We start from the raw sequence: 57,671 nt of genomic DNA, 5'->3' as shown, positions 1-57,671 counted from the left end.
AGTCGATATGCTTTGGATGGTATAAAATAGATACCCAATGCATAAAAGTATTAAAGAAACTGAATGCAAGGCTATAACAAAAAATGAACATGTTGTTTGTTTTCTATCCATGCTTATTCTGAATAATGAAAGAGAACACCCAGTAGACAAGGGGAATATAATGATAAAACTAGTCTTGCTCTCTACTTTGTCGGTCATGCTGTTATCGGGATGTGTCTGGTACGATGACGATTGGTATGACCATGATCATCGCTATTCATATGGCTATGATTACGATCATCGTCGACCTTCTTATGGTTATGAATGGAATGGACGCCCAGAATATCGTCCGCCTCATCATCGACCTCCAGAGCATCGCCCACCAGAAAACCGACCCCCAGAGCATCGTCCGCCTGGACATCGACCTGATCGCCCGAACTATAAGCAAACAAAGCCTTTGCCACATTAAGCAGGTTTGCTTTTATGATTTGACATTAGTATATGGTCAATCCATTCAGTCAAATAAGGGTTACACAAGCTCCTTATTTGACAGAATTTCAACAGGAGATATGGGGATTAAATGAAAAGTTGAGCTAGGCAACAGAATGATTATCGTCTGTAATTAATACATCGCAAATTTAATCACTTGGCGATAGAGTTGACATATTTTAATAAATAGAACAAAAAACGCACAATTTTAAAAGTTATCGTCTACAGATAAGGTGAATAATAAAGACTCTACCCTAGTTAAAGGGGATTGAAAATGAGAAAAACAGCCTTGTTACTTGCACTTACTGCAAGCTTGATTATAGGTTGTACATCTAATAGTACAGGTATGAGCAATTCAAGTTCTACTCCGATGCTACAACAAACTGATTATCAACCAGAACCATCTCATCAAAAATATATGAATGACAAAAATGGTTCATCTCCCACCGTAGATTTTATCCGATACCCATTAATCGATCTGTGAGTATCCTTACACCAGATGGAGATGTTATTCTCCCTCTGGTTTTTAATACCGTAATTACGAGTTTTCACCCAGAGCTTTTTAGACCAAGATGTGTTGTTTTAGCGTAGAACAGAAAATAAACAAAATAAATGCATCTAGATGCATCTGCTCATCAATAATTAAAAATAGGATTCAAAGGCTAGGGCAAAATAATGATTAGAAATATTATGCTATTGGTTTTGACTGCAAGTTTATTCACAGGATGTTTATGGTATGACGATGATTATGATCATCGTCATCATAATGGTCCACCGCATCACCATGACTCCGATCATCGGCCAGACTCAAATCATCATGATCATATGAATAATAATGACTATGACCATCATCAACGACCAGGTCCACGCTAAATCCTTAGTAGTCGGCATATAACTCATCTAGCAAGGTATAACACCAGTCAAAGCTAGCGGTGCAATGACTGGTTAATTCAGGAGTACTAAATCGCTGTCACTTTTTTATATAAAGCGGCACGTACAGTACCTGCCTTGGTTTGTTTGATCGATTGCCAAGTTGGCGGTAGATTGAGGCTATTTAGATCACGGTCTGCTTCTACATAGATTAAACCATTTTCAGCAATTAGTGGATCAGTTAGCTTTGCCAGTTCTTCCCACAGATTCAAACTATAGGGAGGGTCTAGAAAAACCAAGTCAAAGTTGCCCTTCAAAGTTGCTAAGGCTTGCTGTGCAGTGGCAACTTTTAATTGGCAATTTTCCGCTTTGAGGAGTTGAATATTTTGCTTTAAAAATTGAGCCTGTGTGCGATCGGGTTCAATCATGATGACCTGTTTTGCACCACGGGAAAGGGCTTCAAAACCTAAAGCCCCTGAACCTGTACATAAATCCAAAACTTGCGCATTTTGAATATCCCACATCAACCAGTTGAATAGGGTTTCACGCACTCGATCGGGTGTTGGGCGTAAGCCATCAATGCTGGCAAAGGCAAGTTGGCGGCGTTTCCATTCTCCGCCAATAATTCTCAATTGATTTTTCATTATTCGACTTCATCCGCTGCAGCCGCAGGTGCAGCTTGAGTGGTAGGTGTATGGGGCTGCTGAGCTGTATGGGCTGTTGACGTGGTTGTTTGGGCCTGAGCATTGGTTGTGGATGCGGTAGCTGTAGCTGAACCACTCGGCAATTCACCAGGTTTAATCCCCGCAGTCATTAAGCCACCACTAATTTGATGACCTTCAGGTTTAATAGGGTTCTTTTTACGTTGCATTAACCAATAGTCAAAGATAGGGCGTGCTAATTGCGCAGCAGACCCACCATGACGACCATTTTCCCACACCACTGCAATGGCAATCTCAGGGTTTTCAGCAGGTGCAAAGCCAACGAATAAACCGTGGTCTAGCTGGCGTTCAGTGAGCAACGCTTCATTATAGCGCTTCCCTTGTGCAATACTTTTAACCTGCGCTGTACCTGTTTTACCTGCAATTTTATACAGCGGAGTACGGATACCACGACCTGTACCTGTTTCAATTACATCGACCATGGCATCGCGCATTTGAATCCAGTCTTCATCTTTGCCATTAAACTGGATATGCCCATCGGGTGCATTAAGTACTTTATGCAGTTTTGCCCCTTTGCTGGCTTGCAACACATGCGGAATCACATGCGCACCATGATTGGCAGTAATGGCAGTTGCCATCGCCAACTGTAATGGTGTCGCGGTAAAGGCACCCTGACCAATACTGACAGAAATGGTTTCACCTTTTAGCCATTTGCTTTTACGTGTGCGCATTTTCCAATCTGGATTCGGGTATAGACCTTCACTTTCACTCGGTAAATCCACACCTGTTTTTTGACCGAAGCCAAATTGGCGCATCCACGAGTTCATTTTCTCAATACCCATACGGTAAGAGAGCACATAATAGAAAGTGTCACACGAAACGACTTGGGCTTTATGCAGATTGACTACGCCGTGCCCCGATTTTTTCCAGTCTCGGAACTTATGTGAATCACCAGGTAAGGTAAAGTAGCCATGATCGGAAATTGCGGTTCCCCAGTCGATATAGCCATAGTGGATACCCCCTAGACCAAACATGGGTTTAATGGTTGAACCAGGGGGATAGGCACCTTGTACGGCACGGTTATACAGTGGCTGATCTAAGTTGTCGCGTAAGCCACTATAGTCAGTATGGCTAATCCCCGTGACAAACAGGTTAGGGTTAAAGCTTGGACTGGACACCAATGCTAGAATTTCACCTGTGCGTGGATCCATGGCAACAATCGCACCACGTCGACCTGCCAGCTGTTCAGTCGCAACGGTTTGTAAGCCATAATCCAGTGAAAGATATAAGTCATTACCACGCACGGGTTCTTTGCGTCCTAAATGACGCAGGACATTCCCGTGTGCATCGGCTTCCACAGATTCATTGCCTGGTACGCCATGCAGCAATTCCTCATATGATTTCTCAACTCCGATTTTTCCAATCAGGTTGGTTCCTGCATATAGGTCTTTATCAATACTTTTGAGTTCTTTGTCATTAATTCGACCCACATAGCCAATCACGTGTGCGAACAGCTCACCGTGTGGATAATAACGGGTCATTTGGGTCTCTATATTGACCCCAGAAAACTGGAATTTAACTTCACTGAATTTGGCGATATCGGTTTCCGTCAAGTTCAGTTTGATAGAAACACGTTCGGTTTTTTTCGAAGTTTTAATGCGTGATAGGAAGCGCTCAATATCTTCATCAGTCAAATTTAGAACTGGGGTGAGACGCTTGACCGTATCATCAATATCATCGACATCGGCACGGCTCATGGTCGCCGTAAAAACAGGATAGTTATCTGCTAATAAAATCCCATTACGGTCATAAATATAACCACGGGCAGGTGCAAGCGGTTGCAAGCGAATTCGGTTCTGATCGGATGCGGTTGAAAATTGCTGATATTGCATAATTTGCAAATAGGCATAGCGTGCCACCAACAGCAGCATAAAGAAGCTGACAATCCCGACAGAGATAAAGACTCGATTGCGATAAATGCGCTTTTCTTGTTGGACATTTTTTAAAGGAAAGTGCTGCTTCATACGCGATTGACTTACACAGTGGGGGGAGAATCAGGAAGGCGCTATTCTACCCCAAGTCAGAGGCTTTGATAATGCTTATCTACGAGAACTACTCTGGGCTTGGTTGTTTTATTGCAACAGGGTATTTTGACCTTTTAGACAGTAAAAACAGCGGGCGTTGTCTATAAGATTAGAAACAATTCTGTTAAAGTCAAAAACATGCAAAAAAAATTGGAATGTATGCACAATTAAAATAAGGACATAGGTGACAATAATGACAAGAGTTTACTCCTTGTTAGCATTGATAACATTATTTAATACTGCTTATGCACAAGATCAAAATTATCTGCCAGATGCCAAATTGACACCTGAGAGTGCCAGAATGTGGAATGTGGGTGCAGGATTCACCCATCAGTTGGTTCATTTAAATACCGAATGGGTCAATCCTTATGGGATTACTTATGCAAAGGTGGGTTTTTTCTTAACAGACGATTCACCTTTTGGGGCACAGTTTGGCTTTAGATATCCTTACTATTTCACTGGGAAGGATAAAAACGGGTATTATGTTGGCGTCTATGTAGGGCATATTGCCAGTAAGCAAGTGGACAATAAAGATGAAACGCGTTTAGGTGCAGGTGTAGATCTTGCATATGTATTGTTGGATCGAGATCGAATCAGTACCTTTAGTGTGGGGATTGGGGCAGGAGAAGAATTAAAGAATCGTGATGGTGCGGTTGTGGAACACATTGAACCAAAAATACAATTCTCTTATACATTAAGTATGGGCTTAGGCAGAAAATAACCTGTTTAAAAAATTAAGAATTAATCTCTGTTATTTCGTTATTATTTTGGAAAATTATGCATGCTTGAGTACATCAATCAGTTGTGGCAAACCTTTTTGAATCGTCCCGATTTTTGGGCTGTGCTGAGCATTATTCCAGTAACTGCATTTGTAACTTGGGCACACGTCTGGATGGCGCTCAAAATGGTATTCTATCCGATTAACTTCTGGGGCTTTCATTTGGGACCCTTGCCAGTAGGCTGGCAAGGGATTGTACCACGTAAGGCGGGGCGTATTTCAGGCATCATTACCGATAACACTTTGTCCAAGCTAGGTTCTTTGCAAGAATTTCTCAATGCCATGGATCCTGAAGATATGGCACGTATTATTGGGGAGCAGGTCGGATTTGAGCTGGAACATCTGATTGATGAAGTGATGGTCGACCGTAATGCGGTGCTTTGGGAAAATTTACCGTATTCGATTAAACGCCGTATTTACGCACAGGCGCATAAGCAGCTTCCAGAGGTGTTGAAAGAACTGGTAACAGAATTAACTGTGAACGTTGAGTCATTGGTCGACATGCGTGAAATGGTGGTCAGCCAAATGGAAGGTGATCGCCGCTTGATGGTCCGCATGTTCCTCAAAGTTGGGCAGAAAGAAATCAACTTTATTTGGCATATTAGTGCCTTAATCGGGATGTTCTTTGGTGTGTTCCAAATGATTGTCTGGTTTGTGGTGCCTTGGCACTGGACAGTCCCATTTTGGGCATCGATTTGGGGCTTTTTAACCAACTGGATTGCTATTTGGATGGTCTTTAATCCAATCTCGCCACATCCTGTGCGTTATCTGCAACTGACTGAATTAACGAAAGATCGTAAATTCCCTTGGATTAAACCTGTCTGGCCTCGCATCGGGACCTATAATGTTCAAGGTGCATTCATGAAACGGCAAGAAGAAGTGTCGGATGTGTTTGCCAGTGTGGTCACAGAAGACCTGATTACGCTAAAATCCATCATGACTGAAATGATGTATGGTGCAAAAAAAGACAAAACGCGCCGTATCGTCAAGCGTCATATTAACCAAATTATGGAAACGCCACTGGTTCGTACCTCATTACAGCTGTCATTAGGACCAAAAGAGTACGCAAAACTCAAGACGGACTTGATTGATCGCTCAATTGAAATTACGATGGTGCCAGTATGCGACCCTGCGTTCAATGCGAGCCGTGCACAGAAAATTTTTCAAATGTTCCGAGAGCGTATTCGGGAATTAACGCCGAAAGAATTCCAGAACCTATTACGTCCTGCATTTCAGGAAGACGAATGGATTCTGATTGTATTAGGTGGGGTCACTGGATTTATAGCTGGTACAATACATTTGTTTGTAGCTTTCTTATAATTAGATGCTCATGCTGACTGTTCAGATCTGTAGAATTGTTGGCTCGAAGTATCATACACATTGTTTTAAATGAGGATGTTTTTTTATGCGCATTATCTTACTCGGACCACCTGGAGCAGGTAAAGGTACACAAGCTCAGTTGATCTGTAAGCGCTACAATGTCCCACAAATTTCAACCGGTGATATGCTCCGTGCTGCGATTCGTGAAGGTACTGAATTAGGTCTTAAAGCTAAAAGCGTAATGGAAAGTGGTGGTTTGGTTTCTGATGAACTGATCATTGGTCTTGTAAAAGAACGTATTGCTCAACCTGATTGTGCGAACGGCTGCATTTTCGATGGTTTTCCACGTACAATTCCACAAGCTGAAGCTTTAGAAAAAGAAGGCATTAACATCGATCACGTAATCGAAATTGATGTACCTGACGAAGAAATCGTTCAGCGTTTGTCTGGTCGTCGCCAGCACCCTGCATCTGGTCGCGTTTATCATGTTGTTTACAACCCACCAAAAGTTGAAGGCAAAGATGACGAAACGGGTGAAGACTTGGTACAACGTCCTGATGACCAAGAAGAAACCATTCGTAAGCGTCTTGGTTCTTATCATACAGAAACTGAGCAATTGGTTGGATTCTACCAAGGTCGAGCTGCTTCTGGCGAAAATGCACCAACTTATGACAAATTAAACGGTTTACGTGCAATTGAAGACGTACAAAAAGATTTGTTCGCAATCTTAGATCAGTCAAAATAATTCAAAACTGAATTTTTGACTTTAAAAGAGTCCTAAGTCATATTAGGGCTCTTTTTATTTGTCCGAACTTTTTGAGGATACGATTTTGTTAAAAATTGGTTTAATCATTTTGGTGATTGCCTGCTTGGCTTTGTTGCTGGGTTTGTTATATATCAGCTTTAAAATGCTCAGAGAAACTCAACAAAAACAAAAGGAAGAAAATAAAACGGCAGCAAAACCTGAGTATAAGTTACACCCGAAATTAAAACAGAAGCCACCTAAGCAATAAGCGGTATTTTGATTACAGTGCCTGTCAGCTGCATGCACTGTACCTTTTAGATATTACTTACAGGAATTGCTCGTGCAGCGCCAAACTCAAAACGGTCTGGCCAGTTACACACATCGGATACCACGCATTCAGCACATTTCGGTTTACGTGCGATACAGCAGTAACGACCATGTAAAATCAGCCAGTGGTGTGCATCGACCATAAATTCTTTCGGAATCACTTTGACCAGTCGGTGTTCGACTTCCAGGACATTTTTCCCCACAGCCAAACCTGTACGATTACCCAAACGGAAAATATGCGTATCTACCGCCATGGTTGGATGCCCAAATGCAGTATTCAATACCACATTCGCCGTTTTACGACCCACGCCAGGCAAGGCTTCTAGATCAGCGCGGTTATTCGGGACTTGGCTATTATGTCTCTCAATTAAAATTTGACAGGTTTTAATGACATTTTCAGCTTTAGAATTATATAAACCAATGGTTTTAATATATTGCTTCAGTCCTTCAACGCCCAAGCCAAAAATGGCTTCAGGGGTATTGGCGATGGGAAATAGCTTGTCCGTGGCTTTATTGACGCTGACATCAGTCGCTTGTGCCGACAGGGTAACTGCAATTAACAATTCAAAAGGCGTGGAAAAGTTTAATTCAGTGGTTGGATTCGGGCGCTGATCACGTAAACGTTCAAAGAAGGTCTGAATTTGCTTCTTGGTCATGTTTTTGACGGTTGCAGTTTTCGTTGCCACGTTTACGCTCCTAGCAATGCATTGAGTTGATCGGTCAAGCTGAGCAATTGAGCACGCTTGGTCGCATCTTCACGAACACTGAGTTGTTTTTCGAGCTTCTTAATTTGCGTCCGCAATTTTGCCAGTTCGATGGTGGATTTGGCATCTTGAGTCGTTACAGTAGTCGATGCTTTCTCTGTCATTTCGATAGCTGGAACGGAATCGAGCTGGCTAGAGAACTGGGCGAACAATGTGGTATCAATTTCAGCACGCACCACAGGTCCTTTACGATGCAAACGTCGTGTTTCCTCACGCTGAATATGTGCATAGTAGCGTTGGCGTAAGTCATTTTGTTCTGCAATACGCGCATCGTCATTTGGAAGCGTATTTACATCTTCGACCAAATCAATACAGTCAACTGGACATGGCGGGATACAGAGTTCACACCCCGTACATAAGTCGGTTAACACGCTGTGCATGAGTTTTCCCGAGCCAATAATCGCATCTACAGGGCAGGCGCTGATGCATTTGGTACACCCAATACATTCATCTTCACGAATGATGGCTTTCATGCGTTGTGGACGACCATCAGCCTGAATAGGCCAAACACTGTCTTCAGCTTTTAATGGTGGGCGTTGCAGTAAACTGGCTAATGCATCTGCGACGGGCTGTCCACCGGGAACACACTTATTCGCAGCTTCACCTTCAGCAATCGCTTTGGCATAGGGTAGACAACCATCTCGATGACCACATAAACCACATTGGGTTTGAGGAAGTAGGGAGTCGATGTGTTGAATGAGAGCAATTTGCGAAATCATGCGAAAACCACGCCTGTGTTCAGAACAGGATTAGAGAGATGGAATCAAATTTTGACGAATTTTAGCATGATTCAGGGGATTAATCTTGTGTACCAAATTAATGCAAAACCTGCATTTATATAGTGCAATTTTGAGGTTGATTATTAAGTGTGAGTTTATAAAAGAGATAAGCAAACTTTGTGTAATAGTTAAAATAATTATTTGTTATATATTAAAAATATCACATTACTTGAAATAAATATTGTAGAAGGTGGTCAAAAGTTATTTAATGTTTTGCGCCAAAATTTATCACTTATTTTAATTTTGACCTGTTTTGATTCATAAATTGCTGAGGATGAAGTGTTGAAATATAGTTGCCTAAACGACTTCTTGGATTACGTAAAAACACGTGACGCACACCAACCCGAGTTTCTACAAGCGGTAGAAGAGGTAATGACCAGCCTTTGGCCATTCATTGAAAAGAATCCGAAATATGCAGCACATGGGTTACTTGAGCGTTTGGTTGAACCTGAGCGTGTGATCCAATTTCGTGTTGCTTGGGTCGATGATCAAGGCAATACGCATGTGAATCGTGCATTTCGTGTCCAGTACAATTCAGCGATTGGTCCTTTCAAGGGTGGAATGCGCTTCCATCCTTCAGTCAATTTATCTATTTTAAAATTCTTGGGTTTTGAACAGACTTTTAAAAATGCCTTAACAACCTTACCGATGGGTGGGGGTAAAGGCGGTTCTGATTTTGATCCGAAGGGCAAATCGGAAGGCGAAATCATGCGCTTCTGTCAGGCATTAATGATTGAGTTGTATCGCCACTTAGGCTCAAACACCGATATTCCCGCAGGAGACATTGGTGTGGGTGGGCGTGAAGTCGGTTTTATGGCGGGCATGATGAAAAAGCTAAGCAATGACACTTCCTGTGTATTTACAGGCAAAGGCTTGGCTTTTGGTGGCTCATTGGCACGTCCTGAAGCGACGGGTTATGGTACGGTGTATTTCGCTGAAGAAATGTTGAAAACTCGTGGTGACAGTTTCCAAGGTAAAACTGTGACCATTTCAGGTTCGGGCAATGTCGCGCAATTTGCCGCTGAAAAAGCCATGTTCTTGGGTGCCACAGTCGTTTCGTTGTCTGACTCGAACGGTACGGTATATGTCAAAGATGGCTTTACAGATGAACTTCTGAGAGAGGTCATGCATTTGAAAAATGAGGCGCGTGGTCGTATTTCTGAATTTGCCTCAAAGCATGGTTTTGAATATTTGGAAGGCAAACGTCCGTGGGGAATTCCTTGTGACATTGCTTTACCGTGTGCAACCCAGAATGAACTGACGGGTGAAGATGCGGATCAGCTTTTGGCGAATGGTGTGCTGTGTGTGGCTGAAGGTGCAAATATGCCATCGACCTTAGATGCAGTTGAAAAATTCGTGGCGGCTAAAATTTTGTATGCGCCAGGTAAAGCATCCAATGCAGGTGGTGTAGCCACTTCTGGTCTTGAAATGTCGCAAAATGCTCTGCGTTTAGGCTGGAGTTTTGAAGAAGTGGATGAGCGCTTGCATGCCATCATGAAAGACATTCATCGTAACTGTGTCAAATACGGTACGAAAGTAGATGGTAGTGTCAATTATGTTGATGGTGCCAATATTGCGGGCTTCGTGAAAGTTGCCGATGCGATGTTGTCTCAAGGCGTGTTCTAAATCTGAGTCGTCTGTAATATAAAAAAGCCGATGTATCTACATCGGCTTTTTTATTAAACGAATTTTTATTTTACGGTTTCAGTCTCAACCACCATGTCTTTGACATAAGCATATTTAGATTGGTCCGCAGCTGGATTTTGACGTTCAAAACGTTTTACACGAACGATTTGACGGGTTTTTGGATCGTGGTTATAGCCTTCAATATGATCGTAGAATAAGGTCCAGTCTTTATTAACCGCGGTTTTTACGCCCTTGTCATCATATTTGATTTCACGAACTTGAAGGCAGGTCATTGGACCTACGCCAGAACAGGCTTTGGTTTCAGGTGAAATTTCTAGAAAAATGGTTTCACCTTGAGCTTGGTACTTGGTTTCAGGTGTCATTTTACCCACAAAAACATGTTTTTCACCTTTGGCAGAAACCAGTGTCAAAGTTGGGGCTTCCACATTGTGACTATTCAGCGAGAACTGAATGGCACGCTCGCCCAGTAATTCTGCGGCTAAACGCTCTTGTTGCATGGCAGGTTCAGCACAAGCCATTTGCGTGCCCATCATTACGCCTGTGACAATTTTGTCACCTTCAATTTTCCAGTTGGTGCCTAAGCCATTACAACTGGTTTTCACTGAAAGTTGACCTTGTGCATTAAATGACAGTGTTAATGGTTTTGGTGTAGTTGATGTGGTGCTGATCCATTGATAAGCAGCAAGGGTTTTATTTTGATCAGGAATTGATTGTACATTCACAGCTTGTTCCAAATTTGATTGAGTTTGAGTAGATTGGCAAGCAGCTAAAGAAAAAGGCAATAAAGCGAGTAAAAGATATTTCAATTTCATTTTTAAATTAACACTAGAGTTGAAGAAATATAAAACTAAAGGTTAATTTATTTATAAAAAAAAGAAATGAATACGTGTACAACATTTGTATTCATTTCTTTAATGTTGTTCTTGGCTTAGTCAAAACGGTAAATATCCATCCCGAGTGAACCCATAGAAAAACTACTGTGTACAATATTAAAGCGTGTACCCGTACCCATCGCAAAAAATAGGGGTGTTAAATGTTCTAAGGTTGGGTGGTTGCGACGTACATAAGGTATGCTTTTCCAATCGAGTACCGCATCATAGTCTTGGTGGCTGAGTTTCTGGGCAACATAGTTACGGAAAGTGGATGCCCAGACAGGTACATCCTGCGACTCACCATGCCATGACAGTTCCGAAAGATTATGGGTAATGCTACCAGAGCCAATCAATAAAACCTGTTGTTCGCGTAATGCTGCAAGAGTTTGTCCAATTTGATAAATCTGTTCTGCGCTCATATGCATAGGCAGTGAAATCTCAACCACAGGAATATCTGCATTCGGGAACATATGTAGGAGCGGCATCCATACACCATGATCACGTGGACGGCTAGCATTGGCATGTGCCTCAAAACCTGCATCAGATAAACGTTTTAAAATATCCTCTGCCAACTCTGGTTGACCTGGAGCGGGATAGCGCAGCTCGTAAAGCTCGGGAGGGAACCCACGAAAATCATGCCAAGTTTCAGGACGAACCCCAGTATTCATTTCAAGTGCCTGACTTTCCCAGTGAGCTGACATGACGACAATCGCTTTAGGTGTTGGAAGATTCAGGCTCAAACGTTGTAAAGCAGGTCCAACTTGTTCTGGATTAAGCGCAAGCATGGGTGAACCATGTGAAATAAATAAACCAGGTAAAGTTTGTAGATTCATAGTCTTGCGCCTAAGTTAAATGAGGAAGTTGTTTAATCATGCCAAATACAAATATGTGAATAAATAGCTTATATTCAACGTATTGTTGCAATAATGGAATGATCGATAAATACGCTTAGCCTGCGCGATGGTAAGGATGATTGTGGTTGATACTCATGGCGCGATACAGTTGTTCAATCAGCATGACACGTACCAGTGGATGCGGCAAAGTCAGTTTAGATAAAGACCAGTGCCACGCAGCGGCTTTACGCACCGCTTCTGAGTGCCCATCAGGACCACCAATCGCCAAAGCCACATCATTGCCTTCAAGCATCCATGATTTCATGGTTTCAGCCAGTTTTTCCGTACTGAATTCACGACCACCGACTTCAAGTGCAATTAAGGTTTCATTTTGTTTTAAGGCATTTAAAATGCTGTCACCTTCAATTTGACGGTATTTCAAAATGTCAGCTTCAGAGTCATTTTTACCGCGTTTTGCCATCGGCAATTCAATAATTTGAGTTTGTACAAAAGGTTGAATGCGTTTGAAATAATCTTCAAAACCTGTGAGTACCCAAGCTGGCATTTTTTGACCGATGGTCAGAATCCGTATTTTCATATCTGATGTCAAAAGCTAATTCAGCAGAATTATAGCCTTGAAAGCGAAGAATCTGCTGCTGATATACATTTTGCAATTGAAAATAATTACTGGCTGTTGCATTAATGCTCTTAGAAAAGCAATAAATTTTGCGGACGTGGTGGAATAATAATAAATGCAAAGGGAAAAACTTTTAGAAAAATGCTGGATAGTGCTTAGCATAATGCTGACATTATTGAGTAGCACATATGTCGGTGCAAATTCTGCAATCAACAAACAGGCTGATGCACAGAATCTGGACGTTTATTTACAGCAGATTATAGGCAGTGGTTCGTTCCGAAATCACCAAAATACAGAAGAGTTAAATCGGGTTTCAGCTTGGATTAAAGAGCAAATGCGTTTGTTCGGTATTCCATGTCAGTTCCAAAGTTATATTGTAAATCGTCAGAATTATCGCAATGTGGTGTGTAATTTAAATGTTAGACGCGAAGAAAAGATTATTATCGGGGCGCATTATGATGTGTTTGGACGACAGCAAGGTGCAGATGACAATGCCTCAGGTATCGCTGGTGTTTTAGAAACGGCACGTATTTTGGCACAAGAGAGAAAAAGTCTAAGGCATAATGTGGAGTTTGTATTTTATACGCTAGAAGAGCCGCCTTATGCCAATACTGAATACATGGGCAGTTATGTACATGCCAAATCTGTTCAGGCACAGCGCGATAAAATTCAGGGCGTGTATATTGTGGAAATGATTGGCTATTACGATGCTGCGCAGATACAGGAATATCCAATAGGGTTGAAATGGATCTATCCGAGTCATGCCAATTTTATTGCTGCCGTGAGTGATATTGATTCACGAGGTTTAGGTGAAAATTTTTGTGAAGCCATGCAAACATTAGAGTGTCAACGTTTGGTTGTGCCATCGATTACCCCAGGAATTAATTTTTCCAGTCATAGTAATTATTGGAAATATGACATTCCGGCGATTATGGTGACCGATACGGCTTTTTATCGGAATAAAAATTATCATACTCCATCGGACACTTTGAAGACGTTAAACCTTGAAAAAATGACGCAGGTAATTGATGGTTTAATACAAGCAATTCTGAAATAGACAATGGATAATGATTGCTGAGAGAATATTTAGATTATGTAGATTAGTTAATATATACAAATAAAAAAACGCAGTCCTAGAATAGTATTAGGACTGCGATCAAGAGGTTACCCGCCTGGAGAAACAGATAACCTTTAGGAATAAGAAACATACAGCGCATATGTGTCTTACTATTATATATGAGGCTTTTTCCAGTTTTTTCAAGTTGAAATTTTCATGAAGCGGATGAAATATTCTGGAAACTTCAAACCACAATCATTTAAATATTCTTTACATTAGGCATTTACTTCATTGAATGTAAACCAATCATATTTCCTTCAGTATCAAAGGCTAGCACAATAAAACCATACTCGCCGATGGAGGTTTTTGCTTCCTGAATTTTTCCACCTGCGCTGCTAATACGGGCAGCCTCTACAGCACAGTCTTCACATGAAAAATAGATCAATGTGCTATTGCCACCCGCGGCAATTCCTGGCATTTGAACCAATGCGCCTGAAGCACCATAGACTTGCATATCTGAAGGAAAAGCCCACATTTGCAGTGACGTGCCATCTGAAGGTGGCGTAAGTTCAGTGAGTTCTATATTAAATACAGCTTGATAAAACTCTTTGGCTCGTGTTATGTCATCCACATAAATTTCAAACCATCCGACAGGATTTTTCATTTCAATTGTCCTGCAATCAGCCCTTGCATCGAATTATTTTAGGTGAAAAAATCATCAAGATGTGTGGTGTTATGAGCAGTAATTTGTAATAAAAAAAGAGAGCCGAAGCTCTCTTTCTCATTCTTGCTGAAATTAATGACGTGCTGCTTTTTTACCTTCATCGACTGGTTTAACAATCGGTGCTTTGGCTAAAGGCTCAGGCATAGAGATCAAGGCAAGCGGTAAAATCTCATCAATCGATTTAACTGCTTTAATTTCTAGACCTTCTTTCACATTCTCAGGAATTTCCGCCAAATCACGGACATTTTCTTGAGGAATGAACACTAATTTAATGCCGCCACGGTGTGCTGCAAGCAGTTTCTCTTTCAAGCCACCAATACGCATTGCACGACCACCGAGACTGGTTTCACCAGTCATAGCAATATCTGGGCGAATTGGAATCCCTGTGAAAGCAGAAACCAATGCTGTCGTGAGTGCTAAACCAGCGGATGGACCATCTTTCGGTGTTGCACCTTCTGGTAAATGCACGTGTACGTCAGTCTCTTCAAAGCGAGTCGACTCAATACCCAATTCATCTGCACGGGTACGAACTACGGTCATGGCTGCGGTAATTGATTCTTTCATTACATCACCGAGTGAACCCGTAGTAATGAATTTACCTTTACCTTTCACAGCAGCAACTTCAATGGTCAACAACTCACCACCAACAGAAGTCCATGCTAAACCATTGACACGACCCACTTGTGCTTCGTCTTCAGCCATACCAAAGTCAAACTTGTGTGGACCTAAGTAGTCTGGAAGATTGGCAGAAGTCACATCGACTTGCAGGCCTTTCGCCTTTTTGCTAACCGCTTCTTTTACGACTTTACGGGCAATTTTAGAGACTTCACGTTCTAAGCTACGTACACCTGCTTCACGTGTATAACGTTGTACGATGTCACGAATCACTTCTTCATGAACGGTCAATTCTTTAGCACGTAAACCATTGTTCTTAATCGCTTTAGGAACAAGGTAGCGTTCAGCAATATTGACTTTTTCATCTTCGGTATAACCAGGCAGACGAATCACTTCCATACGGTCTAACAATGCTTCAGGAATATTCATACTGTTGGCAGTACAGATGAACATCACTTCAGACAGGTCAAGATCAAGATCTAAGTAGTGATCATTGAACTTATTGTTTTGCGATGGATCGAGTACTTCGAGCAATGCTGAAGCAGGGTCACCACGGTAGTCTTGTGCCATCTTGTCGATTTCGTCGAGTAAGAACAATGGGTTCTTTACACCAACTTTAGTCAATGACTGCACAATTTTACCTGGCATCGCCCCAATGTAAGTACGACGGTGACCACGAATTTCCGCTTCGTCACGTACACCGCCAAGCGCCATACGTACAAACTCACGACCAGTCGCTTTTGCTACAGATTCACCGAGTGAGGTCTTACCGACACCTGGAGGTCCGACTAAACAAAGGATTGGACCTTTGAGTTTTTTCACGCGAGACTGTACTGCAAGATATTCCACAATACGGTCTTTAACATCGTCCAAACCATAGTGGTCTGCATCAAGAATTTCTTGGGCTTTTGCAAGATTGATGCTGACTTTGCTGGCTTTATTCCAAGGTGTATCTAAAATCACCTCTAAATAGTTGCGCACGACCGCTGCTTCACTTGAAGCAGGTTGCATTGCTTTCAACTTACGGAATTCTGCTTCCGCTTTTTTACGGACATGTTCTGGTAAGTCAGCTTCAGCAAGACGCTTTTCAATTTCAGCGACGTCATCTTCTGCACCGCCATTCATATCAGAAAGTTCACGCTGAATCACCTTCATCTTTTCATTGAGGAAGTATTCGCGCTGGTTTTTCTCCATTTGACGTTTTACAGAGTCATGCAAGGTTTGCTCAATCTGTTGCTCTTCAGACTGTTGCAACAAATAGGTCATCAACTCTTGTAAATGTGCTTCAAATTCGTCGTGCTCAAGGAATTTTTGCTTCACATCAATGTTAAGCGGGACACGGGTTGCAACGAAGAACAACAATTGCAGTAAATCGTCAATTTTGTTGGCTGCAGCAACAAGTTCACGTGCATTACGCAGTTTAGCTTCAGCGTATTGGGCAAACAGAGCACGTAATTCTTGTACACGCGTTTCTTGCGTGTTTTCATCAATGTGGATCGACATTGGGCTTAGCGAATGTTCGGCAGTGAGATATTCATTTTCGTCAATGATTTTATCTAGCTTCGAACGATGTAAGCCTTCTATTAATACTTTAATACAGTTTTCATCATTTTCATGATTCACAACTTGCACAATCTTCGCGACCGTACCGTATTGATATAAGTTGTCGTGATCAATTTCTTCTGTCAGAGAATCTTTCTGAGCAACTACAAATACGAGATTGTCACTGTTACGAGCCACATCAACTGCATTGATCGATTTTTCACGACCTACAAATAGCGCAATTTGCATGTGCGGGTAAACCACCACGTCACGTAACGCTAAAAGCGGTAATACACTTGGAACCTGAGGCTCTAAGGTTTCTTGATTCATAATAATTTCAGACATGGGCACTCCTAATGAGTGACAACGGTGTTGCCATGTTTTAATAGTGATGGGTATTTTAAAAAATACAAGGGCAGGTCAATACAAATTGTATAAAAAATGACTAAATATGTGATTTTTAAGTATTCACAACAGTCAGAAATACCAATTTTAACGGTTGAAACGTAAAAATTGTTGGGGCATGAGTAGTGCATCTAAGGGTTGATCCCACGGTTCCCGAATTAAGGTTTGAGGCACCAATTGGAAGGCATGGGCTAATCCTAATCGAAAGGGTCTGTGATAGGGTGCAGAGGCTAAGGTTTTGTCATAGAAGCCACCGCCCATCCCAATACGTGTTCCGAATGCATCACAGGCGAGTAAAGGCATAATCAGCAAGTCTAAATGTGAGACATGTTGCCCACGGCTAGCCATCGGTTCTTGCATTCCAAAGGGATGATAAGAAAAGCGCTGATTATAAAATTGATGCAGTGAAATTTTGACCCAGACCAAGCGCTGATTCATATTGCAAATCATGGGTAAGTAAACGGATTTCTTTTGATGGAAGCAATATTCAATAATTTTACGCGTCTGAATCTCACCAAAAGCGTGTAAATAAATACCGACATGCTTGGCATGTTTAAATTCGGGTAAATGTCTGAGCCGATTTAGGATGTGTTGTTCAGAATATTGTTGCTGTAAAACGGAAACCTGTTTTCGTTGCTTACGAATTTTTTTTCTTAGTTGGGTCAGTTCGATCAACATGATGAAGTGCTGTCCTGAGTTTATTTGAGATTTTAGTCAGTGTGATGACCAGTAAAACAATCAGTTTAGAGCGAGGAGGACGAACTTTTTTTCAGTTCTTGCAAAATTGGACAACAGTTATTTTCCGTGGTTCTGCATTCATCTACCCAACTCGATAGGCGCTGTTTTAAGGCATTCAATTCTTGAATGCGTTGGTCAATTTTTTCTAGTCGTTGCTGAATGACTTCTCGGACCTTTTCACGATCATCCAGTTGTAAGTGCAATAAATCCTGAATTTCACTGAGTTGTAGGCCTGCATCTTTACCTTTTTGGATAAAGCTTAAGGTTTCAATATCTTGCTGACCATAGTAACGATAGTTCTGAGTTGTTTCAGGAATGCGCATCAGACCAATGCGTTGATAATAACGAATGGTTTCTACATTGACATGGCAGTGTTTTGCCAGTTTGCCGATGGTGAGCATAAAATAATCTCCAAAAGGCTTGACTCAGTACCTAGGTACAGACTTTATGCTAACACAATCAAAAAATAAAAGGTGAGTCAGAATGAGTGAACAACACAAAACTTCTTGCTGTTCCAAAGACAAATTATCGCCATCTGTAATAAATGTGGATCCTGTGTGTGGTATGCCAGTTGCAGAGGATTCTCCACATGCCTATGCGTATCAATCGGTTCGATATTTGTTCTGTTGTTCAGGTTGCTTAAACAAATTTGCAGCAAATCCAGAAGCATATTTAGGCTCAGAAAAAACGCCTAGCGCTTGTTGTAGTCAACCGAAAACAGATGTCAACAATGCATCATCTCCAACTGAAGGTACAGTGGCATCATCAGGCTGTGGGTGTTCGAGCAAACACAAGCAAAGTGAAGTGACTAAAACAGAAAGCTTTATTGATCCTGTGTGCGGCATGACTGTCACAGACATAAGCAAACCACATACGGAATGGCAGGGGCAGAATTACTATTTCTGTAGTGAAAAATGTCAGCAAAAATTTATAGCTGCACCTGAAACTTATGTCACGACTCAAGTAGAGAATACTCCGAAAGCGTCAGGATGTTGTGGCTCTGCGAAACCAGAAACCCAGAAAACAGCATCTTGTTGCGGCACAGAATCCAAAAAACTAGAAACTCAATCAGCAGATTCAGAGTCAAGTTGCTGTGCACCAAAGCCCAAAGTAGAACCCGCAACAAGTAGTTGCTGTGGTGGTGGCAAACATCAACATGAACACACTGCGCAATCTGGAGCACCAGCGTTTATTGACCCAGTTTGTGGCATGTCTGTTGACCCGAACACCGAACTCAAAACTGACTATCAACAGCAAACCTATTATTTCTGCAATCCATCATGCTTAGATAAGTTTAAGGCGGACCCTGAGTTTTATTTGATTCCACCAGATGAGCGCCCTGTACCTGAGGGTGCAGCAGATATGGATTATACCTGTCCCATGGATCCTGAAATTGTGCAAAAGGGACCGGGGACTTGTCCAATTTGTGGCATGGCACTTGAGCCGATGCAGCCAACTTTAAATGATGCCCCCAACCCAGAATTGGTCGATTTTAGCCATCGGTTTTGGCTGACTTTGCCCTTAACCCTAATCGTGTTCGTAATGGCGATGGCTTCACATATTCACAGTTTTATTTCACCGCATATTCAGCCGTGGATCGAACTGGTGCTTGCGACGCCCGTGGTGCTCTGGGCGGGTAAACCGATTATAGAGCGGTGCTGGACATCCTATAAAACCCGCAATTTGAATATGTGGAGTTTGATTGGCGTCGGGGTGTTGGCGGCCTATATTTATAGTGTAGTGGCGACCATTTTTCCGAGTGTGATTCCCATGGAGGCCAAGGCAGGACATGGCGTGGCGGTGTACTTTGAAGCTGCATGTATGATCGTGTCCTTAAGCTTACTTGGGCAAGTTATGGAGCTCAAAGCCCGTGCCAAGACCGCAGATTCACTGAAATCCTTGCTGAAACTGCAAGTCAACACAGCGAAGTTGGTGCAAGCCGATCAAGTGGTTGAGGTGGATATTGGTATGGTCAAACAAGGGGATATTTTACAGATTTCCTCAGGTGAGCAGATTCCACTGGATGGTGTGGTGGTTGAAGGCAAGACCTATGTCGATGAAGCAATGATGACGGGCGAGCCTGTGCCTGTAAAAAAACAAGTGCATGACAGCGTGATTGGTGGCACGGTGAATCAGCAAGGTAGTATTCGCATACAAACCACTGCAGTTGGTGCCAATACCACTTTGGCGAAAATGATTCAGACGGTCGCAGAAGCACAACGTTCTAAAGCACCACTACAGCGTTTAGCCGATGTCGTTGCCAAATATTTTGTGATTGTGGTGTTAATCATTAGCCTACTGACCTTCGTGGCGTGGATGCTGTTTGGTGGCGCGCAATTTGACTTAGCCTTGATGTGTGCCGTGGCAGTGCTGATTATTGCCTGTCCATGTGCGCTCGGTTTAGCCACACCAATGTCGGTGATGGCAACCACAGGTCGTGCAGCGCAAAAAGGGGTCTTGTTTAAAGATGCAGAAGCGATCGAAGCCTTAAGTAAGGTCAATACATTAATTATCGACAAAACAGGGACGCTGACTGAAGGGAAACCGAGTTTAAAAGAAATTCGTGTGTTAAGTCCAAATGTAGAGCAAGCTCAGGCGGAACAGTGGATTGCCTCGATTGAGCAGTTTTCAAGTCATCCGATTGCACAAACCTTGACGCAATTGGTGCCTGCACAGCAGTTGTTGAAAGTGGAAGACTTTGAAGATGTCACAGGCTTTGGGGTCAAAGGTCAGATTGGTGCGCAAACGCTTTATATTGGCAGTCAAAAGTTACTGGAACAACTTGGCATTACTTTAGATGCCTCACTACAAAGTCAACTGGATCAACAGCGTGCAATGGGCAATGTGATCAGTTTCTTAAGCAATAGTGACGAAGTGCTTGCTTATATTTCTATTCACGATGCGATTAAAGCCAATGCTCATCAAGTGATTCAACAGTTGATCGATGATGGCATTGAAGTGGTGATGGCAACTGGTGACCATGAGAAAAATGCACAACTGGTGGCAAAAGAGTTGGGGATTCAGCATGTCTATGGCAACTGTACCCCAACCGAAAAATTGGAAATCGTGAAGCAGTATCAAGCCCAAGGTAAAATTGTCGCGATGGCGGGGGATGGGATTAATGATGCGCCAGCCCTTGCACAAGCCAATGTTGGGATTGCGATGGGTAACGGAACCGATATTGCCAAACAAACCGCACAAGTGACTTTAGTCAAAGGCGATATTCGCGGTGCTGCCGATGCGGTACATATGGCGAAACTGGGCGTACGTAATATGAAACAAAACCTCGCATTTTCATTTTTGTATAATGGCTTAGGTGTACCCGTAGCCGCAGGGATTTTCTATCCATTGACTGGTTTGTTGCTCACACCAATGTTTGCTGCGGTGGCAATGTCACTCAGTTCACTATCAGTGGTACTGAATGCCTTACGTTTACAAAAGGCGAAGTAAGTCGCACAGCATATAAATGGTAACAAAAGCCTCAAGCATTTCCTTGAGGCTTTTTTTCGATTACGGCATAACAGATAGAGCAAAACAAAAACTGAAGTGTCGACAATAAAACTCAAGGGTCATTCGGGACAATTGCGTGATTTGACTCTAGCCCAGTGTTCATAGAGCAGGTCATGACATCGCGATAAAAATTGTGGTTCTATCACGGAACAGGCATGGAAATAAGATTTAAAACATTGAATTAAAATAATTTATTGAGGTGTGGTAATGCAACATCTTCAGAATGGAAGCCAGTTATGATTCTACTTAATCTTTGTCAAGTCATCTTCAATCAGGTTTGCAACTCTAATACCAAAGTTGTTGACAATCTTATTGCAATTTAATTTATTTGTGCTTATTTTAGCTAATAATTGAACTGATTGTTGACAATATGCTAACTGACGAGCTGTCTACACAGACTAAACAGGTTGCTACCGCGACTTTAACAGACCAAATTTTCAGAAAGATTCAAACTGCGATTGTGAGTGGTGAAATTGCAGCGGGCAGCAAGATTTCTGAACCTGAGCTGGCGCGTGTGTATGGCATCAGCCGTGGTCCTTTACGTGAAGCGATTCATCGTTTAGAAGGGCAAAAACTGGTTGAACGTACTGCGCATGTCGGTGCGCGTGTGGTGTCCTTGTCACATCAGCAATTATTCGAGCTATACCAAATTCGTGAAAATTTAGAAGGTCTGGCATGTCGTTTGGCGGCACAAAGCATCGATAAGCAACAAATTCTAAACTTGCGTGAAGTGTTGCATATGCATGCGCAAGATCCAGATTTTAAAGAAGGTAAAGGATATTACTTACAAGAAGGTCAGGACGATTTTCATTATTGCATCATTAAAAATTGTGGCAATAAAACCCTAGAAAAGATGCTGTGTGATGAGTTGTATCACTTGATTCGGATGTACCGAGTCCAGTATTCCAAAACACCAAATCGTCCACACAAAGCCTTGTCGGAACATATCCGTATTTTAGATGCGATTGCCGAAGGTGATGCAGAACTGGCGGAGTTACTCATGCGCCGTCATATCGCTTCGTCATATCAAAATATTCAACAACATTTTTCTTAATCGTGAGGAGAGAGGGAGAACTTATGTCAACGTTATCAGCAGGACAGAAATTCCGTGATGCAGTCGCTAGCGAGCATCCTTTACAAGTGGTCGGTACCATCAACGCCAACCATGCTTTATTGGCAAAACGTGCGGGCTATAAAGCAATTTACTTATCTGGCGGTGGTGTTGCGGCAGGTTCTCTAGGTCTACCTGACTTGGGCATTAGCAACCTTGATGACGTTCTGACAGATGTACGCCGTATTACCGATGTGTGTGACTTACCTTTATTGGTCGATGCAGATACAGGTTTCGGTGCTTCTGCATTCAATATTGCACGTACCACTAAAGCGTTAATCAAGTTTGGCGCAGCAGCAATGCACATTGAAGACCAAGTGGGTGCAAAGCGTTGTGGTCACCGTCCAAACAAAGCCATTGTTTCACAACAAGAAATGGTGGATCGTATTAAAGCAGCTGTTGATGCACGTGGTGACGACAAGTTTGTGATTATGGCACGTACCGATGCGTTAGCAGTAGAAGGTTTACAAGCTGCGATTGACCGCGCAGGGGCTTATATTGAAGCAGGTGCGGACATGTTGTTCCCAGAAGCGATTACTGAATTGGCAATGTACAAGCAGTTTGCTGCTGCGACCCATGTGCCTATTTTAGCGAACATTACTGAATTTGGTTCTACACCTTTATTCACCACAGAAGAATTGGCTTCTGCGGATGTGAGCATTGCGCTGTATCCACTTTCTGCTTTCCGTGCCATGAACAAGGCAGCAGAAAACGTCTACACCACCTTACGTAAAGAAGGCACGCAAAAGAACGTGGTCGATACCATGCAAACCCGTCAAGAATTGTATGACCGTATTAACTACCATGCATTTGAACAGTACCTTGATGCCTCTTTTGTAAAAAATAAATAACAACAGAATTTACTGGACAATTCATCGTGTCCGCACAGGAAATACAGCAGTCACGATGAATAACAATGATTTGATCCACCCAATGGAAGAAGGAAGATCTTATGAATGCTACAACAACAGGATTTAAGCCAAAGAAGTCAGTTGCACTAAGCGGTCAAGTTGCGGGTAATACAGCCCTTTGTACCGTAGGTCGTAGTGGTAATGACTTGCACTACCGTGGTTATGACATTTTAGACCTTGCTGGTCAAAGTGAATTTGAAGAAGTGGCTTACCTTTTGGTGCACGGCAAATTACCCAACAAAGCTGAACTGAAAGCTTATAAAAATAAACTCAAAGCACTTCGCGGTTTACCAGCATCACTTAAAGCTGCGTTAGAACAGCTTCCTCCATATGCACATCCAATGGACGTGATGCGTACAGGCGTTTCGGTTCTAGGTTGCTTAACTCCAGAACATGAAGACCATAACTATGCAGGTGCACGTGACATCGCAGACAAGTTAATGGCATCTTTCGGTTCAATGTTGCTGTACTGGTACCACTTCAGCCACAACGGCAAACGCATTGAAGTTGAAACCGATGATGACTCAATTGGTGCGCACTTCCTGCATTTGTTACACGGTGAAAAACCATGTGAACAATGGATTCAGGCGATGCACACTTCATTGATCTTGTACGCAGAGCACGAGTTTAATGCCTCTACTTTTACTTCACGGGTGATTGCAGGGACAGGTTCAGACATGTACTCCACGATTGCAGGCGCAATTGGTGCATTACGTGGTCCGAAACATGGTGGCGCGAATGAAGTTGCATTCGTGATTCAACAGCGTTATGACAATGCAGATGAAGCAGAAGCAGACATTCGTAAGCGTGTAGAAAACAAAGAAGTGGTGATTGGTTTTGGTCACCCTGTTTACACCATTGCTGACCCACGTAACGAAGTGATTAAGCAAGTTGCACTTGAATTGGCGGATGCACAAGAAAACAAAAAAATGTATTTGATTGCGGAACGCTTAGAAGCCGTGATGAAAGAAGTGAAAAACATGTTCCCGAACCTCGACTGGTTCAGTGCGGTGAGCTACCACTTGATGGGTGTTCCAACAGCCATGTTCACGCCATTATTCGTGATTGCCCGTACCGCAGGTTGGTCAGCACACGTGATTGAACAGCGTCAAGACGGCAAAATTATCCGTCCAAGTGCGAACTACACAGGCCCTGAAAACCTCGAATTCAAACCTTTAGCAGAGCGTGCTTAATGAATACCCAATATCGTAAGACATTGCCAGGCACATCATTAGATTACTATGATGTACGCCAAGCCGTTGAAGATATTCAGCCTGGTGCTTATGCGACATTGCCATACACCTCTAAAGTGTTGGCAGAACAGTTGGTTCGTCGCGCAGATGCAGAAAACTTAACTGCATACTTAAAACAGTTGATTGAACGTCGTCAGGATCTGGATTTTCCTTGGTATCCTGCGCGTGTGGTATGTCATGACATCTTGGGTCAAACTGCATTGGTTGACCTTGCAGGTTTACGTGATGCGATTGCAGACAAAGGTGGTGATCCATCTAAAGTCAATCCAGTCGTACCTACGCAGTTGATCGTGGATCACTCTTTAGCCGTGGAATACGGTGGTTTTGACCCAGACGCGTTTGAGAAAAACCGTGCAGTGGAAGACCGTCGTAACGAAGACCGTTTCCACTTTATTGAGTGGACCAAAACTGCATTTGAAAATGTCGATGTGATTCCTGCGGGTAACGGCATTATGCACCAAATCAACTTGGAGAAAATGTCTCCAGTGATTCAGGCGCGTGATGGTGTAGCTTTCCCAGATACTTGTGTCGGTACGGATTCACATACCCCACATACGGACGCTTTAGGTGTCATTTCTATCGGTGTCGGTGGCTTAGAAGCTGAAAATGTCATGTTGGGTCGTGCATCTTGGATGCGTCTACCAGACATTATTGGGGTTGAGTTTGTTGGTCAACGTCAAGCGGGTATCACAGCTACGGATATCGTACTTGCCTTGACCGAGTTCTTGCGTAAAGAACGTGTGGTTGGTGCTTACCTCGAATTCTTTGGTGAAGGTGCAGACAGCATGTCAGTCGGTGATCGTGCGACGATTTCCAACATGACCCCAGAGTACGGTGCAACTGCGGCGATGTTCTACATCGACCAAAACACCATTGATTATTTACGCCTGACTGGTCGAGAAGATGCACAAGTGGCATTGGTTGAACAGTACGCGAAAGAAATTGGTCTTTGGGCATCGGACATGACCAAAGCTGAGTACCCACGTGTACTACGTTTTGATCTTTCTACTGTTACCCGTAACATCGCTGGTCCATCAAATCCACATGCACGTGTTTCTACCGCTGACTTGAAAGAGAAAGGCATTGCTGGTGTGGTTGAGCAGCGTACTGATGGCTTAATGCCTGATGGTGCAATCATCATCGCGGCAATTACTTCGTGTACAAATACTTCTAACCCACGTAATACAGTTGCTGCTGGTTTGTTGGCACGTAAAGCCAATGAGCTTGGTTTAGTGCGTAAGCCTTGGGTGAAATCTTCATTTGCACCTGGTTCTAAAGCAGCTGCGTTGTATTTAGAAGAAGCGGGTGTTTTGAATGATCTTGAGAAACTGGGCTTTGGTATCGTAGCGTATGCTTGCACAACTTGTAACGGTATGTCAGGTGCCTTAGATCCAAAAATTCAGCAAGAAATCATTGACCGTGACTTGTATGCCACAGCGGTACTTTCGGGTAACCGTAACTTCGATGGTCGTATTCACCCTTATGCGAAACAAGCATTCTTGGCATCTCCACCGCTCGTTGTAGCGTATGCCATTGCGGGTACCATTCGTTTTGACATCGAAAAAGATGCACTGGGTACAGACAAAGACAGTAATCCAATTTACCTGAAAGACATTTGGCCGTCTGATGCTGAAATTGATGCGTTGGTAAAAGAAGCGGTGAAGCCTGAACAATTCCGTAAAGTCTACATTCCAATGTTTGACTTGGGTGAAGTTGAGCAAGCGGAAAGCCCACTTTACGACTGGCGTCCACAAAGTACTTATATTCGCCGCCCACCGTACTGGGAAGGTGCGTTGGCTGCGCCACGTACTTTGGCAAATATGCGTCCGCTGGCAATTTTGGGTGACAACATCACTACAGACCATTTATCGCCTTCAAATGCAATTTTGATGGACTCTGCGGCAGGTGAATACCTGCATAAAATGGGTGTGCCTGAAGAAGACTTCAACTCATACGCTACGCACCGTGGTGACCACTTAACCGCACAACGTGCAACTTTTGCCAACCCGAAATTGTTTAACGAAATGGTCCGTCGTTCTGACGGTACAGTGAAACAAGGTTCGAAGGCACGCGTAGAGCCAGAAGGCGAAGTGATGCGTATGTGGGAAGCGATTGAAACTTACATGAACCGTAAGCAACCGCTGATCATTATTGCAGGTGCGGACTATGGTCAGGGTTCTAGCCGTGACTGGGCTGCAAAAGGCGTACGTCTTGCAGGTGTAGAAGCCATTGTCGCAGAAGGTTTCGAGCGTATTCACCGTACTAACTTGGTAGGTATGGGTGTGTTACCACTAGAGTTTAAAGCAGGTGTAAACCGTAATACCTTGAAGTTGGATGGTACTGAGCTTTATAGCGTGATTGGTAACATTGCACCACGTTCGACTTTAACTTTGGTGATTGAGCGTGCAACGGCAGATGGTAAAAATGAAGTTGTGGAAGTGCCTGTAACTTGCCGCCTAGATACAGAAGAAGAAGTGTCTGTATATGAAGCGGGTGGTGTACTTCAGCGTTTTGCTCAAGACTTTTTGGAAAGCCAAGAAGAGAAAGAACAATTAACAGCTTAATTTAAAGTATTTGAAATTGTTTAAAAAAAGCCCTACTTTAGAGTGGGGTTTTTTATTGGGTATCATTATGAATGCAAAAGAAATCGGTAGACGGGCTGGTAGAGTATTTGAATTCTGTTTACCTGATAATTGGATATTTCGCTCTCAAGAGGATCAAGAAGATTATGGTATTGATGGTGAGGTTGAAATAAATACATCTCAAGATAAAGCAACAGGTTTTATCTTCAAAGCTCAAATAAAAGGACAAAAAGAAGTAAATATTATTGATGGTGGTAAAAGAATATCATTCAGTATTTCTTTAGAGCGTTTGCAATATTACATGTCTAATATAGAGATTGCAGTAATCTTGTTTGTGGTGGATGTTACCAATGGACTAGTATATTGGCATAGTCTACAAGACGATGAAAAATTGCGTATTAGTATGAAGGAGGCACTTACTAAAAAACAAGATACAATAACTGTTCACTTAAAAACTACTCATGTTTTAAAAAGGGATAATATTAATGAACTCTTAGAAGCTATAAATATAAATCTTGATTGGTTGAGGTTGAATGGTTTAAAAAAAATAAATTATTCTGAAATTTTTAAAAAATCTACTGATGAAAAAGTACAGGATTGGTTAGAACAATCTAAAGATCAAAGTTACTATGCCTATATGGAGCAGTTTGAAAGATTATATTTAAAAAAAGAACATGAAAAATTATTGCAATTGATTCATCTGGTTTTTCCTTCAAAAACAGAAAAAATTGAACTTAGATTTTATGCAGGGCTATATGCAGAAAAAGTTTGTGAACAAGATTTAGGATTGGGTAGTGAAGAGTATTACAGAGCCTCTTTTGAAATATTTAAACAACTATTAGGTTTGGTAAGAACAAGTAAATTTAGTAAATACTATCAAATTTATATACTTTTATTATGTCGTAGTTGGATTCTACGACAACAAATTAATATTGATTATCATCATTTTATGTCTGTTAAAATGGTAGGTAATGACCCATTAATGGGACTGATAGCACAATCGGTTCAACGACAATCATCTTTAAATGTTTCTATTAATTTATTGAAAACAATAAGATTGGTAAATCACTCCATAGATCAAAAAGATCCAAATATTTTTTTAGATACTTTTCCTAAATTAGCAACATCAATTATTTTATTAGTTCATAAATTACGTGATGAAGGTCAGAAAGAAGCTCTAGAAGCATTAGATGAGTGGTTGAGTTATTGTACTGATTTAGGATTGAAATTAGCATTAAATTCAGAACAAGAAGAACTATTTATATTATTTCTCAATGTATCTGTGTCATTAAAAGTTCATTCTAAAGATCAGGTTAATTATATAGCTGTCGCTAGACAGATGATTGAATGGTTTCAAAAAAAAGATTTACAGGAATTTTTTTTAGATTATTTGGATAAATTAGAAGAAAAATATATTAATGATAATCAAGAGTATAATTTATCTCCTGATGAAGAATTAGATTTTTATAAAAAACATGCTAAAAAATTAGGTTTTGACTTTGATGATCCTAATGATGAGTTTGGGAGAATTATTAAGCAGGGACTGGATGATTATAATCCCGAACGAGTTTTAAAAGATTGTGAAAATTTATTGGTATTCAATTCATCTGCATTAGGTGTGCCCGCAAAAATGGTTGGGTTACCCTCAGCAACAATGAAAATTATTCATTGTTTGGAATATAAATATACAGGAGGTGGTTGGGGGCTTGATATAGCATATCAAGGGTTTGGTGATATTCCTGATTCGGGGTTTAAAAATAGACATTGTTTGGATTGTGAAAAATGTAAGCCTAGAAAAGATGATTGGAAGTGGAATAGTAGATGGCAAGCTGAAATGTATAAAGAAAATATGGAGTTATTTAGGAAATTAGATTCATGGTAAGGCAAATAATGTTGGGGTTAATGTTATGTTTGAGTCATTTGCTTTCAATTTTTGATTCTATTTTGACCCCTGCGGTCACAAAATAGACTCTACAATCTCAAAAGCTTGTCTATACTCTGTTCACCATTTCTAAAACACATGGAGAACAAAAATGGTTACTGCTGGCGAAAAACCTGGAACAGGCTTCTATTTTTGTATTCAATGCGGACACCGCACCTATTTAGAAATTGGTACTGATCGTTTACCTCCGTGTACCAAATGCCTTGGCAATCAATTCAATAGTAAGAATGCCTAAGCCGCAAACACCAAGCAGTTATCCGCTGTTTTGAATTAAGCCCTGTTACACCAGATAGGGCTTTTTATTTGTATTAAGAAAAGCATTTAAGAGCGTAAAAAACAGATTGGAACGCTCAACTGTATTGGAAACTTTGAACGTATGCTCACCATCAATACGCTTAGAGAATAGGGTATATGAGATCTAAAGCATTATTTATGTTTATAAAGTAATCAAATATTCACTTTAATGATTAAATTTTAGTTAGTTCACCAATTTTTTGAATACATCATTTCTTACACTTATGACACCATTATTTTTTGAAATGACCAATAGACATTCAGCATAAGCGCGTTATACTAGGGATACCATTTCTAAAAGAACATAAGGAGAACCAAAATGGTAACTGCTGGCGAACAACCTGGAACAGGTTTCTATTTTTGTGTTCAATGCGGACGTCGCGTCTACTTAGAAATTGGTACTGATCGTTTACCCCCGTGTACCAAATGCGCTTGCACTCAATTTAAAAAATAAAAGTGTTTAAGTAACAATACCAAAACAGAGAACCCTGATTTGGAAAAAGCCCTATTAATCCATAGGGCTTTTTGTTGTCATTCATAATTTAAAACGATGTGGCTTGATGTACAGTAGTCATAATTGAGCGGTTGGTTAATTCAACTCTTGTGCTAAAAGTTGTCCTTCGGTGGTCAGTTTTTCTGCCATTTCTGCTGTTTTCTTCAAGCCCGGCATACGGTACTCGGTATGACCATAATCATGTATAGACTTCCAGCGTCCACCCCACGTTAAACCTACCGATTCGGCAACTTCACCATACAGTTGATAGCCTTTCCAAGCCCAAGGGTCACGTTCTGAAATCACCACTTTGCCATCCCGTTTAAAAGCAACATCCGCAGCTAAACCAAATTGGTGATAGCTCTGAAACGCTTTGGCACGTGTAGTGTTCTTATTGCCAGACAGCATATTTTGACGCGCAGGGCTACGATAACCTTCCAGTAAAACCAGATCATAGTTATGACGTTCTTTCATGATTTTAAAGACCATCAATAAGCGTTGCTTGTAGCGTGGGTTCATGCGATCCCATTTACGGTCAATCAGTGAAGTATCGAAATGCCCATGACTTTGTTCAAAGGTACTATCCCGTTCCAAAGAGAAAGGTTGAGCGGTCACACTGTTGTTCTGTGCCTGATACTGTTGTTCCATTTGCATGGCTTCAATAATAGCGGCATCAACCAACTGTTCATCCACTTCTGGCGGAGGCGTCAGTATTTCACCATTTAACAGAGCATAAATTTGCGGGTCGACCTGTTCCAGATAATTGGCTTCAACCTTGGTCGGATCAATCGGTCGAGTGAAAGCAAACAGTACAATACTGCCCAACAGAAAAAATCCTGCAATCAGAATCCACCATTGTTGCAAATGCCAATGGGTTTGAGTCTGTTCAGCCGAAGCAGCGTACCCCATTTCTTGTGCAAAATGACGTGCATGCCCGAGCTTCTGCTTACTGCTGGGTAAAATTAGCCGTACATAATTGAGGGTTCGCAGCCTAAGCTCATAAGACATCAACAGGCTCAAGCCAATCACCAACGCCAGAAAACTACAACTAATGAAAATAATCATTTTAGTTCGATTGCGCTGCTGGAGTTGGCGGATGTGTGGCTTGTATTTGTGGTTGGGCTAATTCAATTTCTTTATCCAGCTGATCCAAAAGCGCAGGTTTGACGACGCCCTGAGGCAAAGGTTTGATAGCTGGAGTCACAGCTTGAGGTTTGTGAATTTTCTTCTCAATTACCACTTCTTTGCTGATAGGTTTGGGTTCTTGCCCCTGACCGAGATTGGCAAAAGGTGAGCTGTTTGGTGCTGGAACATTCAGCGTATTTGTTCCATTTACAGGATGCTTAAATAGGGCTGACATTTCCTGTTCATTCAGTTGATTCGGATAATCAATATCTTCAGCTTCAGTGAGCGTATTCAGATTGCTTGTAGGCTTTATTTCAGGAGCAGCAGATGATGTATCAGTCTCTGTAGTTTCACTACGTGTTGTTGATGCCGTTGATGGTTGTGCATCTTGAGCATAAATAAAAAAAACAAATAAGCCGCAACTTAAAAGAATGCCACCGACAAAACCTGCAATAAGGTACAGGCTTGAACGTTTTGGAGCTGGGGTTGGCGATGCTTTTAAAATGCGTATGGAGTTTTGCTTGTCTTGTGCCATAAATCCGCCACCATTTATGGTAAATAAATTGTGATATTCGCCTGTTCAGTTGGCGTAGTAATCACATTGTTAAATGGTGCAAGGGAGTTTTGTGTGTGTTGGTTTAGCGAGTACCTTAAACCTGCAAAAGCCAGAAGGCTAAAAATCAATAAGAACAAAATGATCCAGACAAAGGGCAATTCGCGATGGATGATATTTTTAATTTGATCGGGTAGGGCTGAAAAAGGCGAGAATGCGGCTTTTTTACCTTTAAGGTAATCAATTTCATCTCCGACACGGGAAACCAGATGGTTTAAACTTTCAATCGATTCAATGCGATATTTGCCTTGAAAGCCCAATAGCATGCAGTAATGGAACACTTCCAGAGACGCTAGACGGTCTTTGCCTTTGCTACGTAATTGCTCCAAAATTTCAAAAAATTGGTAACCTGCCAGTTGAGAACCAAATAAGCTTAATTGCAAAGGATTAATCAGCCAGACATTTTGCAGGTTAAAGAAAGCATCGTCTTGTTGGGTCACAATGGTTTCATCTAGCAATGCACAATAGGCATATTTCGCATCATGAATGTCATCTGCGGAAAAATGCAATTTACGGGCTTGCTGTTCAAAGCGATGCAACAAATCCAGCACCTTCTCACGAAACTGGGCGGGATTGCTCGGGACATATTGATTGCGAATTAAAAACACCACATAAAAACCATCGTACAGCAGGTCAGTCAATGTTGAGCTGTGCTGAACCGTGGCTGGGGCAGTCGGTAGCGCACTGCTGCCAATTTGACCGTCATCAAATAGAGAAGGTGCTTTAGTTGTTGAATTCATAGCGATTATTCCTTAAGCATTCATGACGGCAATTAATTCAATACTGATGTCTTGGAAGCCTGAAGGCACGTAAATACAAATGCTCTCCGCATCCAGCATGTTTTGGTACAGCTCATGATGTGGCTCTACTTCGAAATAACTCACCCCTGAGCGCACAGGAATTGCAGTTGGAACTTGAATTAAATGGTGTAGTGGAATGGCAGGCAGGGCAGCAACCACACGTTGTTCAACATCGACCGTACTCCCCACTTTAAAGCGTAATGGAACAATCTGAATGAGCTCATGTGTTTGCATCATGCTGCTAGATACACACACATAGAGACGGGTGTCGCGGGTAATCTTGTCTGTTTCCAGACTACCAACCCAGTAAGAAGGACGGGTTTCTTTCAGGCTAATACTGATGTAGCGGTTCGAAATAATGGTGTCTAATAAATCCCGCAGAATCTGGTCTAAGTTGTTAAAACTCTGTTGCAATTGATGGTGCTGATACTGGGGCAGTTGATCGACCTCATGTGCCGATGAAAAGGTCAGTAATGAACCTGTAAGACGTAATAATTCGCAGAACAATCGTTCAGGATGAATTTGCGGATGCTGGTAAATATGATTCAAGCTGGAGTAAGCCGTGTTGAGGGCATTGACCAGCCAAAAAGACACAATATCCCCAGATCGGAACTCAATTAGTTTTTGTTCATTTTCGCGATTATTGGTTTGAATGGTTTTAATCTTGGCACGTATCACATTCAGTGTACGTTTCAGCTGAGTGTATAAAGTCTCGCTGGATTCAATATGCAAGATAGGTGGAATAAATTTATGATCGAGTTCAAATTGCCCTGAACTTTGTCGCTTAATTCGTCCTACAGGTAAATACAGGAAACCATCCATTTCATGCGATGGGATCTGATGCGGCTCTAAGAGTTTAAATTCAGCACGACGTTGCAACAGTGAAATTTCCGCAGGCGATGCATCGGTAAACAAGTCATGGGTTTGATTTAAATAACAATGGTAACGGCTGGATTGAGCATCTGTTTCGTAGGCAACATTCTTCTTATTGGCTTGCACGATTGGCATTGCCAAATAGATCTGCATTTCACCGCGTAAATTTAACTGGTCCAGTAAAATAGGTTCAGGCAATAGATCTTGTGCAGGTGCAGCATAGATTTCACCATCTTGCCATAGCATTTCAATTGATGCCAAAGCCAACACATTCAGGTGAAGCTGACTTTCATCAAACTGAATTTTTTGTATGCCATACGCAAAGGGAATGGTCGAGCGAATGGTATGGTTTAGATGCTGCTCATGATAACGGTCTTGTAGCTGAAAGTGTTGCGGACGTAAAAACAGTCCTTCACCCCAAAGAATTTTTTCTGCTTTAAACATGCAAATTACCAGTTACTTGTTTCATTGTTTGTCGGTGAAATGCCCAATAATTCTTGTACAGATTCGAGCGGGTTTTCATTTTTAATCACTTGTGCCAGCCATTCGTGCAAAGGCATCTGGCTCCATTTCACGGTTTTTTGCAGCATATAACTCACAGGACTGTGCGGCTCATGGGTTTGGAAATAATCAGCAATTTCTTGCAAGACCTGAATGGCATGCTCACGGTTTTGTAAATGGTTCTGCGCAGAAGGCTGAAAACCTTGCGGCTGTTGCATCAGGAGAGTAGTCATGGCATGTGTCTGGTCGGCTGGTACTACGCCTGTATCGTTACTTTGTGGAGTCATCAGGGAAGTGCTGTTCTGACTAGACTGAAACATTTCCGTTTTATAAATTTTTTTTAAAGATTTATGGATGTCTTCAAGTTGGGAATCAATCTGCGCAAAGCTCGGTGCTTCTAACTGCATTAACTGATCGAGAACCTGTTTCAGACTTTCCCAGTGCGACAAAATCAGTTCAAAATTTTGATAGTTTTGTTGCTGAACACTTTTGGAACTGCCTGCGAGTGCAGCATCAAATTGTTCAAGTTGTTGCGAACTTGTTGTTAAGTCTTCATCTTCAGCCTGCTTGCGTTGCTGATTGTGTTGATAGAGGAAATTTTCATAATCCATTAAACAATAAGCAGGAGCGGTTTCAATTAAAGGTGTTTTTCTAATTAAAACGGGGAGCTGATTGACCAAGCCTTTCAGCAAACCTAAACGCTGGTCTAAATCATCTTCTTCAATTTCAGGATGTAACTTGAGCCAGTATTGTTCTAACAGGCGATAGGACAGTTCCAAACCATTCGCAATACCCTGAAAGCCATCTAAATGTGCCCAAGCTTCAGATAACCAAGTCAGAAGGCGAATATCTTTGCTTTTATTTGCCAGTAGAATGCTGCTTTGTTCTGCCACAAAATACCAATCGGCTTGTTTGGGTTCAGTCACCCAATCCCCCAGCGCCAGTAAGGGATCGTCTTCTGTACGGGCTTTTTTAATGGCATGAAATTCATTGGAAAAGGACAAGTCTTCTCCACATGCGCGAGAACCTGCAATGGGTTCAAGTAAGGTGTCTAATGTAAAATGCATGGCGTTTAATAATCTGATAGGGTCTTACATCGGTGCTAATTTGGATTTTTTAAGATTTTTCTTCTTAGATGCTTTGTTTTGTGGGTCGAGCACATACACAAACTCATCATCCTTCACATCAATCCAGATCTGTTGTGGCAATTTTTGTTCGCTTAATGCCAACAAAATTTCGGTTGCCAAAGCAGGCAGAATTGTTGCATTTAAAATATGGTCAACATTTCTGGCACCACTATCGACTTCGGTACAACGATTCAGCAATAACTCAGGCACATCTTCACTATATTGCACCTGTGTTTGGTATTGCTGTTGTAGACGCTGAATGACTTTTGACAGTTTGTGCTCAATAATTTGAATCAGCAGATCATCATGTAAAGGGAAGTAAGGCACAATCCGCATGCGACCTAAAAAGGCAGGTTTGAATTGTTGATATAAACTTGGTTTGAGCTGATTCAATAATTCTTCTGCAGAAGGCCATTGCTCTACAGGCTGATTTAAACAGGCTTGCATAATGGCGCTAGAGCCTGTGTTTGAGGTCAGCAAAATGGTGGTGTTTTTGAAATCGATAAGACGACCTTCACCATCTTCCAGAGTGCCTTTGTCAAAGACTTGATAGAACAGTTCTTGCACATCACTATGCGCTTTTTCAATTTCATCAAGTAATACAACGCTATAAGGATTGCGGCGCACTGCTTCGGTTAATACTCCGCCTTGACCATAGCCTACATAACCAGGAGGAGCCCCTTTTAAAGATGAAACGGTATGTGCTTCTTGGTATTCAGACATGTTGATGGTAATCAGATGTGATTCTCCACCATACAATTCATCCGCCAAAGCTAAAGCTGTTTCAGTTTTACCAACACCACTTGGTCCAACCAGTAAAAAGACACCTTGTGGTTTGTTCGGGTCTTCTAATTTGGCTTTAGAGGTTTTGATGCCTTGAACCAATTGATTTAAGGCATAGGTTTGCCCCATAACACGCTGTCCGAGTTTGGTTTCTAAGCTTAAAATCTGTTTAATTTCATCGCTGACCATATTGCCCACAGGAATACCTGTCCAGTCTGAAATAATTTCATGAATGATCTGGGCGTTGACTCGATCAAACACCAATGGATTTTGTCCTTGAAGCTGACTCAATTTATGACGCAGTTCTGTGATAGAGGACTGAGTTGCTTGATCTTCGGATTGTTGTAAAGCTTGAATTTGCTGTACCAGAGACAATTCCTGTTGCCATTTTTGTTGAATGATTTGGATGTCATTTTCAACAGACTGAATCGATTGTTGAATGGTCTGGATACGTTCTTGATGAACAGGATTACAACGGTGTTCATTTTCCAGAAGGGCGAGTTCTAGCCCTAAGTTGTGCAATTGCGCTTGGCGTTGATCTAAAGCAACAGGTTGCGCATTCTGGGTTAAGGCAACGCGAGCTGCGGCTGTATCCAGTACACTAATGGCTTTGTCGGGCAGTTGACGTCCCGTAATATAACGGTGTGAAGCATGTACCGCGGTTACAATGGCTTCATCGTCAATGTGCAGTTGGAAATGTTTCGACATGACTGGAACCATCGCACGTAACATATCAATTGCAACGGCTTCGCTTGGTTCTTCAACCTTAATCACTTGAAAGCGACGGCTTAAAGCGGCATCTTTTTCAAAATACTGTTTGTATTCCGCCCACGTGGTTGCTGCAATGGTGCGGAGTTCACCCCGAGCCAAAGCGGGTTTAAGTAAGTTGGCAGCATCATTTTGTCCCGCCTGACCGCCAGCGCCAATCAGACTATGCGCTTCATCAATAAACAGAATAATGGCTTGGCTAGAAGCTTGAACTTCTTGAATAATTTGTTTGAGTCGATTTTCAAACTCACCCTTTACACTGGCACCAGCCTGTAATAGCCCCATATCGAGGGTATGCAGTTGTACATTTTTTAAAGCTTCAGGCACATCATTCTGGACAATTTTTAATGCCAAGCCTTCCACAACAGCCGTTTTTCCAACCCCAGGTTCACCCGTTAAAATGGGATTGTTTTGACGACGACGCATCAGAATATCCAGCATGAGGCGGATTTCATGCTCACGTCCAATTACAGGATCAATCTCGCCCTTTTGCGCTTTCTGGGTCAAGTTTATGGTGTATTGATCCAATGCAGGCGTTGGGCTGCGCGCTGGTGCGGTTGTTACAGGTGTAGCTTCTGATGCTGTGTCTGCTTGCTTTGCCTGATCCGATTCAATGCTGTCCTTACAGATCTGCAAAAATTGATGCTTCATGGTGTCGATTGGAATATTTTCCAATAGTGTGGACGCACGACTGGCAATTTGAAATAAATCAGGCGCCGTCAATAATGCAACCAAGAGATGGCTACTGCGAATCACAGGGATTTGTTCAGCAGAAGCAACCAACCATGCTTGTTCAAATAGTCGAACAATCGAGAGGGCAAAGATGGGAGTGCGTGTATTCCCTTTGGGTAATTGCGCAATACTGTGTGATAAATCGCGGAGTAAATCAGGTTCTGAAATTTTATATTTTTCTAATAATATTTTGAGATCATTTCTTGAATGTTGTTTAACAATTTCTGAAAATAAATGTTCAATTTCTATTTCAAAATTCTGTTGAGAAACACACAAATTTGCTGCCTTTTCAAGTGCCTCACGCACAGGATTAGACAATTTTGTAATTAAAACTTTTAAATTATTCATTATGGATCTCAGCTTTTGAGACTAAGAATAAATGCTTACTTTAATACAAGATTTTATAGGTAATAACTCATTAATAATAAAGTAATAATCAAGCGTTCTTAGTCAAAAAATCATAACTTTTAGCATGAAAAATTATGTTTTTAATTAATTGGTATAAAGTCGTGCGCATCTTATACCATAAAATTTAATAAAAAAAGTGTTATTTAAATGTGCGGGATGTCACAAGGTGACGAAATTTGTCTTGACTTGTACGGTTATTTTTTAGTTAAATCTGCCTACTTTAAAAATACATAAAGTAAAAACCAATATTAATGGTTAAAACTTTAGACTAATACTTTATAAATAGAGGTTGTTTTGAAAACTAATATTTTGATATCTGCATGTTTATCACTGTGCTGTGTATCTATAAGTGCATTCGCTAGTAATTCGGAAGTGGATATATCTAGAAGCTGTATTAAGAAAAACCCATTAGTTTTGGGTGAAACGGACTCAGCTCTATTAAAAACATATAGCCAAATCTGTGATAAAAAAAATGCAGATAATAAAAATGGTTATTTAGTTCAAGCAGCTCAGCGTTTTCAACAGTTAGGTCGTAACGAAAAAGCATTAGCCATTGTGCAGCAACTTGAAGCAGAGAAAGTTCAAAGTAATACGCTGACGGATGTTAAGTTTTTAGCTGCAACAGGAATGGCAAATGACGCCTTAAAACAAATGCGTTCTAAGGAAATGCGTTATTTAAGTTCGGATATTACCTATCCTGCTGCGAATGAACTAATCCGTAGCATTGATTCTGCTAAACCAGCTTCTGTTTTATTAGAAACTGCGTTAAATACTACAGAAAAAAATCAAAGCTCGACCAAATCTAGCAAGGTAAAAACAACAAAAGTTTCTACTTCAAAAACGAAGAGTAAGCCTAAAGCCAATCCTCCATCCAATAAAACAAAATCAACACCGACCATCGCAAAAAATAATACCAGTTCGAGTAATTCGAACAGCAGTGGTAATCCATTTGCAGGTCTATAACAATTTCAATTAAGGTTTTACATCATGGCTAAACGTGAAAGCGTGCAAAAAAAATTGCAACGTATTCGACCTCCGCGTGTTCAATTAACGTATGACGTTGAAGTGGGCGAAGGCAAAGAAATTAAAGAATTACCCTTTGTTGTGGGTGTATTGGGGGATTTCTCCGCTGCATCTGAACATGAAAAAACCAAATTAAAAGATAAAAAATTTATCAATGTTGATTTGGAAAATATTGACGAAGTCATGGAGTCGCTTGCACCCCGTGCAGCATTCCAAGTTGAGAACACCATGACTGAAACGGGTGGTCGTTTTGGTGTGGATTTAACTTTCAAATCGATGGAAGATTTTAGACCAGAGAATATTGCCCAGCAAATTGAACCTTTGCGTAAGTTGGTTGAGGCACGTGAACGTCTAACAGATTTGCGTAATAAAATTTCAAACAGTGAGCGTTTAGAAGATTTGCTGGATGAGGTTCTAAAAAATACAGAACAAGTTCGACAGTTGAGTCAGGAAGTAGGTGCAGATCATGAATAATATGCAATCTGCACTGGCAGTGCAGGATACGGCTGCTGAATTCACCTTGCTGGATTCGATTGTTGAGCAAAGTCGTATTGCGCGAAATGATGATGAACATGACCGTGCAAAAAGCTTGATCGCTGAACTGGCAAAAGAAGTTATGGCGGGGACCATTACCGTTTCTGACAATATGTCGATGTCGATTGATAAGCGAATTGCAGAAATTGATGATTTGATTTCGCAACAGCTCAGCAAAATCATGCATCATGCCGAATTTCAGAAAATCGAGTCGACATGGCGTGGACTGTATTATTTCTGCCAAGAATCTCCATCTAATCCTTTGATTAAAATTCGTGTATTGAACACGACCAAGAAGGAATTGATTAAAGATTTCCAAAGTGCGACAGACTTTGACCAAAGCACGTTATTTAAGAAAATTTATGAAGAAGAATATGGTTCCTTTGGTGGCGCACCTTATGCGACTTTGATTGGTGATTTCGAGTTCGATCGTACGCCTTCAGACATGTATTTACTTGAACAGATTTCACATGTTGCTGCTGCATCACATGCACCTTTTATTTCGGCAGCCAGCTGTAATATGTTGGGGCTGGAATCATTTATGGATATTGACCGTCCTCGCGATGTTTCGAAAATTTTTGAAACGGCTGAATATGTGCAATGGCGCTCTTTCCGTGAAAGTGATGATGCCCGTTATGTGGCGTTAACCATGCCACGTGTATTGGGGCGCTTACCGTATGATCCGAAACAGGGGTTGCAAACCGAAGGCTTCAATTTTGTTGAAGAAGTTTCAGGTCAAAATCACGAAGAATATTTATGGATGAATGCAGCTTATGCATTTGGAACCCGTTTAACCAATGCGTTTGATATGCATGGCTGGTGTGCTGCAATCCGTGGTGTCGAGGGTGGTGGTTTGGTTGAAGGCTTACCTGTGCATACCTTTAAAACCAGCGATGGTGAAGTGGCATTTAAGTGTCCAACTGAAATTGCAATTACGGATCGCCGTGAAAAAGAACTCAGCGATTTGGGCTTTATTCCTTTAGTACATTGTAAGAATACGGATTACGCAGCCTTTTTTGGTGCGCAATCTGCACAAAAGCCAAAAAAATACGATAGTGATACTGCAAATGCCAATTCCGCTTTATCCAGTCAGATTCAGTACATTATGGCTGTATCACGAATTGCCCATTATTTAAAAGCCATGATGCGCGACAAAGTCGGTAGTTTTGCATCTGCTGGTAATGTTGAAGCCTTTTTAAATGAATGGTTAGCAAAATATGTATTACTGGATGACGGAGCCTCTCAAGAAGCGAAAGCACAATTTCCGCTAAGAGAAGCGTCCGTGAAAGTTGTAGAAAATCCAGCCGAGCCTGGTCACTACAAGTCTGTGGTTTTTCTAAGACCACATTTCCAGCTGGACGAGTTGTCCGTATCTTTGCGACTTGTCACTGAGTTGCCTCAGTCTTCTAATTAAATTAAGAACAGCTAAATAACTAAGAACTTTATAATATAGGATAATTCCATGAAAGATATATACGTCGAATTTCGAGGTAAATACAAAGTTGATGGCGAGTCACGTGACTCTGAGCATAAGGGTTGGTTAGAAGTAAACTCTTGGGCGCACAATATTCGTCAACCAAAATCAGCAACGTCTTCAAGTGTGGGTGGTCATACTGCAGAACGTGTTGAGCATGCGGACATGCATTTTGTGAAAGATCTTGATGCAACTAGCCCTAAACTTTGGGAAGCATGTTCAGCGGGTTATACCTTTGATGAAGTACAGATTGATTTCTACCGTGCCAATGGTGATAAGCGTATCAAATACCTTCAAATCAAGCTGAAACATGTTCTCGTTTCGAGTGTTGCGCCGAGCGTGAATGAAGAAGGTGTACCGACAGAAACCTTTGGTTTGAAATATGCAGCGGTTGAGTGGACCTATAACCAGCAAGATATTAATGGTACTGCGAAGGGTGCTGTGACTAAGAAATGGTCATTGTCTAATAACACAGCATCTTATGCTGCTTAATTAGATTCAGTTCCAAAAATAGGGGGTAGCAAAGGTTGCTCCCTATTTTTGAATCACGATTTGTCAAATTTAGATCATAAAAATGAGCTTAGATCAGCTATATCCTTACGGTTTCCGTTCTACACTTTTTGACCGCTTGCTGCCAGAAAATGATATCTTGAAAGGGCTGTCACTGCAAGAATTAAGACAATCTGTCGCGCATGATCTTGAAGATTTACTTAATAGTCGCATGGCAAAACTGGATCATTTGATCGGGGATTATCCATTGGCCAAACAGTCCATTATCCAGTTTGGCATCATCGACTTTGTTGGATTGTCGACGGCTAACCCTTTAGATCGAGATAAAATTTGCCAGTCTATCGAACAATCTATTTCGGCACATGAGCCTCGTTTAAGACAAGTTAAAGTGGAAATGTTATTGGATGGACACAATATGGGTGCGCTGTGCCTCACCATTCAAGCGTATTTAAATATCCATCCGCTGTACGAACCTGTTGTTTTTGATGCGTTATTAAAACCGACGACACAACAATACGTTGTTTCTGCACAGTCCTAAGCTTTCGAGAAAATGTTGTGATCGAAGAACTATTACCGTATTACGAAAAACAATTACAAGAATTTGGACAGCAGTCGCGAGAGTTTGCCAAAAAATATCCTAAAATTGCGCAACGTTTGGCTTTAAATCAAGAGCAAATTGATGATCCACATATTGAACGTTTGATTCAAGCATTTTCATTGATCGCAGCGAGAATCGATAAGAAATTAGCAGACAGTTATGATGTTTTTACACATTCCATCTTTGAGGTCATGTTTCCGCAGTATCTCCGTCATTTTCCTGCGTGTACCGTCATCAGTTTTGAAGATATTGAAAAGCAAAAAAAAATAACCGAAGCACATATTATTCCTGCAAAAACCTCACTCAAATCGAGAAGTGTAAAAGGTGTGCAATGTGAATTCAAAACCAGTGCGGAAGTGTGCCTATTACCGCTGCAACTGAAGAGGGTGGAGTTTACATCTCGGCAGAGTTCACACATTCATCTCAATCAAAATGCCACACTGACTTTCTCTTTTGAAGCCTTTAATCAGGCTGAAGTCTGGCTAGAGCATCAGACTTTACCAATTTATTTAGATGCAATTTCAAATTTTCCTCTGCAGTTTTTAGATGCAGTTTTCAGAACGGAAACTCGCTTTTGCTTAAAATCAGGTGCTGAAAGCGTCGATGTCGATAACCCGTTTGAGGTCATGGGATTTAGTGAGCAAGAAAGTTTATTGCCTTTAGATCAGCATACGCATCATGCATACCGTCTTTTAATGGAATATTTTTGTTTTCCAGAAAAATTTAATTATTTAAGATTGAACTTAAACTGTCTAAAAAAGTTAAAAACAAAATCAAATCATTTTGAGCTACAAGTTCACTTAAAATTAAATTTAAGTGATCCTGCAATATTAAATAATTATTCTGCTTTAAATATTGCTAATTTTAAATTGTTTACTTGCCCAGCCGCTAATTTGTTTGAGAAAAAGGCTGAACCACAAAAAATTGACCATAAGAAAATTGAATATCCGATTTTAACGGATGCTCATCATCCTGAGTATTACCGTGTTTATTCAGTTTTAAATATGCAGATGATACGAGAGAAACATGATCAAGCTGAGGTGAGTTATCCAATTTCTCCATTTTTTGCAATGAGTCATGTACATAAAGATAATATTCAATTTTTTTATGCACTAAATTCTCAAGTAAATCAGAAATATATTGAAATGAGTTATTCAATTATTTCAAAGCATCTTCATCCACACGAAATAAAATCAGATTTTGTTAGTACAACATTGCTCTGTTCGAATGGGGATTTACCTTATGAAGCAATGAGTTTGAGTAATCATGTTTTAAACACCACCAATTCGGGTTTAATTCGACATGCAACGGTCTTAAAAAGACCTACGGCTTGCTATACCTTTTCTGGCAATAAAGCCGAGCAATGGCGAATCGTTTCGCATCTTTCATTAAATTCAATGTCATTCATGCAAGCCAATCCTGTGGAATATCTACAGGAGTTATTAACCCTATATAACTTACCGTGTTCGCAAGAAAATCATTTAATGATTAATGCTATTCAAGACATCAAGTTTGATGTCAGTCACAAAATGATGAGTGCCAAGCCTTTCCCTGCATTTGTAAGAGGACTCAAAGTCACCGTATCGGTCAAGCCTGAAATATTCCGTGGTCATAGCTTATATCTATTTAGCCAGCTATTAAGTCATGTATTTAATCTAAAAGTTCAGATCAATAGTTTTATTGATCTTTGCATTGTTGATTGTCAATCAGAACAGGAGTTATACCAATGCGTTCAGAACGTTGGTGGCAAGAAGCTTCTGTAATTGATCGGTTATTTCAGGTTCCTACAGCGTATGATTTTGTTCAAACAACACGCTTACTTAGACATGAACCTACATCGCAGCAGCAATTAGATTGGTCAAGTCGATTTAGCTTCGAGAGTTCAATCAACTTAAATTTTCCTGTTGCGGAAATTGAATCATTAAGGCTTGAAGAAGACAAAATTGAGATTAAAAATCTCATGATTGGGCTGATGGGGATTCAAGGCGCTTTACCTTATAGCTATACCCAAAAAGTAAAGCTTGCGCCACGTAAGCAGAGACTGGAAATTCAGAAGTTTATTGGACTATTTAACCATAAACTGACTGCTCAATATGTGGATGCAAGTCTCGCTTACCATTTACCTGTTCGTTATGAAATTGAACACAACAATGATTATCTAAACATATTACATGCCCTAAGTGGCTTTCGATCAGAACAGGGCGGGAATCAAGATTTAGAGTATTTCTTTGCTGAATTTTCAGGACTGTTGCAAGGACAAAATAACAATGCACATGCTTTGCAAACGATGCTGAGCTGTGTATTGAAGCAGCACATTCATATTCAAGAATTTATTCCAGAATGTTTTTATTTAAATGACATGCAAAAGACCTGCTTGGGTGGTCAGCAGCGCAATGCACTTGGACAGAGTACTTTTTGTGGTGAAAAAGTTCGCCAAGTGGATGGCAAAATTGAAATACAGATTGGACCATTAAGTTATGCGGACTATCTCAATTATTTGCCGCAAAAAGCTTTAAGTAAAAAACTCAAGCAAATTATCCAGAGTTGGTGTAGTCCAACTTTGATGGTCGATATACGGCTCATCTTGAAACAGGCAGACATGCAATCGGTTGTTTTGGACTCCCAGTCAGAGATGGGTTTAGGACAAAGCACATTTTTAATGCCAAAGCATGATCAGGATCATCGTCAGTTTTGCTATAGCTTACTTGGGGAAGGTTCTCATGCTTAAGAAAATTCTGACTACGCTGTTCAGTGTATTTCTCCTCAGCTCAACTTTAATCATTTTTTACTGGCAAGATTCAAAGTTTGATCCATCAGCACAAGACCTGTTGCTGTATTTCATTTTACTGCCGTGTTTGATTAGTCTGGTGTTATTAAGCCCGTATTTGATTTGGACTTGGTATAAAACTTCGACAGAAAAAAAACAGCAAAAGATAGATGCTGAACCCACCTCTACAGATTTGCCTGCCCAAGCATCTGTTGAGATCGAACATATCCGTTTGAATGTCTATTCAAGTTCCTTACTCAGCGCGATGGGGAAAAACCAAGAGATCTTTAATCAAATTGATCAAATGCAGGCACCTACGCTTGATCCAGAATTTAAAAACCAGTTTGGTCATCCCATTTTATCTTATCGAATGCCTGAACAGTTTGATGCAGATCTTGAAGATGAGTCTGCTGAGCTTTTCATTGCAAGTATTCAAAAAAGAATCCAGACATTCATGCTTGCAGAGTTATATGAAAATGAAGTTATGCTGCTCAGTCTGGTGGAGCATTTGAAACAGTCAGCTATGTTCTATGATCAGCAGCTTGCCTATGAATATCGGATACATCCTGCGTGGATCAAGCCAGATGCTGAACATGAGGATGAGATACAGGTGCTGAAGGATATTCCTCGCCTCAATGTTTTGAATATGCATGTGGTGCTATCGGATGCATATTTGCACGTCTGGAATGAAAGTGACAGTGAGCAGCTGATTCTGGATTTCCTCGAAAATCTGGGTTTGCTTTCGCAGCAGGTCAAGATTCATTACCATTATTGGAATACCCAAAATGCTTATCCTGAATGGCTGAATTTACTTAAAAAAATCAGCACGCAATCCTTTGAAGTCTCATTTTTGCTGGTAACAGATTCGGCACTCGATCAGGAAGTGATTGATGATCATCTATGGCAAATCGAGCAATTTATTCCTGCAGAGTTTATAGGAAGTTGTTGCCTTGCCAGTGAAGCCGTGCAGATTTTAGAAACTTCGAAACTTAAAGGAATTGATCTGGTTTCAAATGAGATTAGCGTGGCACATAGTTTAAAACGCTTCGAGATTGAGCATCTTGAGCAATATGACTTAGAAAATCCATTTGTGGTGCTACCAGACAACATTACTCAGGCGAAGGTAGTGCGACAGATTTCAGGCTATTTTTCTGCATCAGCAATTCAACCACATCACTATCTATATAGTCATTACAGCTTAGGTCATACACAAGACTTAGCCAAAATTTATGCTTTTATTTTAGGCTTACAAGCACCTGAATCTTTACAAAGCTTTATGTATAGCTTGGACGCAGCACAAACCTTGGTGAGATTCCATACGGAACAGTCACTCACAGAATTCACAAATACATAAGATTAAAATTGACGAGAAAACAATGTATATCATTTTAGGATACCTTTGGCAGTACATTACCAATCCCAAAGCCATCATTGCACTTTCCTTATTTGTGGCACTGATTTCTTCATATAATGTCATCCCGCGACATATTTTTATTGCATTGTGTGCTGCCTATATTTTGGGCTTGATCGTGTATGGGATTTACTGGCTCATTCAGCGCCGAAAACATGAACAGCAAGGCGAAGAGCTTGCTGATGCAATCAATCAAGAAACACAAGCAGAATATAACCAGACCAAAAATAACGAAGAATTACGTCTGATCCAGCAGCAGATGAAAGAATCCATCCAGTTGATTCGTAAATCAAGGTTGGGGGATAAAAAAGGCAATGCCGCGCTGTATGAATTACCATGGTATATGGTGATAGGGAACCCAGCAGCAGGTAAAAGTTCTGCCATTTATAATTCTGGTTTGAAGTTCCCTTTTGAAGAATCTCATCAAAAAGTGGTCTCTGCGGGATTAAGCGGCACAAGAAACTGCGACTGGTTTTTTTCAACGGATGGCGTGTTGCTGGATACCGCTGGTCGTTATTCTGTCTATGCAGAGGACCACGGGGAATGGCTCGGTTTTCTTAAACTGCTGAAAAAGAATCGTCCTAAAGCACCTGTGAATGGCTTGATTGTGGTGGTCAGCATTGCAGAGTTGATTAGCCAAAGCCCCGAAAAGTCATTGAAGCTGGCAAAAAACTTAAGAGCGCGTATTCAAGATTTAACCGAGCGACTCGAAATTTTTGCGCCTGTATATGTTGTATTTACCAAGATGGATCTGATTGCAGGTTTCACAGAATTCTTTGATTGCTATGATGGGCAAGAATTTGATCAGGTTTGGGGAGCAACCTTGCCGTATGACCCTGAATCTGCTTCGAATGCTTCAGATTTGTTTGAGCAGCATTACAATATTCTTTTTGATGGTTTGAAGAGTGTCAGTACCACGCATTTAAGTCGACGTCATGCACAGAATATCTCGCCAGGTGTAATGACTTTTCCTTTAGAGTTTAAAACGCTTAAACCTGCTGTAAAAACCTTTATTGCTGCACTTTTTGAAGATAATCCGTATCAATTTAAACCTGTTTTTCGTGGTTTCTATTTCACCAGTGCCTTGCAGGAAGGCATGATTGAAAGTCCGATGACAGAGCAAATTGCGCAAGAATTTGATTTAAATTTACTTAAGCAAACAGATCAGGCTCAAGCCGTCATTACTCAAAATCATGGTTATTTTTTAAAGGGACTTTTTTCGAATGTCATTTTAAAAGATAAAAATCTGGTCAAACAGCATATTAACCCCACGCGGAAACGACAACGTTATTTGGGTTTCATTGTCACCTTATTTGCTGTGTCTTTGGTCTTGGCGACGTGGGTTTGGTCTTATCGTAATAATCAGCAGTTGATTATGGATGTACAGGCAGACCTGAATAAAGTACTACAAATGGAGAAAAGTTCAGGAACGGATCTTTCGACCCAACTGGATGCGCTGTTGATTCTTCAAAACCGTCTGCAGCAATTTGATACTTTTGCGCAGGATCGACCATTCAAATTTTCCTTTGGACTTTATCAGGGAGAAGACCTCAGGGAAAAACTCGAACTGGAGTATCTGAAAGGGATTCAACAACTGGTTTTGGAACCATCGCAACAAAATATTGAACAATATCTGCAGCGTGTCAAAGCCAATGAAGCAGTGCTGAAGGAAAATCATGCCAATGTGCAAATCCAGCAAGTTTCAACCCAGAAAACGACGCAATATTTCGAGCCTTCAGAGACAAATCCACAAGATGCCTATAATGCATTAAAAGCTTATTTGATGATGAGTAATCATCAATATATGGATTCGAGTCATTTAAGTGATCAGGTGACCAAATTCTGGCGTTCGTGGTTATTGGCAAATCGCGGTTCGATGCCGCAGGCAGAGTTGACCCAAAAAGCCGAACAAGTCTTAAGTTATGCCATGACCTTAGCCAATCAGGAGGCATTTCCTGTATTAGCGGCAGATACGCAGTTGGTGGAGCAGACTCGACAAGTCATGGTGTCTGTCGTGCGTGGTATGCCGGCACGTGATCGGGTGTATAACGAAATTAAAATGCGGGCAGCTGTACGTTTTCCTGCTTTAACCGTTGCACAGATCGTAGGTGAAAATAACAAGACTGTGGTGATGGGGGGCTATGCACTTCCTGGCGTATTTACCTATCAAGCGTGGAATGATTATGTTGCCAAAGCGATTGACGAGGTTGCGAATAAACCGACTGATAGTAAGGATTGGGTGCTCAATACAACACAATCTGATGATTTAACATTTAGCGGTAGTCCTGATCAAATTCGGAAACAACTGACGCAGTTATACAAGCAAGAATATATCTTGGAATGGAAAAAGTTTTTAAATGCAGTGCATTATGCCAAAGGGACAGATTTTAAAAGTGATGCACGGATTGTCGATATTTTAGGTGAATCGCAAAACTCACCAATTCGAGTTTTCCTTAATCGTGTTACGCAAGAAACCAGTTGGGATAATCCCGTTGTGCAAGCGGAATTGGCTGCACCCCAAACAGGTTTTGTGGCTTGGTTCAAACGTAAAATTTTAAGACAAAATAATGAAGATGCTGTTCAAAAAGCTCTTCAGCAAGCACAAGGGCCGATCTCTCAAGAATTTGTTGTGTTCTACCAATTAGTTCGCAAACGGGATGATCAACAGAATCAGTCGCTCCTTGATGAATACTTAACAAGCTTCTCGCAAGTGCGTAGTAAATTTAATGATTTAAAAAATGCAGGGGATATTGGTCCTAGTGCATTAACAGTGGTAAAACAAACCATTAATGAGCAAAGCTCTGTGTTTAATAGCACGCAGAAAATTGTTGATGAAAAGCTCACTGTGGGCGTAAATGCTAGCGATCAGCAAATGTTACAACGCTTGTTGGTGAGTCCTTTGACTCAAGCTTTTAATGCATTATTATTACCTGCACAAGATGAAATTAACAAATTATGGGTCATGCAGGCTTATCAGCCATTTAGTCAGACTTTGGCAAACAAATATCCGTTTAATCAAACTGCGACCATTCAGGCGACCAGTGCTGAAATTGGGCAGGTCTTTGGTGAAACAGGCAGTATTGCTCGATTCGTGAAAGAGAGCTTAGATCCTTTAGTAATACGACGTGGCTATATGTTGTCGTCTAAAACTTGGAAAGATTTAGGGGTGGGCTTAAATCCACAGTTTGTCATGAACTTCCAAAGTTATGTTGCACCAGCAAATGGAGTTGCAACAGGCGAGCTTAATCAAGCTGCAGCACCTGCAGCTGCCAATCAGTCTAATTTCCAGTTCTATCCTTTACCAAATCCTAAGTTGCAGTCGTATAGCATTGATATTGATGGACAGCGCATGCTCTATGAAAACGGGATTCAACAATGGGTAAACTTTATTTGGCCAAACCCGGGCGCTATCCCAGGTGTGCGAATTACCGCTGTAGATTTGCAAGGACAAACCCATACCATTTTTGATGCCCCTGGTGAATATGGCATTAATCGACTGATCGATTCAGCTCAACGTAAACCGCAAAATGGCAGCTTTGAAATGACGTGGACTGACCCGAAAGATCCATCTTTAGCAGTGAAACTGAACTTCCGTCTGATCAGTGGTAACAGTAATAGTAATGTGGGTTCAGGGCGTGGTTACTCAGGTCTACAACTGGTGGATAAAGTGGTGATGGATAAAGCCGTGCGTGTCGTCGCAGCACAGGTCGCATCGGAACCTTTAAAACCCAATACGGAGAGTAAATTACCTGCACAAGCTCAACAGCCATCAATGTCGGGAGTTAACAACTAATGCAGCAGTGGTGGAGTAGAAAAGCAGGAGAATTACGATGCAGGTGATTAAAACAGCACCTTTGTATTATGGTAAAACGCCTGCACATGGTGACTTTTTAAAGAGTAAAGGACAATCTGCAATCATCGCTATGCTTGATCGCTGGATGAGTGAGGCATTGGAGATGGCAATGAAGCAAGCCAATTTCGATATCTCATATCGGACTTTGCCAAGTTTAGATTTCTTTATTGCAAATCCAATGGAGCAAATGTTTCTGGTGGCAAATTTAGCGGCCAGTCAGGATTCATCAGGACGAAAATTTCCGATGGTGCTTTCACATTTGCTTGAGGTACCTCATCCTTCAGCAAACTTATCTTTTGCACCCTTAACTTATAAGCCTTTGCTGGTGTATTTATTCCAACAAAACAAAATATTGAAGACGATTCGGCAGGAACAGGAGTTATCTGATCGGCTGGCAAGTTTTACTCAAAGTTTGCCGCAATGTGCGCCAGTTTCAAGCGCTGAATTCTTTGATCAACACACCATGCATTCATTTGCGGGCTTAATGAAGTTGAATAGCTATCAATTGGCTCAGAGCATGATTGGACTGGGCTTATTGCTACAACCGATTCTGCATTATGGTGTTGCCAAGCTGAATAAAGTTTTAATCCTCCCAGTCCATAATGCGCGCCACAGTTATGAAATCGCAGCATTTTGGTGCAGCCTAATCAATGCTTTTCTGCACAACCAAAATACAGAAGTTCTGGTGGGATTATTACATCGTGAAGAGCCTGTGCTGTTATTTGGCTTTCAGGGTGCTGACATTGCTGCACTCAGTGATATTTTTAGCCAAAATTTGAGTAGTGAGCGCTGGGTTTCATTAATTCATGCGGAATGGATTGATGGTTATTTAGAGCAGAACGCAGGTTTGGCTGCATTGGAGCAGGCGCTATGCGAGCGCCAACTTAGTCTAAATCAGGCGATTAAACTTTTTAAGAACACTTTTATACAGGGTCAATAAAATAATGAAAGCTGTAAATAAAATGATTTCCGCCAATTTTCTGTTTGGTCTGGGGCTGTTTTGTACCAGTATGGTCTATGCTCAATCCATTGTTGTTGAGGGTGCGGTTCCCAATGAAGCCAGTAAACAAGCAATTTTGCAAAAGCTATCTGCTGTTTATGGTGCCGAACAAATTGTCGATAAGATTCAGATTCGTGCTGTAACTACACCAGCGGACTGGAATGAAAGCGTGACCAGAGTCATCACCCCTGACCTAAAAAAGGTGAGTGTAGGAAAATTAGCCATTAAGGGAACTCAAGTCGAATTATCTGGAAAATTAAATAATCCAAATGAGTTGCAACCAATCACTTCAATGTTTCAGTCATTGGTGCAACCTCCATATCGTTTGAATGCCACACTTACAGTGAATCAATCAGAGCAAAAAATTGTAGATGATGCTTTAAAGGATCGTATTGTCGAGTTTGAATCTGGCAGTGCCATTTTAACGGTGACGGGAACCAAAATTCTGGATGAGATGGCTGTTGCATTAAATAAAGTGCAAGAAAAGAACGTCAAAATTATTGGGCATACGGATAGCTCAGGGGATGCCAAGAAAAATGAACAGTTGAGTTTGGCTCGGGCAGAAGCAGTGAAAACCTATTTGGTTAGCAAGAGCATAGTAGCTGGACGTCTGAGTACTGCAGGCTTAGGCTCTGAAAAACCAGTTGCAGACAATGCGACTGCTGAAGGGCGCAAGAAGAATAGAAGAATTGAGTTTGAAGTTTTATAGTTTTGGAGAATAAAGTATGGCGACGCCTTATATTACGGTTGGATGTCCAACGACGGGTGGCGGAAAAGTCATCTCAGGGCAATCAACCTACACGATTGAAGGAATTGCAGTGGCGTGTGTGGGCGATAAAGCAACTTGTCCTTTACATAAAGTGGTTGCCACCATTATTTCGGGTGATGCGCATATGTTGGTCATGGGGAAAGCAGTAGCACGTGTAAATGATGGATTATCATGTGGCTGCAAGTTATTGCCTAAGCAAAGTCTGGTCCAAGGTGCGAACTAATTTAAAAATAGGGACTTGTCTAAATGGCTCTGCTTCTAACATATGCATCCATATGCTTGGTTTCGGCTTAGGTAAAGTTGGAAAAATATTCAGCCATTCATGCGACAAATGCCTTGTAGCGACACTTGACTGTTGTTACATTCACACGAATTTTGCAGTACTTAAGTAGAGAAGAATGTCACATCGTTTAGCCACCATGATCGGGCTCTGTGCCATCTTATTGTGGGCTTCTATCGTCGGATTATTACGACAAGTGACGGAGGGTTTTGGTCCAATTTTAGGGGTCTGCCTAATTTACAGTTTAAGTTCTATAGTATTACTCATTCTATTTAAACCGCCTAAGCTACATTTATTTCATAAAACTTATCTCATTTGGGGCTCAATTTTATTTGTTTCCTACGAACTTTGTTTATCGCTTTCTCTGGCTTTTGCACAAAATAGTCAGCAAGCGGTTGAAGTCAGTATTTTGAACTATTTGTGGCCAAGCCTGACGGTTCTGCTTTTAATTTTAACCAAAGAGCAGAAGTTTCATCCTTGGGTGATTGTGGGAGTACTGCTCACTTTATTGGGCATTATTCAGGTTCAGGTCGGGAATGGTGAATTTAGTATTAGACAGCTCACGCGGAATTTTGCCACGAATCCGATCAGTTATGTCTTAGCATTTCTTGGGGCGTTTATCTGGGCGGCATATTGCACAGTGACCAAAAAAATTGGGAATGGTCAAAATGCCATAGCCTTGTTTTTCTGTTTGACTGCTGTCGCATTATGGCTCAAGTATCTTTGGATCGGAGACTTCGTTATTCCAGAAGTTGAATGGCATAGCTATCTGTATTTAGTGTTTAGTGCTGCTGCTTTTGGACTCGGGTATGCAGCATGGAATATTGGAATTTTACACGGCAACATTCAGCTTCTCACCGCAGCGTCATATTTCACTCCAATTATTTCCTCACTCATTGCTATGCAATTGCTCAGTATCGAACTGACTTGGTCATTTTGGCAGGGCGCGGCTTTGGTTACAGGGGGATCTTTTTTGTGTTGGTGGTCTACCCGAGTTCGAGCCTAAAAAAGGAGATGATGACATATCCTTTGCTTAACGACTTTATAAACAAACTCAATTATTTCGGGAAAATAAAGGATGCAATTAAACGTCCCCCCCAGTCCTTCGCACTACCTGTGGTATCTTCAGCCCAATAACGAATACCGCCACCAAGACTAATTAATTGTCCATTAAAGTTTACAATTTTAGTTGCGGTGAAGTTAATCGGAATGGTTGCATCTTCACTGTTCCAATCGTAAGTGGTTTCACTGTTTAAGCTAAGGGTCAAGCTACTTGGATAAGTGTAACTCATAAACGGTTGTATGAAGGAACTGCTGATCCCCTCGGCATTGTCTTTATGATCGACAGCCCAAATATGGTTGGCGAGCAAACCAAAAGTCCAGCTATCCACTTGTTTGAGTACAACACCCGTTGGACCAAGTCCCCATTGATCTGCACCCAAGGTTTTTTCAGATGCGGTAGGCAAGAGCATCGCAGGGCCAAAACCCCAAATCAGACCACCAGGTCCTGGTTCCTTAGGTGATAAAAATATGCTTTGTACTGTATCGCCTGTTCCCCAGTCATCATCTCTAGCACCATCACCATAAGTTTGAACAGTAACAGGAAGCACTGTTCTAGAAATGATATTCCAGTCTTCATTTAAGCTCATCGGAATGACGGGCTGAATATTGAGCGTGTAACGCTCGATGTCTTCATTCGCGCCAATATTCTCATCATAGTTAAATTGGAAGGGCATACTAACCATGGCGGCTATAGGGTTGGACAGTTGTTTAGCTAAATCTGCAGTATCCGCAGCATAACTGGTCACACTAAGAAGAGAACAAAAACCTAAACACAAACTTTTTTTCATATTTAACCTCTATTGTTGAGCTGCTTTGATTTCTATCTTCTATAAGGATCAGTTGACTGAAAGTTAGAAAGCAGCAGCATTTTTTGTTTACTTAAGTATTAAAAGGATTCTGATTGTTTGAAACAGCTTAGTACTTCAAAGTGTTGTCGTTGTCCTACCTTTATTCTTGCAGTGTTATATTTATGCAAAGCTTGATTGATCAAGATTTAGTGTAGTATTGGTCAAAATTTATTAATTGTCTACAAATGTAACGAATTTTTTAGTCGCTTCATAGATTTAGCTAATTTGAAAAGTGATTAAATTTTTCTGTAAAGTTGAAATGGGTCAGGTACTTAATTAAGTGGCAATAAAGTGGTGCAAATTTGCTTTATGTGCGTTGCTTTTGCGGAGGTGTTTTTTTTGTGCAAAACAGCATAAATAGCCTTAAATTTATGAAGTAAAGCAGTAAAAAATATCAAATAGTATGTAATGAATAAGTTTTATTGATGAAGCCTAGATAAAATTAGAATTAATTAAATATAAAAAATAGAAAATTCATCCTAATAATGCACCGCATTATGTCATTTATCTTTAGTTGCACTATTTTGGTTCTTTTTGTGGCATAGTTTTAAGCGTAAAAATGAAAATGTTTGAATATGGTGCATTTCATTTTTCAAACAGTATAATAGCTTGAAAGCAAAGTGAAGAAATCTTGCATTCTGATAAATAATTCAATATTTTAGCTTTGCTTTTTGAAAGTTGGTATGACATTTGCTTTATAACTGCCAACTACTAACATGCACTTCACAGGTGCAACAAAAATTCATCGGAGCAAAATGAGCATGGCGAACAAGGTCCTTCAACTCATCCAAGAAAGTGGCGCAAAATGGGTCGATTTCCGCTTTACTGATACTAAAGGTAAGGAACAACACGTAACTTACCCAGCAGATACAATTGATGAAGATACTTTTGAAGACGGTAAAATGTTTGACGGTTCTTCGATTGCGGGTTGGAAAGGCATTGAAGCGTCTGACATGATTTTACGCCCAGATGCTGAAACTGGTTTTATCGACCCGTTCTTCGCTGAGCCTACAGTAGTTGTGACTTGTGACGTTATTGAGCCATCAACTGGTCAAGGTTATGACCGTGACCCACGTTCTATCGCTCGCCGTGCAGAAGAATACCTAAAATCTACAGGTATTGGTGATACAGCATTCTTTGGTCCAGAACCAGAATTCTTTGTATTTGACGAAGTGAAGTGGGACATCGATATGTCTGGCGCTCGTCATACATTAATCGCTGAAGAAGCTGCTTGGTCTACTGGTAAAGACTATGAAGCTGGTAACTCTGGTCACCGTCCACGCGTTAAAGGCGGTTATTTCCCAGTTCCACCAGTTGATTCTTCGCAAGACATGCGTGCTGAGATGTGTAACAAGATCGAAGACATCATGGGCCCAGGTCGTGTAGAAGTTCACCACCACGAAGTTGCATCTTGCCAATTAGAAATTGGTGTAAGCTTCAACACGATGGTACGTAAAGCAGACGAAGTTCAACAGTTCAAATATGCTGTTTGGAATGTTGCGCACCAATATGCTAAAACTGCAACGTTTATGCCTAAACCAATGGTAGGTGACAACGGTTCAGGTATGCACGTTCACATGTCGATTTCTAAAGATGGCAAGAACTTGTTTGCTGGTGATGAATACGCTGGTCTTTCTGAAATGGCGCTTTACTTCATTGGTGGTGTGATCAAGCACGCTCGTGCATTGAATGCCATTACTAACCCTTCTACAAACTCGTACAAGCGTTTAGTACCACACTTCGAAGCTCCAATTATGCTTGCTTACTCAGCACGTAACCGTTCTGCTTCTATCCGTATCCCTTACGTTTCTAGCCCTAAAGGCAAGCGTATTGAAGCTCGTTTCCCAGATCCAATGATGAACCCGTACTTAGGTTTCGCTGCATTGTTAATGGCGGGTATCGACGGTATTCAAAACAAGATTCACCCAGGTGAAGCTGCTGACAAGAACTTGTATGACCTTCCTCCTGAAGAAGAAGCGAAAATCCCTACAGTTGCTCATAGCCTAGATATGGCTCTTGAAGCACTTCAAGCGGACAACGAATTCTTGTTGAAAGGTGGTGTATTCACTAAAGAAATGCTTGATGCCTACATCGAACTTAAAACTGAAGAAGTTCGTCGTTTGAACACGACTACTCACCCAGTTGAATTTGACATGTACTACAGCTTGTAATTCTTTCGAGAAGAATGACTGTAAAAAAACCCGCCTTGTGCGGGTTTTTTTTGTATCATGGCTGCACATAGAAATTCAGTCTTGAAAATTATGGCACAGCGGAAAAAACAAACTGGCTTTTATCCTTGGGTCGATGCAAAAGATCATACCAAAGGTTTCAAATTAAATTTTTCACCAGTGGTGTATATAGAGGTTGCACGTACACCTGAAGGTTACAAGCAAGTTGAGTTTGTTGGTTTAAAGAATCCTGAATTGGCACTGGCTTATGATTATCCTCAAAGTTTTTATTTGAGTGCAGAAGGGCTTATTTTGGTGAAGACCCCACAAGGTAAATTTGAGGTGATTGCAAAAACAGATAATTGTTAAAGCATCATTCAATAAATAAGTTGAATCATCGTTAACCAGTTATACAGATTGATTGCGTAGGTAAATTTATGCAGCAAATTCCAGCGGAACTGAAAACATGGCTGCATGCATCGGGTTCATTAACCCAGCAGTTAACTGATATTGCAGAAGGGCAGTTTAGCGTTAAGCCTGTTAAAGAGCATTTTCAGCGATTAAATTTTATCGATGCAATATGGATGCAGGAACCTTTTCATCACACCTCATGGGTACGGGAAAGCTATCTATATGGCTGTGAATCACAGCCGTGGGTAAAAGCCAAAAGTATTTTTCCCATTCAAAGTTTGCAGCGACGTGCCAGAATCTTTAAACATATTGGTGCTAAACCGATTGGTTGGTTTTTGTTTGATCGGACTGAACCAAAGTGTGAGCGTCGCGTGATCTGGCTTGATGAAGGCTGGACACGACAAAGTTGTTATACTTGGCACGGTTGCAAATTTATTGTGCAAGAAACATTTTTACCTGCATTTCAGCAGTATCTTCGCAAAACCAAATTGTGAAATTTTTTAAAGGATTTTCATGGCTACGGTGCAACAGATTACTTGGCGTGAACGCTTAGAAGCTTATTATTATTTATGTCGTTTTGATAAACCGATTGGTACAGAGTTGGTCTTTTGGCCAACCATGTGGGCATTATGGGTGGCAAATCAAGGCATGCCAAGTTTAGGGATTTTAATTCCCATGATCTTAGGCACTATTTTCATGCGTGCGGCAGGTTGTGCCATCAATGATTTTGCTGATCGTAAAGTCGATGCGCATGTAGAGCGAACCAAGACGCGCCCTTTAGCGACAGGCATCATCAGTGCAAAAGAAGCGATTTATGTGTTTTTGGTCTTGGTTTTAGCCAGTGCCTGCATGTTGTTTTTCTTGCCAATTGAAACTTTTTACTGGTCTTTTGGCGCTTTGTTTCTTGCCTTTATTTATCCCTTCATGAAACGTTATACCCATTTACCTCAAGTGTTTTTGGGTGCAGCATTTTCTTGGTCTATTCCTATGGCGTATACCGCTGTTGGGGTAACTCCAGATTTAACCTGTTGGTTATTGTATTTTGGTAATTTGGCTTGGACAGTGGCGTATGATACCCAATATGCGATTACGGATCGTGAATATGATTTACAGATTGGGGTAAAATCAACCGCTATTTTATTTGGTCGCTATGATGTGCAAATCATTGCTTTGTTGCAGGTGACTAGTCTGATTTTAATTGGAAGTGCTTTATTTATAGAACAACTGCTCATGCCATTTGGATTATTGGCTTTGCTTGTGGTTGCAGGTG

Annotated in this window: 52 protein-coding genes (1 of these 52 only partly in view); 34 read left to right on the top strand and 18 right to left on the bottom strand. The window is 41.2% G+C overall.

The window, feature by feature from the left end; translation table 11 throughout:
- Nucleotides 1-160: 160 nt before the first annotated feature.
- The 3 genes from MKI85_RS11145 (at nucleotide 161) to MKI85_RS11135 (ending at nucleotide 1,341) form a co-directional block, all read left to right on the top strand.
- Nucleotides 161-448, top strand: a complete 288-nt coding sequence (locus MKI85_RS11145; RefSeq protein WP_241627789.1) for a hypothetical protein — start codon at nucleotides 161-163, stop codon at nucleotides 446-448.
- 294 nt (nucleotides 449-742) lie between these two features.
- Nucleotides 743-952, top strand: coding sequence for a hypothetical protein (locus MKI85_RS11140; protein ID WP_241627787.1), 210 nt, complete (start codon nucleotides 743-745; stop codon nucleotides 950-952).
- A gap of 191 nt (nucleotides 953-1,143) precedes the next feature.
- Nucleotides 1,144-1,341, top strand: a complete 198-nt coding sequence (locus tag MKI85_RS11135) for a hypothetical protein (protein ID WP_241627785.1) — start codon at nucleotides 1,144-1,146, stop codon at nucleotides 1,339-1,341.
- A gap of 86 nt (nucleotides 1,342-1,427) precedes the next feature.
- Here the strand turns inward: MKI85_RS11135 and rsmD are convergent, their stop codons facing one another.
- Nucleotides 1,428-1,982 (bottom strand): 16S rRNA (guanine(966)-N(2))-methyltransferase RsmD, encoded by a 555-nt coding sequence (rsmD, locus tag MKI85_RS11130; RefSeq protein ID WP_241627783.1) that lies wholly within the window; start codon nucleotides 1,980-1,982, stop codon nucleotides 1,428-1,430.
- Complete coding sequence (mrdA, locus tag MKI85_RS11125; protein WP_241627781.1) at nucleotides 1,982-4,024, bottom strand: penicillin-binding protein 2; 2,043 nt, start codon at nucleotides 4,022-4,024, stop codon at nucleotides 1,982-1,984. The genes rsmD and mrdA overlap by 1 nt, the downstream gene beginning before the upstream one ends.
- Before the next feature lie 253 nt (nucleotides 4,025-4,277).
- On the opposite strand from mrdA, the gene MKI85_RS11120 reads away from it, so the two are divergent.
- The 4 genes from MKI85_RS11120 (at nucleotide 4,278) to MKI85_RS11105 (ending at nucleotide 7,195) form a co-directional block, all read left to right on the top strand.
- Complete coding sequence (locus MKI85_RS11120; protein ID WP_241627778.1) at nucleotides 4,278-4,805, top strand: hypothetical protein; 528 nt, start codon at nucleotides 4,278-4,280, stop codon at nucleotides 4,803-4,805.
- A gap of 60 nt (nucleotides 4,806-4,865) precedes the next feature.
- Nucleotides 4,866-6,182 (top strand): hypothetical protein, encoded by a 1,317-nt coding sequence (locus tag MKI85_RS11115; RefSeq protein WP_241627776.1) that lies wholly within the window; start codon nucleotides 4,866-4,868, stop codon nucleotides 6,180-6,182.
- 85 nt (nucleotides 6,183-6,267) lie between these two features.
- Nucleotides 6,268-6,927: an adenylate kinase gene (adk, locus tag MKI85_RS11110; protein WP_241627774.1), complete on the top strand. Its 660-nt coding sequence runs from the start codon at nucleotides 6,268-6,270 to the stop codon at nucleotides 6,925-6,927.
- A gap of 58 nt (nucleotides 6,928-6,985) precedes the next feature.
- Nucleotides 6,986-7,195, top strand: coding sequence for a hypothetical protein (locus MKI85_RS11105; RefSeq protein WP_241627772.1), 210 nt, complete (start codon nucleotides 6,986-6,988; stop codon nucleotides 7,193-7,195).
- Between the two features lie 46 nt (nucleotides 7,196-7,241).
- Here MKI85_RS11105 and nth read toward each other — a convergent pair whose 3' ends face one another.
- Both nth and MKI85_RS11095 read right to left on the bottom strand, forming a co-directional pair.
- The gene (nth, locus tag MKI85_RS11100) at nucleotides 7,242-7,910 is read right to left on the bottom strand and encodes an endonuclease III (RefSeq protein ID WP_241627822.1); all 669 of its coding nucleotides are present in this window, start codon (nucleotides 7,908-7,910) and stop codon (nucleotides 7,242-7,244) included.
- A 32-nt stretch (nucleotides 7,911-7,942) separates the two neighbouring features.
- Nucleotides 7,943-8,737: an RnfABCDGE type electron transport complex subunit B gene (locus MKI85_RS11095; RefSeq protein WP_241627770.1), complete on the bottom strand. Its 795-nt coding sequence runs from the start codon at nucleotides 8,735-8,737 to the stop codon at nucleotides 7,943-7,945.
- 342 nt (nucleotides 8,738-9,079) lie between these two features.
- Between MKI85_RS11095 and gdhA the strand changes: the two genes are divergently transcribed.
- Complete coding sequence (gene gdhA / locus MKI85_RS11090) at nucleotides 9,080-10,423, top strand: NADP-specific glutamate dehydrogenase (protein WP_241627821.1); 1,344 nt, start codon at nucleotides 9,080-9,082, stop codon at nucleotides 10,421-10,423.
- A gap of 65 nt (nucleotides 10,424-10,488) precedes the next feature.
- Here the strand turns inward: gdhA and MKI85_RS11085 are convergent, their stop codons facing one another.
- The 3 genes from MKI85_RS11085 to rlmH all read right to left on the bottom strand — a co-directional run bounded on the left by MKI85_RS11085 (nucleotide 10,489) and on the right by rlmH (nucleotide 12,747).
- Nucleotides 10,489-11,256 carry an META and DUF4377 domain-containing protein gene (locus tag MKI85_RS11085; protein ID WP_241627768.1) on the bottom strand — a complete coding sequence of 256 codons (768 nt, stop codon included), beginning with the start codon at nucleotides 11,254-11,256 and terminating at the stop codon, nucleotides 10,489-10,491.
- 116 nt (nucleotides 11,257-11,372) lie between these two features.
- Nucleotides 11,373-12,149, bottom strand: coding sequence for a DODA-type extradiol aromatic ring-opening family dioxygenase (locus MKI85_RS11080; RefSeq protein WP_241627766.1), 777 nt, complete (start codon nucleotides 12,147-12,149; stop codon nucleotides 11,373-11,375).
- A 115-nt stretch (nucleotides 12,150-12,264) separates the two neighbouring features.
- On the bottom strand, nucleotides 12,265-12,747 hold the full coding sequence (gene rlmH, locus MKI85_RS11075) for a 23S rRNA (pseudouridine(1915)-N(3))-methyltransferase RlmH (RefSeq protein ID WP_241627764.1): 483 nt from the start codon (nucleotides 12,745-12,747) through the stop codon (nucleotides 12,265-12,267).
- A 202-nt stretch (nucleotides 12,748-12,949) separates the two neighbouring features.
- Between rlmH and MKI85_RS11070 the strand changes: the two genes are divergently transcribed.
- Nucleotides 12,950-13,843, top strand: a complete 894-nt coding sequence (locus tag MKI85_RS11070; RefSeq protein ID WP_241627762.1) for a M20/M25/M40 family metallo-hydrolase — start codon at nucleotides 12,950-12,952, stop codon at nucleotides 13,841-13,843.
- Between the two features lie 283 nt (nucleotides 13,844-14,126).
- On the opposite strand, the gene MKI85_RS11065 is transcribed toward MKI85_RS11070, so the two are convergent.
- From MKI85_RS11065 to MKI85_RS11050, 4 genes are all read right to left on the bottom strand, one after another.
- Nucleotides 14,127-14,507, bottom strand: coding sequence for a VOC family protein (locus MKI85_RS11065; protein WP_241627760.1), 381 nt, complete (start codon nucleotides 14,505-14,507; stop codon nucleotides 14,127-14,129).
- Between the two features lie 132 nt (nucleotides 14,508-14,639).
- Nucleotides 14,640-17,069, bottom strand: coding sequence for an endopeptidase La (gene lon / locus MKI85_RS11060; protein WP_241627759.1), 2,430 nt, complete (start codon nucleotides 17,067-17,069; stop codon nucleotides 14,640-14,642).
- Between the two features lie 147 nt (nucleotides 17,070-17,216).
- Nucleotides 17,217-17,807 (bottom strand): 5-formyltetrahydrofolate cyclo-ligase, encoded by a 591-nt coding sequence (locus MKI85_RS11055; RefSeq protein ID WP_241627757.1) that lies wholly within the window; start codon nucleotides 17,805-17,807, stop codon nucleotides 17,217-17,219.
- A 65-nt stretch (nucleotides 17,808-17,872) separates the two neighbouring features.
- Nucleotides 17,873-18,268, bottom strand: coding sequence for a MerR family transcriptional regulator (locus MKI85_RS11050; RefSeq protein ID WP_241627755.1), 396 nt, complete (start codon nucleotides 18,266-18,268; stop codon nucleotides 17,873-17,875).
- A gap of 82 nt (nucleotides 18,269-18,350) precedes the next feature.
- On the opposite strand from MKI85_RS11050, the gene MKI85_RS11045 reads away from it, so the two are divergent.
- From MKI85_RS11045 to MKI85_RS11010, 8 genes are all read left to right on the top strand, one after another.
- Nucleotides 18,351-21,317: a heavy metal translocating P-type ATPase gene (locus MKI85_RS11045; RefSeq protein ID WP_241627753.1), complete on the top strand. Its 2,967-nt coding sequence runs from the start codon at nucleotides 18,351-18,353 to the stop codon at nucleotides 21,315-21,317.
- A 430-nt stretch (nucleotides 21,318-21,747) separates the two neighbouring features.
- Nucleotides 21,748-22,431: a GntR family transcriptional regulator gene (locus MKI85_RS11040; RefSeq protein WP_241627751.1), complete on the top strand. Its 684-nt coding sequence runs from the start codon at nucleotides 21,748-21,750 to the stop codon at nucleotides 22,429-22,431.
- A gap of 23 nt (nucleotides 22,432-22,454) precedes the next feature.
- The gene (gene prpB / locus MKI85_RS11035; protein ID WP_131327042.1) at nucleotides 22,455-23,339 is read left to right on the top strand and encodes a methylisocitrate lyase; all 885 of its coding nucleotides are present in this window, start codon (nucleotides 22,455-22,457) and stop codon (nucleotides 23,337-23,339) included.
- A 101-nt stretch (nucleotides 23,340-23,440) separates the two neighbouring features.
- Nucleotides 23,441-24,592 carry a bifunctional 2-methylcitrate synthase/citrate synthase gene (gene prpC, locus MKI85_RS11030; protein ID WP_241627748.1) on the top strand — a complete coding sequence of 384 codons (1,152 nt, stop codon included), beginning with the start codon at nucleotides 23,441-23,443 and terminating at the stop codon, nucleotides 24,590-24,592.
- The gene (gene acnD / locus MKI85_RS11025; RefSeq protein WP_241627746.1) at nucleotides 24,592-27,216 is read left to right on the top strand and encodes a Fe/S-dependent 2-methylisocitrate dehydratase AcnD; all 2,625 of its coding nucleotides are present in this window, start codon (nucleotides 24,592-24,594) and stop codon (nucleotides 27,214-27,216) included. The genes prpC and acnD overlap by 1 nt, the downstream gene beginning before the upstream one ends.
- Nucleotides 27,217-27,283: 67 nt before the next feature.
- Nucleotides 27,284-29,116 carry a DUF4365 domain-containing protein gene (locus tag MKI85_RS11020; RefSeq protein ID WP_241627744.1) on the top strand — a complete coding sequence of 611 codons (1,833 nt, stop codon included), beginning with the start codon at nucleotides 27,284-27,286 and terminating at the stop codon, nucleotides 29,114-29,116.
- 151 nt (nucleotides 29,117-29,267) lie between these two features.
- The gene (locus tag MKI85_RS11015) at nucleotides 29,268-29,411 is read left to right on the top strand and encodes a zinc ribbon-containing protein (protein ID WP_199949998.1); all 144 of its coding nucleotides are present in this window, start codon (nucleotides 29,268-29,270) and stop codon (nucleotides 29,409-29,411) included.
- A 363-nt stretch (nucleotides 29,412-29,774) separates the two neighbouring features.
- Nucleotides 29,775-29,924, top strand: coding sequence for a zinc ribbon-containing protein (locus MKI85_RS11010; RefSeq protein ID WP_322869399.1), 150 nt, complete (start codon nucleotides 29,775-29,777; stop codon nucleotides 29,922-29,924).
- Between the two features lie 135 nt (nucleotides 29,925-30,059).
- On the opposite strand, the gene MKI85_RS11005 is transcribed toward MKI85_RS11010, so the two are convergent.
- Genes MKI85_RS11005 through tssH form a run of 6 tightly spaced genes read right to left on the bottom strand, consistent with a single transcriptional unit; the run spans nucleotide 30,060 to nucleotide 37,633 of the window.
- On the bottom strand, nucleotides 30,060-31,028 hold the full coding sequence (locus MKI85_RS11005) for a M15 family metallopeptidase (RefSeq protein WP_241627742.1): 969 nt from the start codon (nucleotides 31,026-31,028) through the stop codon (nucleotides 30,060-30,062).
- Between the two features lies 1 nt (nucleotide 31,029).
- On the bottom strand, nucleotides 31,030-31,623 hold the full coding sequence (locus MKI85_RS11000) for a hypothetical protein (RefSeq protein WP_241627740.1): 594 nt from the start codon (nucleotides 31,621-31,623) through the stop codon (nucleotides 31,030-31,032).
- Between the two features lie 14 nt (nucleotides 31,624-31,637).
- Nucleotides 31,638-32,441: a DotU family type IV/VI secretion system protein gene (locus MKI85_RS10995; RefSeq protein ID WP_241627738.1), complete on the bottom strand. Its 804-nt coding sequence runs from the start codon at nucleotides 32,439-32,441 to the stop codon at nucleotides 31,638-31,640.
- 12 nt (nucleotides 32,442-32,453) lie between these two features.
- Nucleotides 32,454-33,818 (bottom strand): type VI secretion system baseplate subunit TssK, encoded by a 1,365-nt coding sequence (gene tssK, locus MKI85_RS10990; protein WP_241627736.1) that lies wholly within the window; start codon nucleotides 33,816-33,818, stop codon nucleotides 32,454-32,456.
- Nucleotides 33,819-33,823: 5 nt separating this feature from the next.
- Nucleotides 33,824-34,942 (bottom strand): type VI secretion system protein TssA, encoded by a 1,119-nt coding sequence (gene tssA / locus MKI85_RS10985; protein ID WP_241627734.1) that lies wholly within the window; start codon nucleotides 34,940-34,942, stop codon nucleotides 33,824-33,826.
- A gap of 24 nt (nucleotides 34,943-34,966) precedes the next feature.
- On the bottom strand, nucleotides 34,967-37,633 hold the full coding sequence (tssH, locus tag MKI85_RS10980; RefSeq protein WP_413351165.1) for a type VI secretion system ATPase TssH: 2,667 nt from the start codon (nucleotides 37,631-37,633) through the stop codon (nucleotides 34,967-34,969).
- Nucleotides 37,634-37,987: 354 nt separating this feature from the next.
- On the opposite strand from tssH, the gene MKI85_RS10975 reads away from it, so the two are divergent.
- The 13 genes from MKI85_RS10975 to yddG all read left to right on the top strand — a co-directional run bounded on the left by MKI85_RS10975 (nucleotide 37,988) and on the right by yddG (nucleotide 52,918).
- Nucleotides 37,988-38,656 carry a hypothetical protein gene (locus MKI85_RS10975; protein WP_241627732.1) on the top strand — a complete coding sequence of 223 codons (669 nt, stop codon included), beginning with the start codon at nucleotides 37,988-37,990 and terminating at the stop codon, nucleotides 38,654-38,656.
- Between the two features lie 24 nt (nucleotides 38,657-38,680).
- Complete coding sequence (gene tssB, locus MKI85_RS10970; RefSeq protein WP_142769225.1) at nucleotides 38,681-39,190, top strand: type VI secretion system contractile sheath small subunit; 510 nt, start codon at nucleotides 38,681-38,683, stop codon at nucleotides 39,188-39,190.
- Nucleotides 39,183-40,664: a type VI secretion system contractile sheath large subunit gene (gene tssC / locus MKI85_RS10965; protein ID WP_241627730.1), complete on the top strand. Its 1,482-nt coding sequence runs from the start codon at nucleotides 39,183-39,185 to the stop codon at nucleotides 40,662-40,664. The genes tssB and tssC overlap by 8 nt, the downstream gene beginning before the upstream one ends.
- A 48-nt stretch (nucleotides 40,665-40,712) precedes the next feature.
- Nucleotides 40,713-41,216 (top strand): Hcp family type VI secretion system effector, encoded by a 504-nt coding sequence (locus tag MKI85_RS10960; RefSeq protein WP_016165884.1) that lies wholly within the window; start codon nucleotides 40,713-40,715, stop codon nucleotides 41,214-41,216.
- Nucleotides 41,217-41,298: 82 nt separating this feature from the next.
- On the top strand, nucleotides 41,299-41,772 hold the full coding sequence (gene tssE / locus MKI85_RS10955) for a type VI secretion system baseplate subunit TssE (protein ID WP_241627727.1): 474 nt from the start codon (nucleotides 41,299-41,301) through the stop codon (nucleotides 41,770-41,772).
- A 17-nt stretch (nucleotides 41,773-41,789) separates the two neighbouring features.
- Entirely contained in the window at nucleotides 41,790-43,595 is a 1,806-nt protein-coding gene (gene tssF / locus MKI85_RS10950) for a type VI secretion system baseplate subunit TssF (protein ID WP_241627726.1), read from the top strand.
- On the top strand, nucleotides 43,559-44,560 hold the full coding sequence (gene tssG / locus MKI85_RS10945; RefSeq protein ID WP_241627724.1) for a type VI secretion system baseplate subunit TssG: 1,002 nt from the start codon (nucleotides 43,559-43,561) through the stop codon (nucleotides 44,558-44,560). Before tssF ends, tssG begins: the two co-directional genes overlap by 37 nt.
- Nucleotides 44,553-45,953, top strand: coding sequence for a hypothetical protein (locus tag MKI85_RS10940; protein ID WP_241627723.1), 1,401 nt, complete (start codon nucleotides 44,553-44,555; stop codon nucleotides 45,951-45,953). The genes tssG and MKI85_RS10940 overlap by 8 nt, the downstream gene beginning before the upstream one ends.
- Nucleotides 45,954-45,975: 22 nt before the next feature.
- Complete coding sequence (tssM, locus tag MKI85_RS10935; protein ID WP_241627721.1) at nucleotides 45,976-49,803, top strand: type VI secretion system membrane subunit TssM; 3,828 nt, start codon at nucleotides 45,976-45,978, stop codon at nucleotides 49,801-49,803.
- Nucleotides 49,804-49,840: 37 nt separating this feature from the next.
- Nucleotides 49,841-50,803, top strand: coding sequence for a type VI secretion system-associated protein TagF (gene tagF / locus MKI85_RS10930; RefSeq protein WP_241627719.1), 963 nt, complete (start codon nucleotides 49,841-49,843; stop codon nucleotides 50,801-50,803).
- Nucleotides 50,804-50,807: 4 nt separating this feature from the next.
- Nucleotides 50,808-51,572, top strand: a complete 765-nt coding sequence (locus tag MKI85_RS10925) for an OmpA family protein (protein ID WP_241627716.1) — start codon at nucleotides 50,808-50,810, stop codon at nucleotides 51,570-51,572.
- Between the two features lie 16 nt (nucleotides 51,573-51,588).
- Nucleotides 51,589-51,855 carry a PAAR domain-containing protein gene (locus tag MKI85_RS10920; protein ID WP_142769216.1) on the top strand — a complete coding sequence of 89 codons (267 nt, stop codon included), beginning with the start codon at nucleotides 51,589-51,591 and terminating at the stop codon, nucleotides 51,853-51,855.
- 175 nt (nucleotides 51,856-52,030) lie between these two features.
- Nucleotides 52,031-52,918: an aromatic amino acid DMT transporter YddG gene (gene yddG / locus MKI85_RS10915; RefSeq protein WP_241627714.1), complete on the top strand. Its 888-nt coding sequence runs from the start codon at nucleotides 52,031-52,033 to the stop codon at nucleotides 52,916-52,918.
- A gap of 52 nt (nucleotides 52,919-52,970) precedes the next feature.
- Here yddG and MKI85_RS10910 read toward each other — a convergent pair whose 3' ends face one another.
- On the bottom strand, nucleotides 52,971-53,762 hold the full coding sequence (locus tag MKI85_RS10910) for a transporter (RefSeq protein WP_241627712.1): 792 nt from the start codon (nucleotides 53,760-53,762) through the stop codon (nucleotides 52,971-52,973).
- Nucleotides 53,763-54,577: 815 nt separating this feature from the next.
- Between MKI85_RS10910 and glnA the strand changes: the two genes are divergently transcribed.
- The 4 genes from glnA to ubiA all read left to right on the top strand — a co-directional run.
- Nucleotides 54,578-55,993, top strand: coding sequence for a type I glutamate--ammonia ligase (gene glnA / locus MKI85_RS10905; RefSeq protein ID WP_241627710.1), 1,416 nt, complete (start codon nucleotides 54,578-54,580; stop codon nucleotides 55,991-55,993).
- 90 nt (nucleotides 55,994-56,083) lie between these two features.
- Nucleotides 56,084-56,359, top strand: coding sequence for a hypothetical protein (locus MKI85_RS10900; protein WP_241627817.1), 276 nt, complete (start codon nucleotides 56,084-56,086; stop codon nucleotides 56,357-56,359).
- A 68-nt stretch (nucleotides 56,360-56,427) separates the two neighbouring features.
- Nucleotides 56,428-56,895 carry a chorismate--pyruvate lyase family protein gene (locus MKI85_RS10895; RefSeq protein ID WP_241627708.1) on the top strand — a complete coding sequence of 156 codons (468 nt, stop codon included), beginning with the start codon at nucleotides 56,428-56,430 and terminating at the stop codon, nucleotides 56,893-56,895.
- 19 nt (nucleotides 56,896-56,914) lie between these two features.
- Nucleotides 56,915-57,671, top strand: partial view of a 4-hydroxybenzoate octaprenyltransferase gene (ubiA, locus tag MKI85_RS10890; protein WP_241627706.1) — the 5' portion only. The gene runs 125 nt beyond the window's last position; only the first 757 of its 882 coding nucleotides appear in the window; it begins with the start codon at nucleotides 56,915-56,917; its stop codon lies off the right edge, out of view.

The sequence above is a fragment of the Acinetobacter zhairuonensis genome, assembly GCF_022601715.1.
Taxonomy (GTDB): Bacteria; Pseudomonadota; Gammaproteobacteria; order Pseudomonadales; family Moraxellaceae; genus Acinetobacter.
The sequence above is the reverse complement of the archived record's forward strand: the minus strand, read 5'-3'. Positions and strand labels throughout refer to the sequence as shown.

Excerpts from the sequence above, each read along its gene's own strand:
- MKI85_RS10900 (WP_241627817.1), top strand. The coding sequence starts at position 56,084 with ATGGCACAGCGGAAAAAACAAACTGGCTTTTATCCTTGGGTCGATGCA.
- MKI85_RS11140 (WP_241627787.1), top strand. The coding sequence starts at position 743 with ATGAGAAAAACAGCCTTGTTACTTGCACTTACTGCAAGCTTGATTATA.
- acnD (WP_241627746.1), top strand. The coding sequence starts at position 24,592 with ATGAATACCCAATATCGTAAGACATTGCCAGGCACATCATTAGATTAC.
- MKI85_RS11145 (WP_241627789.1), top strand. The coding sequence starts at position 161 with ATGATAAAACTAGTCTTGCTCTCTACTTTGTCGGTCATGCTGTTATCG.
- MKI85_RS11080 (WP_241627766.1), bottom strand. The coding sequence starts at position 12,149 with ATGAATCTACAAACTTTACCTGGTTTATTTATTTCACATGGTTCACCC.
- MKI85_RS11095 (WP_241627770.1), bottom strand. The coding sequence starts at position 8,737 with ATGATTTCGCAAATTGCTCTCATTCAACACATCGACTCCCTACTTCCT.
- MKI85_RS10940 (WP_241627723.1), top strand. The coding sequence starts at position 44,553 with ATGCTTAAGAAAATTCTGACTACGCTGTTCAGTGTATTTCTCCTCAGC.
- MKI85_RS11115 (WP_241627776.1), top strand. The coding sequence starts at position 4,866 with ATGCTTGAGTACATCAATCAGTTGTGGCAAACCTTTTTGAATCGTCCC.
- tssE (WP_241627727.1), top strand. The coding sequence starts at position 41,299 with ATGAGCTTAGATCAGCTATATCCTTACGGTTTCCGTTCTACACTTTTT.
- MKI85_RS11055 (WP_241627757.1), bottom strand. The coding sequence starts at position 17,807 with ATGTTGATCGAACTGACCCAACTAAGAAAAAAAATTCGTAAGCAACGA.
- MKI85_RS11020 (WP_241627744.1), top strand. The coding sequence starts at position 27,284 with ATGAATGCAAAAGAAATCGGTAGACGGGCTGGTAGAGTATTTGAATTC.
- MKI85_RS11070 (WP_241627762.1), top strand. The coding sequence starts at position 12,950 with ATGCTGACATTATTGAGTAGCACATATGTCGGTGCAAATTCTGCAATC.
- MKI85_RS11015 (WP_199949998.1), top strand. The coding sequence starts at position 29,268 with ATGGTTACTGCTGGCGAAAAACCTGGAACAGGCTTCTATTTTTGTATT.
- rlmH (WP_241627764.1), bottom strand. The coding sequence starts at position 12,747 with ATGAAAATACGGATTCTGACCATCGGTCAAAAAATGCCAGCTTGGGTA.
- MKI85_RS11040 (WP_241627751.1), top strand. The coding sequence starts at position 21,748 with ATGCTAACTGACGAGCTGTCTACACAGACTAAACAGGTTGCTACCGCG.
- MKI85_RS11005 (WP_241627742.1), bottom strand. The coding sequence starts at position 31,028 with ATGATTATTTTCATTAGTTGTAGTTTTCTGGCGTTGGTGATTGGCTTG.
- MKI85_RS10920 (WP_142769216.1), top strand. The coding sequence starts at position 51,589 with ATGGCGACGCCTTATATTACGGTTGGATGTCCAACGACGGGTGGCGGA.
- mrdA (WP_241627781.1), bottom strand. The coding sequence starts at position 4,024 with ATGAAGCAGCACTTTCCTTTAAAAAATGTCCAACAAGAAAAGCGCATT.
- tssG (WP_241627724.1), top strand. The coding sequence starts at position 43,559 with ATGCGTTCAGAACGTTGGTGGCAAGAAGCTTCTGTAATTGATCGGTTA.
- MKI85_RS11135 (WP_241627785.1), top strand. The coding sequence starts at position 1,144 with ATGATTAGAAATATTATGCTATTGGTTTTGACTGCAAGTTTATTCACA.
- MKI85_RS11050 (WP_241627755.1), bottom strand. The coding sequence starts at position 18,268 with ATGCTCACCATCGGCAAACTGGCAAAACACTGCCATGTCAATGTAGAA.
- tssM (WP_241627721.1), top strand. The coding sequence starts at position 45,976 with ATGTATATCATTTTAGGATACCTTTGGCAGTACATTACCAATCCCAAA.
- tssB (WP_142769225.1), top strand. The coding sequence starts at position 38,681 with ATGGCTAAACGTGAAAGCGTGCAAAAAAAATTGCAACGTATTCGACCT.
- tssC (WP_241627730.1), top strand. The coding sequence starts at position 39,183 with ATGAATAATATGCAATCTGCACTGGCAGTGCAGGATACGGCTGCTGAA.
- MKI85_RS10895 (WP_241627708.1), top strand. The coding sequence starts at position 56,428 with ATGCAGCAAATTCCAGCGGAACTGAAAACATGGCTGCATGCATCGGGT.
- nth (WP_241627822.1), bottom strand. The coding sequence starts at position 7,910 with ATGACCAAGAAGCAAATTCAGACCTTCTTTGAACGTTTACGTGATCAG.
- MKI85_RS10995 (WP_241627738.1), bottom strand. The coding sequence starts at position 32,441 with ATGAATTCAACAACTAAAGCACCTTCTCTATTTGATGACGGTCAAATT.
- MKI85_RS10910 (WP_241627712.1), bottom strand. The coding sequence starts at position 53,762 with ATGAAAAAAAGTTTGTGTTTAGGTTTTTGTTCTCTTCTTAGTGTGACC.
- MKI85_RS11000 (WP_241627740.1), bottom strand. The coding sequence starts at position 31,623 with ATGGCACAAGACAAGCAAAACTCCATACGCATTTTAAAAGCATCGCCA.
- prpB (WP_131327042.1), top strand. The coding sequence starts at position 22,455 with ATGTCAACGTTATCAGCAGGACAGAAATTCCGTGATGCAGTCGCTAGC.
- prpC (WP_241627748.1), top strand. The coding sequence starts at position 23,441 with ATGAATGCTACAACAACAGGATTTAAGCCAAAGAAGTCAGTTGCACTA.
- tssH (WP_413351165.1), bottom strand. The coding sequence starts at position 37,633 with ATGAATAATTTAAAAGTTTTAATTACAAAATTGTCTAATCCTGTGCGT.
- MKI85_RS11045 (WP_241627753.1), top strand. The coding sequence starts at position 18,351 with ATGAGTGAACAACACAAAACTTCTTGCTGTTCCAAAGACAAATTATCG.
- yddG (WP_241627714.1), top strand. The coding sequence starts at position 52,031 with ATGTCACATCGTTTAGCCACCATGATCGGGCTCTGTGCCATCTTATTG.
- adk (WP_241627774.1), top strand. The coding sequence starts at position 6,268 with ATGCGCATTATCTTACTCGGACCACCTGGAGCAGGTAAAGGTACACAA.
- MKI85_RS11065 (WP_241627760.1), bottom strand. The coding sequence starts at position 14,507 with ATGAAAAATCCTGTCGGATGGTTTGAAATTTATGTGGATGACATAACA.
- tagF (WP_241627719.1), top strand. The coding sequence starts at position 49,841 with ATGCAGGTGATTAAAACAGCACCTTTGTATTATGGTAAAACGCCTGCA.
- rsmD (WP_241627783.1), bottom strand. The coding sequence starts at position 1,982 with ATGAAAAATCAATTGAGAATTATTGGCGGAGAATGGAAACGCCGCCAA.
- glnA (WP_241627710.1), top strand. The coding sequence starts at position 54,578 with ATGAGCATGGCGAACAAGGTCCTTCAACTCATCCAAGAAAGTGGCGCA.
- lon (WP_241627759.1), bottom strand. The coding sequence starts at position 17,069 with ATGTCTGAAATTATTATGAATCAAGAAACCTTAGAGCCTCAGGTTCCA.
- MKI85_RS10925 (WP_241627716.1), top strand. The coding sequence starts at position 50,808 with ATGAAAGCTGTAAATAAAATGATTTCCGCCAATTTTCTGTTTGGTCTG.
- tssA (WP_241627734.1), bottom strand. The coding sequence starts at position 34,942 with ATGCATTTTACATTAGACACCTTACTTGAACCCATTGCAGGTTCTCGC.
- tssK (WP_241627736.1), bottom strand. The coding sequence starts at position 33,818 with ATGTTTAAAGCAGAAAAAATTCTTTGGGGTGAAGGACTGTTTTTACGT.
- MKI85_RS11120 (WP_241627778.1), top strand. The coding sequence starts at position 4,278 with ATGACAAGAGTTTACTCCTTGTTAGCATTGATAACATTATTTAATACT.
- MKI85_RS11085 (WP_241627768.1), bottom strand. The coding sequence starts at position 11,256 with ATGAAATTGAAATATCTTTTACTCGCTTTATTGCCTTTTTCTTTAGCT.
- MKI85_RS10960 (WP_016165884.1), top strand. The coding sequence starts at position 40,713 with ATGAAAGATATATACGTCGAATTTCGAGGTAAATACAAAGTTGATGGC.